The organism is Bradyrhizobium sp. NBAIM03 (assembly GCF_020194055.1).
Classification (GTDB): domain Bacteria; phylum Pseudomonadota; class Alphaproteobacteria; order Rhizobiales; family Xanthobacteraceae; genus Bradyrhizobium; species Bradyrhizobium yuanmingense.
This window is the reverse complement of record NZ_JADYVS010000007.1, coordinates 111,162-166,962: the sequence shown is the minus strand read 5'-3', so window position 1 is coordinate 166,962 and position 55,801 is coordinate 111,162. Positions and strand designations below refer to the sequence as shown.

Annotated in this window: 55 protein-coding genes (1 of these 55 running past the window's edge); 36 read left to right on the top strand and 19 right to left on the bottom strand. The window is 65.7% G+C overall.

Annotated features, from left to right (window positions below):
* From I6F21_RS12955 to I6F21_RS12920, 8 genes are all read left to right on the top strand, one after another.
* Window positions 1–544 carry the 3' portion of a LacI family DNA-binding transcriptional regulator gene (locus I6F21_RS12955; RefSeq protein WP_057028440.1) on the top strand. 530 nt of this gene lie to the left of the window's left edge, so the window shows 544 of its 1,074 coding nt (coding positions 531–1,074); the start codon falls outside the window, past its left edge; it ends in the stop codon at window positions 542–544.
* Between the two features lie 85 nt (window positions 545–629).
* Window positions 630–2,081 carry a xylulokinase gene (gene xylB / locus I6F21_RS12950; protein WP_225183196.1) on the top strand — a complete coding sequence of 484 codons (1,452 nt, stop codon included), beginning with the start codon at window positions 630–632 and terminating at the stop codon, window positions 2,079–2,081.
* Window positions 2,082–3,404, top strand: coding sequence for a xylose isomerase (gene xylA / locus I6F21_RS12945; protein WP_057028438.1), 1,323 nt, complete (start codon window positions 2,082–2,084; stop codon window positions 3,402–3,404). It begins immediately after the preceding gene.
* A gap of 13 nt (window positions 3,405–3,417) precedes the next feature.
* Window positions 3,418–4,176, top strand: coding sequence for an ATP-binding cassette domain-containing protein (locus I6F21_RS12940; protein WP_109145592.1), 759 nt, complete (start codon window positions 3,418–3,420; stop codon window positions 4,174–4,176).
* Window positions 4,176–5,246: an ABC transporter permease gene (locus tag I6F21_RS12935; RefSeq protein WP_192893049.1), complete on the top strand. Its 1,071-nt coding sequence runs from the start codon at window positions 4,176–4,178 to the stop codon at window positions 5,244–5,246. Before I6F21_RS12940 ends, I6F21_RS12935 begins: the two co-directional genes overlap by 1 nt.
* Before the next feature lie 93 nt (window positions 5,247–5,339).
* Window positions 5,340–6,272: a sugar-binding protein gene (locus tag I6F21_RS12930; RefSeq protein WP_225147439.1), complete on the top strand. Its 933-nt coding sequence runs from the start codon at window positions 5,340–5,342 to the stop codon at window positions 6,270–6,272.
* Between the two features lie 104 nt (window positions 6,273–6,376).
* Window positions 6,377–7,354: an aldo/keto reductase gene (locus I6F21_RS12925; RefSeq protein ID WP_036020513.1), complete on the top strand. Its 978-nt coding sequence runs from the start codon at window positions 6,377–6,379 to the stop codon at window positions 7,352–7,354.
* Between the two features lie 3 nt (window positions 7,355–7,357).
* Window positions 7,358–8,200: an amidohydrolase family protein gene (locus I6F21_RS12920; RefSeq protein WP_225183195.1), complete on the top strand. Its 843-nt coding sequence runs from the start codon at window positions 7,358–7,360 to the stop codon at window positions 8,198–8,200.
* Between the two features lie 182 nt (window positions 8,201–8,382).
* On the opposite strand, the gene I6F21_RS12915 is transcribed toward I6F21_RS12920, so the two are convergent.
* Entirely contained in the window at window positions 8,383–9,612 is a 1,230-nt protein-coding gene (locus I6F21_RS12915; protein WP_109142196.1) for an ABC transporter substrate-binding protein, read from the bottom strand.
* Window positions 9,613–9,727: 115 nt separating this feature from the next.
* A complete protein-coding gene (locus I6F21_RS12910) occupies window positions 9,728–10,654 on the bottom strand; it encodes a methyltransferase domain-containing protein (RefSeq protein WP_225183194.1) in 927 nt (308 codons plus the stop codon).
* 66 nt (window positions 10,655–10,720) lie between these two features.
* Here I6F21_RS12910 and I6F21_RS12905 point away from each other — a divergent pair, with 66 nt between their 5' ends.
* From I6F21_RS12905 to I6F21_RS12885, 5 genes are all read left to right on the top strand, one after another.
* Window positions 10,721–11,758 carry a ligase-associated DNA damage response exonuclease gene (locus I6F21_RS12905; RefSeq protein ID WP_225157558.1) on the top strand — a complete coding sequence of 346 codons (1,038 nt, stop codon included), beginning with the start codon at window positions 10,721–10,723 and terminating at the stop codon, window positions 11,756–11,758.
* A complete protein-coding gene (locus I6F21_RS12900) occupies window positions 11,755–13,416 on the top strand; it encodes an ATP-dependent DNA ligase (protein ID WP_225183193.1) in 1,662 nt (553 codons plus the stop codon). Before I6F21_RS12905 ends, I6F21_RS12900 begins: the two co-directional genes overlap by 4 nt.
* A 135-nt stretch (window positions 13,417–13,551) precedes the next feature.
* Window positions 13,552–13,857 carry a DUF6460 domain-containing protein gene (locus I6F21_RS12895; protein ID WP_035996474.1) on the top strand — a complete coding sequence of 102 codons (306 nt, stop codon included), beginning with the start codon at window positions 13,552–13,554 and terminating at the stop codon, window positions 13,855–13,857.
* 78 nt (window positions 13,858–13,935) lie between these two features.
* Entirely contained in the window at window positions 13,936–14,670 is a 735-nt protein-coding gene (locus tag I6F21_RS12890; protein WP_035996469.1) for an MBL fold metallo-hydrolase, read from the top strand.
* Between the two features lie 3 nt (window positions 14,671–14,673).
* Window positions 14,674–15,999 carry an MATE family efflux transporter gene (locus tag I6F21_RS12885; RefSeq protein WP_225183192.1) on the top strand — a complete coding sequence of 442 codons (1,326 nt, stop codon included), beginning with the start codon at window positions 14,674–14,676 and terminating at the stop codon, window positions 15,997–15,999.
* Window positions 16,000–16,126: 127 nt separating this feature from the next.
* On the opposite strand, the gene I6F21_RS12880 is transcribed toward I6F21_RS12885, so the two are convergent.
* Complete coding sequence (locus I6F21_RS12880; RefSeq protein ID WP_035996478.1) at window positions 16,127–17,224, bottom strand: quinone-dependent dihydroorotate dehydrogenase; 1,098 nt, start codon at window positions 17,222–17,224, stop codon at window positions 16,127–16,129.
* Window positions 17,221–17,565: a DUF952 domain-containing protein gene (locus tag I6F21_RS12875; RefSeq protein ID WP_035996479.1), complete on the bottom strand. Its 345-nt coding sequence runs from the start codon at window positions 17,563–17,565 to the stop codon at window positions 17,221–17,223. Before I6F21_RS12875 ends, I6F21_RS12880 begins: the two co-directional genes overlap by 4 nt.
* A 292-nt stretch (window positions 17,566–17,857) precedes the next feature.
* On the opposite strand from I6F21_RS12875, the gene I6F21_RS12870 reads away from it, so the two are divergent.
* Window positions 17,858–18,514, top strand: a complete 657-nt coding sequence (locus tag I6F21_RS12870; protein WP_081492859.1) for a helix-turn-helix transcriptional regulator — start codon at window positions 17,858–17,860, stop codon at window positions 18,512–18,514.
* A 9-nt stretch (window positions 18,515–18,523) separates the two neighbouring features.
* Here I6F21_RS12870 and I6F21_RS12865 read toward each other — a convergent pair whose 3' ends face one another.
* From I6F21_RS12865 to I6F21_RS12855, 3 genes are all read right to left on the bottom strand, one after another.
* Window positions 18,524–20,167 (bottom strand): lysine--tRNA ligase, encoded by a 1,644-nt coding sequence (locus I6F21_RS12865; RefSeq protein WP_035996480.1) that lies wholly within the window; start codon window positions 20,165–20,167, stop codon window positions 18,524–18,526.
* Window positions 20,168–20,516: 349 nt separating this feature from the next.
* Window positions 20,517–23,960 carry a tetratricopeptide repeat protein gene (locus I6F21_RS12860; RefSeq protein WP_225183191.1) on the bottom strand — a complete coding sequence of 1,148 codons (3,444 nt, stop codon included), beginning with the start codon at window positions 23,958–23,960 and terminating at the stop codon, window positions 20,517–20,519.
* Window positions 23,961–24,329: 369 nt separating this feature from the next.
* Window positions 24,330–24,917: a PadR family transcriptional regulator gene (locus I6F21_RS12855; protein WP_035996500.1), complete on the bottom strand. Its 588-nt coding sequence runs from the start codon at window positions 24,915–24,917 to the stop codon at window positions 24,330–24,332.
* Between the two features lie 196 nt (window positions 24,918–25,113).
* Between I6F21_RS12855 and I6F21_RS12850 the strand changes: the two genes are divergently transcribed.
* Genes I6F21_RS12850 through I6F21_RS12835 form a run of 4 tightly spaced genes read left to right on the top strand, consistent with a single transcriptional unit; the run spans window position 25,114 to window position 30,827 of the window.
* Window positions 25,114–25,500 carry a nuclear transport factor 2 family protein gene (locus I6F21_RS12850; RefSeq protein ID WP_035996505.1) on the top strand — a complete coding sequence of 129 codons (387 nt, stop codon included), beginning with the start codon at window positions 25,114–25,116 and terminating at the stop codon, window positions 25,498–25,500.
* A gap of 39 nt (window positions 25,501–25,539) precedes the next feature.
* Entirely contained in the window at window positions 25,540–27,330 is a 1,791-nt protein-coding gene (locus I6F21_RS12845; protein ID WP_225183190.1) for an acyl-CoA dehydrogenase C-terminal domain-containing protein, read from the top strand.
* 55 nt (window positions 27,331–27,385) lie between these two features.
* A complete protein-coding gene (locus I6F21_RS12840) occupies window positions 27,386–28,594 on the top strand; it encodes an acetyl-CoA C-acetyltransferase (protein WP_157285676.1) in 1,209 nt (402 codons plus the stop codon).
* A 19-nt stretch (window positions 28,595–28,613) separates the two neighbouring features.
* Window positions 28,614–30,827 (top strand): FAD-dependent oxidoreductase, encoded by a 2,214-nt coding sequence (locus I6F21_RS12835; RefSeq protein ID WP_225113001.1) that lies wholly within the window; start codon window positions 28,614–28,616, stop codon window positions 30,825–30,827.
* A 50-nt stretch (window positions 30,828–30,877) separates the two neighbouring features.
* Here the strand turns inward: I6F21_RS12835 and I6F21_RS12830 are convergent, their stop codons facing one another.
* Together I6F21_RS12830 and I6F21_RS12825 are read right to left on the bottom strand one after the other, a co-directional pair.
* Entirely contained in the window at window positions 30,878–31,222 is a 345-nt protein-coding gene (locus I6F21_RS12830) for a hypothetical protein (RefSeq protein WP_225183189.1), read from the bottom strand.
* 373 nt (window positions 31,223–31,595) lie between these two features.
* The gene (locus I6F21_RS12825) at window positions 31,596–31,904 is read right to left on the bottom strand and encodes a hypothetical protein (protein WP_225113003.1); all 309 of its coding nucleotides are present in this window, start codon (window positions 31,902–31,904) and stop codon (window positions 31,596–31,598) included.
* Between the two features lie 608 nt (window positions 31,905–32,512).
* On the opposite strand from I6F21_RS12825, the gene I6F21_RS12820 reads away from it, so the two are divergent.
* From I6F21_RS12820 to I6F21_RS12810, 3 genes are all read left to right on the top strand, one after another.
* Entirely contained in the window at window positions 32,513–33,007 is a 495-nt protein-coding gene (locus I6F21_RS12820; RefSeq protein ID WP_035996519.1) for a MarR family winged helix-turn-helix transcriptional regulator, read from the top strand.
* Window positions 33,008–33,106: 99 nt separating this feature from the next.
* Window positions 33,107–34,477 carry a glutamate--cysteine ligase gene (locus I6F21_RS12815; protein WP_036020556.1) on the top strand — a complete coding sequence of 457 codons (1,371 nt, stop codon included), beginning with the start codon at window positions 33,107–33,109 and terminating at the stop codon, window positions 34,475–34,477.
* Between the two features lie 112 nt (window positions 34,478–34,589).
* Window positions 34,590–35,156 (top strand): PAN domain-containing protein, encoded by a 567-nt coding sequence (locus I6F21_RS12810; protein WP_225147427.1) that lies wholly within the window; start codon window positions 34,590–34,592, stop codon window positions 35,154–35,156.
* 109 nt (window positions 35,157–35,265) lie between these two features.
* Here I6F21_RS12810 and I6F21_RS12805 read toward each other — a convergent pair whose 3' ends face one another.
* The 4 genes from I6F21_RS12805 to I6F21_RS12790 all read right to left on the bottom strand — a co-directional run bounded on the left by I6F21_RS12805 (window position 35,266) and on the right by I6F21_RS12790 (window position 38,692).
* The gene (locus I6F21_RS12805) at window positions 35,266–35,832 is read right to left on the bottom strand and encodes a nucleotidyltransferase family protein (protein WP_225183188.1); all 567 of its coding nucleotides are present in this window, start codon (window positions 35,830–35,832) and stop codon (window positions 35,266–35,268) included.
* Window positions 35,833–35,842: 10 nt separating this feature from the next.
* The gene (gene lepB, locus I6F21_RS12800; RefSeq protein WP_109142209.1) at window positions 35,843–36,622 is read right to left on the bottom strand and encodes a signal peptidase I; all 780 of its coding nucleotides are present in this window, start codon (window positions 36,620–36,622) and stop codon (window positions 35,843–35,845) included.
* Window positions 36,619–38,046: a metalloprotease TldD gene (gene tldD, locus I6F21_RS12795; protein WP_225183187.1), complete on the bottom strand. Its 1,428-nt coding sequence runs from the start codon at window positions 38,044–38,046 to the stop codon at window positions 36,619–36,621. Before tldD ends, lepB begins: the two co-directional genes overlap by 4 nt.
* 112 nt (window positions 38,047–38,158) lie before the next feature.
* Window positions 38,159–38,692 (bottom strand): invasion associated locus B family protein, encoded by a 534-nt coding sequence (locus tag I6F21_RS12790; RefSeq protein ID WP_035996576.1) that lies wholly within the window; start codon window positions 38,690–38,692, stop codon window positions 38,159–38,161.
* Window positions 38,693–39,150: 458 nt separating this feature from the next.
* Between I6F21_RS12790 and coxB the strand changes: the two genes are divergently transcribed.
* The 9 genes from coxB to I6F21_RS12745 all read left to right on the top strand — a co-directional run bounded on the left by coxB (window position 39,151) and on the right by I6F21_RS12745 (window position 46,250).
* Window positions 39,151–40,005, top strand: coding sequence for a cytochrome c oxidase subunit II (gene coxB / locus I6F21_RS12785; protein ID WP_035996579.1), 855 nt, complete (start codon window positions 39,151–39,153; stop codon window positions 40,003–40,005).
* Window positions 40,006–40,088: 83 nt separating this feature from the next.
* A complete protein-coding gene (gene ctaD, locus I6F21_RS12780; RefSeq protein WP_035996582.1) occupies window positions 40,089–41,705 on the top strand; it encodes a cytochrome c oxidase subunit I in 1,617 nt (538 codons plus the stop codon).
* 61 nt (window positions 41,706–41,766) lie between these two features.
* Window positions 41,767–42,711, top strand: coding sequence for a heme o synthase (locus tag I6F21_RS12775; RefSeq protein WP_225134312.1), 945 nt, complete (start codon window positions 41,767–41,769; stop codon window positions 42,709–42,711).
* On the top strand, window positions 42,708–42,884 hold the full coding sequence (locus I6F21_RS12770; protein WP_035996586.1) for a hypothetical protein: 177 nt from the start codon (window positions 42,708–42,710) through the stop codon (window positions 42,882–42,884). The genes I6F21_RS12775 and I6F21_RS12770 overlap by 4 nt, the downstream gene beginning before the upstream one ends.
* Window positions 42,885–42,889: 5 nt before the next feature.
* The gene (locus tag I6F21_RS12765; RefSeq protein ID WP_036020565.1) at window positions 42,890–43,543 is read left to right on the top strand and encodes a cytochrome c oxidase assembly protein; all 654 of its coding nucleotides are present in this window, start codon (window positions 42,890–42,892) and stop codon (window positions 43,541–43,543) included.
* 78 nt (window positions 43,544–43,621) lie between these two features.
* The gene (locus I6F21_RS12760) at window positions 43,622–44,518 is read left to right on the top strand and encodes a cytochrome c oxidase subunit 3 (RefSeq protein ID WP_035996590.1); all 897 of its coding nucleotides are present in this window, start codon (window positions 43,622–43,624) and stop codon (window positions 44,516–44,518) included.
* A 97-nt stretch (window positions 44,519–44,615) separates the two neighbouring features.
* Window positions 44,616–45,017: a DUF983 domain-containing protein gene (locus I6F21_RS12755; RefSeq protein WP_035996593.1), complete on the top strand. Its 402-nt coding sequence runs from the start codon at window positions 44,616–44,618 to the stop codon at window positions 45,015–45,017.
* Window positions 45,014–45,769, top strand: coding sequence for an SURF1 family cytochrome oxidase biogenesis protein (locus I6F21_RS12750; RefSeq protein WP_035996596.1), 756 nt, complete (start codon window positions 45,014–45,016; stop codon window positions 45,767–45,769). Before I6F21_RS12755 ends, I6F21_RS12750 begins: the two co-directional genes overlap by 4 nt.
* Before the next feature lie 115 nt (window positions 45,770–45,884).
* A complete protein-coding gene (locus tag I6F21_RS12745) occupies window positions 45,885–46,250 on the top strand; it encodes a nuclear transport factor 2 family protein (protein ID WP_035996598.1) in 366 nt (121 codons plus the stop codon).
* A 1-nt stretch (window position 46,251) separates the two neighbouring features.
* Here the strand turns inward: I6F21_RS12745 and I6F21_RS12740 are convergent, their stop codons facing one another.
* Window positions 46,252–47,589 carry a histidine kinase gene (locus I6F21_RS12740; protein WP_035996601.1) on the bottom strand — a complete coding sequence of 446 codons (1,338 nt, stop codon included), beginning with the start codon at window positions 47,587–47,589 and terminating at the stop codon, window positions 46,252–46,254.
* Window positions 47,590–47,675: 86 nt separating this feature from the next.
* On the opposite strand from I6F21_RS12740, the gene I6F21_RS12735 reads away from it, so the two are divergent.
* The 6 genes from I6F21_RS12735 to I6F21_RS12710 all read left to right on the top strand — a co-directional run bounded on the left by I6F21_RS12735 (window position 47,676) and on the right by I6F21_RS12710 (window position 53,163).
* A complete protein-coding gene (locus I6F21_RS12735; RefSeq protein ID WP_028178165.1) occupies window positions 47,676–48,320 on the top strand; it encodes a response regulator transcription factor in 645 nt (214 codons plus the stop codon).
* A gap of 553 nt (window positions 48,321–48,873) precedes the next feature.
* Window positions 48,874–50,292: a threonine synthase gene (thrC, locus tag I6F21_RS12730; RefSeq protein ID WP_225183186.1), complete on the top strand. Its 1,419-nt coding sequence runs from the start codon at window positions 48,874–48,876 to the stop codon at window positions 50,290–50,292.
* Window positions 50,289–51,578 (top strand): pitrilysin family protein, encoded by a 1,290-nt coding sequence (locus tag I6F21_RS12725; RefSeq protein ID WP_036020577.1) that lies wholly within the window; start codon window positions 50,289–50,291, stop codon window positions 51,576–51,578. Before thrC ends, I6F21_RS12725 begins: the two co-directional genes overlap by 4 nt.
* A gap of 35 nt (window positions 51,579–51,613) precedes the next feature.
* Entirely contained in the window at window positions 51,614–52,201 is a 588-nt protein-coding gene (locus I6F21_RS12720) for a GNAT family protein (protein ID WP_035996611.1), read from the top strand.
* Window positions 52,202–52,301: 100 nt separating this feature from the next.
* Window positions 52,302–52,952, top strand: a complete 651-nt coding sequence (locus I6F21_RS12715) for a hypothetical protein (RefSeq protein WP_225183251.1) — start codon at window positions 52,302–52,304, stop codon at window positions 52,950–52,952.
* A 16-nt stretch (window positions 52,953–52,968) separates the two neighbouring features.
* On the top strand, window positions 52,969–53,163 hold the full coding sequence (locus I6F21_RS12710; RefSeq protein WP_157783945.1) for a hypothetical protein: 195 nt from the start codon (window positions 52,969–52,971) through the stop codon (window positions 53,161–53,163).
* Between the two features lie 18 nt (window positions 53,164–53,181).
* Here I6F21_RS12710 and I6F21_RS12705 read toward each other — a convergent pair whose 3' ends face one another.
* The 5 genes from I6F21_RS12705 to I6F21_RS12685 all read right to left on the bottom strand — a co-directional run bounded on the left by I6F21_RS12705 (window position 53,182) and on the right by I6F21_RS12685 (window position 55,799).
* Window positions 53,182–53,667, bottom strand: coding sequence for an ATP F0F1 synthase subunit B (locus I6F21_RS12705; RefSeq protein ID WP_035996616.1), 486 nt, complete (start codon window positions 53,665–53,667; stop codon window positions 53,182–53,184).
* Window positions 53,668–53,672: 5 nt separating this feature from the next.
* The gene (locus I6F21_RS12700) at window positions 53,673–54,233 is read right to left on the bottom strand and encodes a F0F1 ATP synthase subunit B (protein WP_036040220.1); all 561 of its coding nucleotides are present in this window, start codon (window positions 54,231–54,233) and stop codon (window positions 53,673–53,675) included.
* Between the two features lie 60 nt (window positions 54,234–54,293).
* Window positions 54,294–54,524 carry a F0F1 ATP synthase subunit C gene (locus I6F21_RS12695; RefSeq protein WP_008541273.1) on the bottom strand — a complete coding sequence of 77 codons (231 nt, stop codon included), beginning with the start codon at window positions 54,522–54,524 and terminating at the stop codon, window positions 54,294–54,296.
* A gap of 52 nt (window positions 54,525–54,576) precedes the next feature.
* Window positions 54,577–55,326: a F0F1 ATP synthase subunit A gene (locus tag I6F21_RS12690; protein ID WP_035996621.1), complete on the bottom strand. Its 750-nt coding sequence runs from the start codon at window positions 55,324–55,326 to the stop codon at window positions 54,577–54,579.
* A 98-nt stretch (window positions 55,327–55,424) separates the two neighbouring features.
* Window positions 55,425–55,799 carry an AtpZ/AtpI family protein gene (locus I6F21_RS12685; protein ID WP_035996624.1) on the bottom strand — a complete coding sequence of 125 codons (375 nt, stop codon included), beginning with the start codon at window positions 55,797–55,799 and terminating at the stop codon, window positions 55,425–55,427.
* Between the last annotated feature and the right edge of the window lie 2 nt (window positions 55,800–55,801).

Here is a 55,801-nt window from a genome sequence, read left to right as displayed (position 1 = left end):
GGGCCGCACCGCCGGCGCGCTGGTCGGGCGCCTGGTCGGCCAGAGGTCCGGCAAGGTCGCGATCATCGCGGGCTCGCAGGGCCTGCGCGATCATGCCGAGCGCATCTTCGGCTTCAACCAGGTGATGGCGTCGGAATTCCCCGATCTCAGCGTGCTGCCGGTGCTGGAAGGGCGCGACGAGGACGATCGTTCGGAGCAGCTGCTGGCGCGGCTGCTTGGCAAGCATGGCGACATCGTCGGCCTCTACAACGTCGGCGCCGGCACGCAGGGCGTCGCCAAAGCGCTGAACGACAAGGCCCAGAACGCGAAGGCATCCGGCGCGGCCGGGCGCGACAAGCAGGTGGTGTTCGTCGGGCACGACGTCACCGCGCTGACCCGCCGCTTGCTGCTGCAGGGCGTGATGGATGCCGCGATCTCGCAGAACCCCGGACATGAAGCGCGCGCGGCCGTCCGCGTGCTGCTCGCGCTCGCCCGCGGCGAGCCGATCTTGAGTGAACAGGAGAAGATCCGGATCGACATCGTGATGCGGGACAATCTGCCCTAGCGGCAGGTGAACTTGGAAACGGGACCGCCAGCGGGGAAAAGCGACGCAAGATCGCTCTCCCGCGGCAGGCGAAAGGGAGGACGATTTGTATCTCGGGATCGACATCGGCACATCCGGTGTGAAAGCGGTGCTCGTGAGCGAAGCCGGCGCGGTGACCGCGACGGCGGCGCGCGAGCTTGCGCTGTCGCACCCGGCGCCGCTGTGGTCCGAGCAGGATCCCGACGCCTGGGTCGATGCGGCCGTCGGCGCCGTCGACGATCTCGCCGCGCGCCATCCGCGCGAGGTTGCGCAGGTGCGCGGCATCGGGCTGTCGGGTCAGATGCACGGCGCGACGCTGCTTGGCGAGGACGGCCGGCCGCTGCGTCCGGCCATCCTCTGGAACGACGGCCGCTCGCAGGCCGAATGCGCCGCGCTGGAGCGGCGCTGTCCCTCGCTGCACGCGATTGCCGGCAATCTCGCGATGCCGGGCTTCACCGCGCCGAAGCTACTCTGGGTGGCACGGCACGAGCCGAAGATCTTCGACCGCGTGGCAAAGGTGCTGCTGCCGAAAGCCTATGTCCGCTATCGCCTCACCGGCGAGATGGTCGAGGACATGTCGGACGCGTCAGGCACGCTGTGGCTCGACGTCGGCCTGCGGCGCTGGTCCGCGCTGCTGCTGCATGCCACCGGGCTCGATCTGCACCACATGCCGCGCCTCGTCGAGGGCAGTGCGGTGAGCGCGGTGCTCGCGCCTGAATACGCGCAGCGCTGGGGCATGGCGAAAAATGTCGTGGTCGCGGGCGGCGCCGGCGACAATGCGGCCAGCGCGATCGGGCTCGGCGCCATCGCGCCGGGCGATGCCTTCCTGTCGCTGGGAACGTCGGGTGTCCTGTTCCGCGTCACCAATCGCTTCGCCCCCGCGCCGGCTTCGGCGGTGCATGCCTTCTGCCACGCGCTGCCCGGCCTCTGGCACCAGATGGGCGTGATGCTGTCGGCCGCAGCTTCGCTCGCCTGGCTGGCCGGCGTGATGGAGACGCCGGCCGCAGCGCTCCTGGCGCCGCTCGGCGAGCGCGTCGATGCACCTGGCACGGTCCAGTTCCTGCCTTATCTCGACGGCGAGCGCACGCCGCACAACGATGCCGCCGCCAGCGGCGCTTTCGTCGGCCTGCGCGGCGCGGCCGGGCGTTCAGAGATCGTGCAGGCCGTGCTCGAAGGCGTCGCCTTTGCCGCGCGCGACAATCTGGCGGCGCTGAGCGCAGCCAGCGGGCCGATCGGCGAGGTCGATTTCGTCGGCGGCGGCTCGCGCTCGCCGCTATGGGCGCAGATCTGCGCCGACGTGCTCGGCATGCCCGTCCACCGCGTCGAGGAAGGCGAGGTCGGCGCCGCGCTCGGCGCCGCGCGGCTCGGCCGGCTCGCTGCGACCGGCGAGAACCCCGCGGACGTCTGCACGCGCCCGCGCAGGCTTGCAAGCTTCACACCCCGCCCGTCCGTCGCTGCGGCCTATGACGAGGCCTATCGGCGATGGCGCGCGCTTTATCCCGCATTGAAGGAACCTTAAGTGAACGCGCCAGCCAAATTCTTCGATGCAAGTGCACCCGTCGCCTTCGGCGGCAAGGAGGCCGAAGGCGCGCCCGCCTTCCGCTGGTACGACAAGGACCGCCTGGTGCATGGCCGCCGGCTCGAGGATCACTTGCGCTTTGCGGTCTGCTATTGGCATTCGTTCTGCTGGCCGGGCGGCGATCCCTTCGGCGGCGAGACCTTCCTGCGGCCTTGGCACCACGGCACCGACGCGATGGCGATGGCCCGCGCCAAGGCCGATGCCGCCTTCGAGCTGTTCCGCCTGCTGGACGTCCCCTTCTTCACCTTCCACGACGTCGATGCGGCGCCGGAGGGCGCTTCGCTCGCCGAGTCCGTCGCCAACCTCAACGCCATCGCCGATCTGTTCGAGCAGAAGATGGCATCGAGCAAGGTCCGCCTGCTCTGGGGCACTGCGAACCTGTTCACGCACCGCCGCTACATGGCGGGCGCGGCCACCAATCCGGACCCTGACATCTTCACCTATGCCGCCGGCCAGGTCCGTGCCGCACTGGAGGTGACGCACCGGCTCGGTGGGCAGAACTACGTGCTGTGGGGCGGACGCGAGGGCTACGAGACGCTGCTCAACACCGATCTCAAGCGCGAGCTCGACCAGCTCGGCCGCTTCGTCTCGCTCGTCGTCGAGCACAAGCACAAAATAGGCTTCAAGGGCCCGCTGCTGATCGAGCCGAAGCCGAAGGAGCCGACCAAGCACCAATATGATTTCGACGTCGCCACCTGCTACGGTTTCCTCGAACGCTACGACCTGCTCAAGGACGTCAAGCTCAACATCGAGCAGAACCACGCCATCCTCGCCGGCCATTCCTTCCATCACGAGGTCGCGCTGGCCGAGGCGCTCGGCGTGTTCGGCTCGCTCGACATCAACCGCGGCGACGATCTGCTCGGCTGGGACACCGACCAGTTCGCGATGAACGTGCCGGAGCTGGCGCTGGTGTTCCACGAGATCCTGAACCGTGGCGGCTTCACCACGGGTGGACTCAATTTCGATGCCAAGATCCGCCGCCAGTCGATCGATCCCGATGATCTCATCCATGCCCATGTCGGCTCGATGGATGCCTGTGCGCGGGCCTTCCTCGCCGCCGCCGACATGCTCGACGCCGGCACGCTGAGTGCGCCGCTCGCAAAACGTTACGAGGGCTGGGCGAGCCCGGAGGGCCGCGCCATTCTCGGCGGCCAGCGCTCGCTCGCCGATCTCGCCGACCGTGCGATGTCTCCCGGGTTCGATCCGCAGCCGCGCTCGGGCCGGCAGGAATATCTGGAATCCCTGGTCAACCGCTATGTCTGAGGAAACGCCGCTGATGACGAAGACTGACGCGACGCCGGTGCTCGAGCTCACCGGCATCGGCAAGGAGTTCGGCGCGATCCGCGCGCTGCACGACGTCGATATGCAGGTCTGGCCCGGCGAGGTGGTCGGCCTGATGGGCGACAACGGCGCCGGCAAGTCGACGCTGGTGAAGATCATCGCCGGCAATTTCCGCCCCACGCATGGCGAGATGCGCTTTGCCGGCAGCGCGGTGCATTTCAACCGGCCGGTCGATGCCCGCGCCGTAGGCATCGAGGTCGTCTACCAGGACCTCGCGCTGGCGGATAATCTCACGGCCGCCGCCAACGTCTTCCTCGGCCGCGAGTTGAAGCGCAGGTTCGGACCGATTGCCTTGCTCGACCACAAGGCGATGGCATCGCGCGCGCTGGAGCTGTTCGGCGAGCTGCGTTCGGAGACGCGCCCGGACGATCTCGTCAGACAGATGTCGGGCGGCCAGCGCCAGGCGGTCGCGATCGCGCGTACCCGGCTCTCCAATGCGCGGCTGGTAATGATGGATGAGCCGACCGCCGCGATCTCGGTGCGCCAGGTCGAGCAGGTGCTCGGCCTGATCCACCGGCTCAAGGAGCAGGGCGTCGCCGTGATGCTGATCTCGCACCGCATGCCCGACGTGTTCGCCGTATGCGACCGCGTCGTCGTCATGCGGCGCGGCGAGAAGCGCGCCGACAAGTCGATTCACCAGACCTCCCCCGAGGAGGTCACCGCCCTCATCACCGGTGCGAAGGAGGCGGCGTGATGGCCATGCCCTTGGAATCCCCGATCAGCTTCACCAATGTCGGCAAGATCAGGTGGTGGCAGCGCGGCATCTTCGCCTCGCAGACCGGCTACGTCCTGCTCGCGCTGGCGGTGCTGCTGGTGATCATGCATTTCGCCAGCCCCTACTTCTTCACCCAGGGCAACATGCAGAACGTGGCGAAGAACTTTTCCTTCATCGCCATCGCGACGCTCGGCGTCACCTTCGTGATCATCACCGGCGGCATCGACCTGTCGGTGGGATCGATGATGTGCTTTTCCGCCATGATCACATCGATGGTGATGACCGAGCTGTCGGCGCCCGGATCGCCGCTGGTGCACATGGCCGCCGACGGCAAGACCGTGCTCGCCAATGTTCCGGGGCTGATCCTGCTTGTCTCGATCCTCGCCGGCCTCGGCGCCGCGCTGATTGCCGGCCTCGTCAACGGCTTCTGCATCGCCGTGCTCGGCCTGTCACCCTTCGTCACCACGCTCGGCATGCTCTCGATCGTGCGCGGGCTCGGCTATGTCGTCTCCAACGGACGCGGCAGCTTCCCGGGTGGGCCCGACGCCGATTATTTCTATGCGCTCACGTCCGGTGACGTGCTCGGCGTGCCGGCGCCGTTCATCTATCTCGTGATCCTGGCGCTGACCATGGCGGTGGTGCTGCACCACACCTCGTTCGGCCGCCACGTCTTTGCGCTCGGCGGCAACGAGAAGGCGGCCGAGCTCACCGGCATTCCGGTGGTGCGGGTGAAGATCGAGGTCTACGTGATCTGCGCGCTCGCCGCGGGCCTGCAGGGCATCATCATCTCCGGCTGGCTTGGATCGGCGCCGGCCAACATGGCGATGTCCTACGAGCTCAACGTGATCGCGGCGGCCGTGATCGGCGGTGCCAATCTCGCCGGCGGCATCGGCGGTCCGCTCGGGGCCATCGTCGGCTGCGTGCTGCTGGAGGTGATCCGCAACGGCCTCGTGCTGGCCCAGGTCTCCTCGTACTGGCAGCAGACGCTGGTCGGCGTGATCATCATTCTGGCTGTGCTGGTCGACCGCGTCCGCTCGCGGATGACCTGACATGACGACATCTCGGGAAGGCAAGGAAAACGTCGCCTATCCGCTTCCCGGGGGCTTTCGAGGGGATAGGCACCAACAAGAGTGGAGGAGACAATGAGGAAACTGCTTCTTGCCGGCATCGCGGTTGCGATGATGGCCACGCCGACATTTGCTGCGAACTACCGCTTCGTCATCGTGCCGAAGGCGATGAACAATCCGTTCTTCGATTTTTCACGCGACGGCTGCCTGAAGCGCGCCAAGGAGCTCGGCAACATCGAGTGCATCTACAAGGGACCGGTCGAGCATGAGCCGGCGAACCAGGCCCAGATCATCCAGGACTTCATCACGCAGAAGGTCGACGGTCTCGCCATCTCGGTCGCGGACGTCGCGGCCATGACCAAGTCGATCGAGGCGGCGACCGCCGCCGGCATTCCGGTCATCACTTTCGATGCCGACGCGCCGGGCTCCAAGCGCATCGCCTATATCGGCACCAACAACAAGGAGTTCGGCCTGGCCCTCGGCAAGGAATTGCTGAAATTGCGGCCTGACGGCGGCAAATACGCGATGGTCTCCGGCGGTCCCGGCGCAAAGAACCTGGCCGAGCGTGTCGACGGCGTGCGCGAGGCGCTGAAGGGCTCGAAATGGACCGAGGTCGCGGGTTCGCCGAGCTTCTGCAACGACGATCCCGCGCTCGCGGTCCAGCAGATGACGGACATGCGCACCGCAACGCCGGATCTCGCCGCCATCGTTCCGATCGGCGGCTGGCCGATGTTCGCGCCCGAAGGTTTCAAGGCCTTCGCCAGCAGGAACAAGAAGGACATCGATTCCGGCAAGTTCACGCTGGTCGTCGCCGATACGCTGAAGATGCAGCTCGAGCTGCTGCGTGACGGCTATGCCAATGCGCTGGTCGGCCAGCGTCCGTTCGAGATGGGCGAGAAGGCGATGGACACGCTGCTCGCCATCAAGAAGGGCGAGAAGGTGCCGGAGATCGTCTACACCGGCCTCGATCTCGTCACCAAGGACAACGTCGCGAAGATGTTGAAGTAGGAGCGCTGCCCAGCCCCGCGCTTCTGCATGCCTCTCCCGCTTGCGGTTTCCGCAAGCGGGAGAGATGATTTGGAATGGACGACGACTGCTGGAAGGCGATGGGAATGAAAAGGTCGCGGCTCGGCGCTCTCGATGTCACCTCGATCGGCCTCGGTTCAGCCCCGCTCGGCGGATTGTTCTCGCCCGTCAGCGATGCCGATGCGCAAGCGACGATTGAACGCGCCTGGTCGCTCGGTGTCCGATTCTTCGACACCGCCCCGCTTTACGGCTTCGGCCTCGCGGAGCGGCGGCTGGGCGCCTTCCTGCGGCAACAGAGGCGCGACTCCTACGCCATCTCGACCAAGGTCGGCCGCCTGCTGCGCGCACCGGACAATGCTGCGCCGGAGGACGAGCACTACAAGGGCACGCCGCGCGAGCGGCCGGTGTTCGATTTCAGCTATGACGGCGTGATGCGGTCGGTGGAGGAGAGCCTGCAGCGCCTCGGCCTCGACCGCGTCGACGTCCTGCTCGTGCATGATCCCGACGATCACTATGACGATGCCGTCACCGGCGCCTTCCGCGCGCTCCAGCGCCTGCGCGAGGACGGCACGGTCAAGGCGATCGGCGCCGGAATGAACCAGTCGGGGATGCTGGCTCGCTTCGCCGAGGCCGTGCCGGTCGACTGCTTCCTGCTCGCCGGCCGTTACACGCTGCTCGACCAGGGCGCACTGGATGCGCTATTTCCGCTGTGCCAGGCCAGCAATATCGGCATCTTGCTCGGTGGCATCTACAACAGCGGCATCCTGGCCAATCCGCGGGCGAGCGCGAAATTCAACTATCAGGATGCTGATGCTGCGCTCGTGGCACGCGCGCTGGAGCTCGACGAACTCTGCCGCAGGCACGGCACCGAGCTGAAAGCCGCCGCGCTGCAATTCTGCATGGCCCATCCGGCGGTGACGGTCGCCGTGATGGGCGCGCGCAATGCCGCCGAGGTCGCCGACAACATCGCGATGTCCGAGAAGGCGGTGCCGCCGGCATTCTGGCAGGAGCTGCGGACGCGAAAGCTGGTCGATGCGCGCGCGCCGCTTCCCGGCGGAGATTAAGGCATGATCGTCGATGCCCACCAGCATTTCTGGGACCCGGCGCGCGCCGATTATCCCTGGATGGAAGCGGACGAGCTGGCGCCGATCCGCCGTGCCTTCGGCCCGGCCGATCTCGCGCCGCTGCTACAGGCGAACGGCATCGAGGCCAGCATCCTGGTGCAATGCCGCTCAGCGCTGGAGGAGACCGAGGAGTTCCTGCGTATCGCGGATGCGACGCCCTCGGTGATCGGCGTGGTCGGCTGGGCCGATCTCACCGATGCGGCGCTCGGCGAGACGCTCGACCGGCTGCGCGCTCTGCCTGGTGGCGACAAGCTGGTCGGCATCCGCCACCAGGTCCACGACGAGCTCGATGCGGATTGGCTGCTGCGCGAGGACGTCCAGCGCGGACTCACGGCCGTGTTCGCCCACGATCTCGCTTACGATTTCCTTGTCCGCAGCCGCGAGCTGCCCGCGGCGGTCGCAACCGCGCAGGCCTTTCCGCACGCGCGTTTCGTGCTGGATCACGCCGCCAAGCCGCCGATTGCCGCCGGCGGGAGCGCGGAATGGACCGAGCGCATCGCAGCGCTGGCTGCCTGCGGCAATGTCTGGTGCAAGATCTCGGGATTGGCGACCGAGGCGGTCTGGGACGACTGGAATGCAGAACGGCTGTTTCCGTTCGTGGAGCACGCCGCGAAATGTTTCGGCGAAGACCGGCTGATCTTCGGATCGGATTGGCCCGTATGCCTGCTCGCGGGAAGCTACGGCGAGATCAAGACCGCGCTGGAGACCTGCCTGGCGAGGCTCGGCCCGCGCGTGCGGGGCAAGGCTTTCGGCGTGAATGCCAAGGCTGTGTATCGCTTGGGTTAATCTGCAGTGGATGTGCGCTCTTACCCTCTCCCCTTGTGGGAGAGGGTGGCTCGCCGCGAAGCGGCGAGACGGGTGAGGGGTCTCTCTCCGCGAGCTCGCGTGTGGATAGATACCCCTCATCCGGCGCTTCGCGCCACCTTCTCCCACAAGGGGAGAAGGAAAAGGCGACGGGGCCCGCCTCGCTACTCCGACATCGGCTTGTCGGAGATGTCCCAGTCTTTCCCGGTGAAGGTGGAGATGAACAGCGTCTTCATCGGTGTGTAGTCCTCGGGCGTGTAGCTGTAGGTGACGCCATCGAGGAAATACGGCGAGTGGAAACCTTGCAGGTTCGATGCCTGCTTCAGCACGTTGGCGCGGGTGAGCTCGTTGCCGCAGCGGCGCAGGATCTCGGCCATCGTGGCGGCCTGCCCGTAGCCGGCGAAGGCGATGGTGTTGTCGGGATCGATCGCCGGCGTGTACTTCTTGCGCAGCTCCTCGAACGCCATCACGTCCGGGTCCTTCTCCCATTTGGGCAGGCCGACCTCCTTGTTGTAGCGGATCGCGACGATGCCGGTGGCGTTCTCGAGCCCCGCGGCATTGAGGATCGAGCGGCCGGTGGAGCCGGCGGACAGGAGGTGCAGCGGCTTCCAGCCGAGCTCGGCCACTTTCCGGATCGACTGCGACGAGGCCTTGCCGGTCGAGATGTTGTAGAAGACGTCGGCTCCGGACTTCGAGAGATTGATGAGCTGGGAATCGACGGTCGGCTCGGTGAGATCGTAGGTCTGCTCCATGATCACTTGCGCGGTGCCGCCGGCGTCCGCCAGTACTTTCTTGAACGGACCGAGGAAGTCGCGGCCGAAATCGTCGTTCTGGTAGAGGATGCCGATCTTCGCGTTCGGCTTCACGCTGACGACGTGGCGCGCGAGGATGCGCGCCTCGGTCGGATAGAGCGGCAGGCCCGCCATCGTCCACTTGAACTCTTTCGGATTATTCCACTTCGACGCGCCGGTGTTGAGCAGGAGCTGCGGCACGCCCTTGGAGTTCAGGTATTTGTGCACGGCGGTCTGCGGTGCGGTGCCGAGCGAGCCGTACAGCGCGAGCACTTCTTCCTGCTCGACCAGGCGCCGCGTCGCCTCGACGCATTTCGGCGCGCTGTAGGCGTCGTCCATGGTGAGGAACTTGACCTTGCGCCCGTTGATGCCGCCCTTCTCGTTCAGCATCTGGAAATAGGCTTCGCCGACGCGGCCGAGCACGCCGTAGAGCGAGCCGGGGCCGGAATGCGGCACGGTCTGACCGATCTTGATCTCGGTGTCGCTGGCGCCCGCATCGTATTTCTTCTCCGCGGCCCAGACGTAGGGCGCGGGCAATGTCGATGCGGCGATGGTGGCGAGCGCGCCGGCGCTGAAATCGCGCCGCGATGGATTCTTGGTCATTGTTGTTTTCTCCCTGATGCGCGCATTGTGCTGACATCGCAGCTCGGCTCGCAAGTGGGAAGTCGCAGCTTTGCGACGCAATGACGCTCAAATCATGAGGCGTTAGCGCCTAGACTCAAGTTTTCTCGGCGACCACGATGAGGCCACGCACCGGCTCATTGTTCTCGTTGCGCGGCGAGGCCGGCTCCAGCGTCAGCAGCTTCATCCCCGCCTTCGCGATGGCGCCGCGCACATATTCCGCGGAATGGGCATAACGCAGGCCGTCGCCGAGCACGATGCCGTCGCCCGCATGCGTCTCCAGCGTGAAGGCGAGCACGCCGCCTGAGACGAGCACACGCCTTACTTCGCTCAGCACCGGTGCGAGATCGGAGAGATAGACGAACGCATCCGCGGCCACGACGAGGTTCGCGCTGGCATCTGGCTTGCCGCGCAGGCCGTCGATCATGTCGGCGACTTCGAGCTCGGCATAGAGGTTCGTCGCCCGCGCCTCCTTGATCATGCCGGGTGACAAATCGATGCCGGTGAAATGATCGACCTGCTTGGCGAAGGCAGCTGCCGCGAGCCCGGTGCCGCAGCCGAGATCGATGGTGCGCTTGAAGTAGGCGGGCTTCTTGGCGGCGACGCGCGCCGCCAGCACCGCCTTGAAGATCAGCGCGGGGGCGCGATAGCCGAGATCGTTGATCAGCGCGTGCTCGAACCGCGGCGCGTATTGATCGAACAAGGCCTGCACGTAGGCCTTGGGCATCTCCGCCATCTCGGTATCGCCGAGCCGCATCAGGTGCAGGCCGGCGCCGTGCTGATCCCCGGGGTCGCATCGCCGCGCTTCACGAAAGGCCGCGATGGCCTTGTCGCGCTCGCCGAGCTGCTGACGAATCTCGCCGAGCGTGAACCAGGCCGAGGTGAAGTTGGGCGCGAGCTCGATCGCCTGCTCCAGGAGGTCGGCCGCGGCGGGAAGGTCGCCCTTGAGCTGGAGATCGCGCGCGAACTCGAAGCGGCGGTCGGCCATGAGATCGCCGGAGGTCAGGAACAGGCGGAGCGGCATTGAGGAACCAGGAAACGAAATGGGTAAGTGACTCGAAGATGTGATGGCTCGACTTATATAACAGGCATGCGTCCGCAAGACATCCTGCTGCCAAATGCTGCCGGCCTGTGCTGCAAGCCCGGCGGCTTCCATATCGACCCCGTCCGCCCCGTGGAGCGGGCCGTGATCACCCACGGCCATTCCGACCATGCCCGTGCGGGCCATGGCGCTGTGCTGGCGACGCAGGAAACGCTGGACATGATGCGGCTGCGCTATGGCGAGAACTTCGCCGGCTCGACCCAAGCCATCCGCTATGGCGAGGAGATCCGGCTCGGCGACGTCAAGGTCAAGTTTCACCCGGCCGGCCACGTGCTGGGATCGGCGCAGGTCGCCGTCTCGTGCAAGGACACCTGCATCGTCGCCTCCGGTGACTACAAGGACGCGCCGGACCCGACCTGCGCGCCATTCGAGCTGGTGCCTTGCGATGTCTTCATCACCGAGGCGACGTTCGGCCTGCCGGTCTTCAGGCATGGCGATGCGAGCGACGAGGTCAAGAAGCTGCTGGCTTCGGTCGCGCTGTTTCCGGAGCGCGCGCATCTCGTCGGCGCCTACTCGCTCGGCAAGGCGCAGCGCGTGATCAAGCTGCTGCGTCTGGCCGGCTATGACGCGCCGATCTACCTGCATGGCGCGATGGAGACGATTACGCATTACTATCAGAGCCGCGGGATCGACCTCGGCGAGCTCAAACCAGTGAAGGGCATGAAGAAGGCGGCGCTCGCCGGCACCATCACGCTGGCGCCGCCCTCGGCCACCTCCGATCTCTGGACGCGGCGCTTTCCCGATCCGGTCACCGCCTTCGCCTCGGGCTGGATGCGCGTGCGCGCCCGGGCGCGGCAGCGCGGCGTCGAGCTGCCGCTGGTGATCTCCGATCACGCCGATTGGGATGGCCTCACCGCAACCATCGCGGCGACCGGCGCCGGCGAGATCTGGGTCACCCACGGCCAGGAAGATGCGCTGGTGCATTGGTGCCGGAGCAAAGGCCTGAAGGCACGGCCGCTCGACCTCGTCGGCTATGGCGACGAGGAGGAGAGCGAGACGCCGATTCAAGCCGAGGCCGAAGCATGAACCGCTTCGCCGAGCTGCTCGACCGCCTCGCCTATGAGCCCGGCCGCAACAACAAGCTGCGGCTGATCACCGGCTATTTTCGCGAGGTTGGCGACCCCGACCGCGGCTATGCGCTGGCTGCGCTGACCGGCGCACTCAGCTTCAAGCACGCCAAGCCCGCGCTGATCCGCGACCTCATCGCAGCACGCACGGACGAGGTGCTGTTCGGGCTGAGCTACGACTATGTCGGCGATCTCTCCGAGACGGTGGCGCTGATGTGGCCGAAGGCCGCGCTCGCCGCCCACAACAACCCGCCGCCACCGAGCCTCACCGAGGTCGTTACCACGCTGCGCACGCTGGGCAAGACCGAGCTGCCCAAGCAGCTCGAGCGCTGGCTCGACGAGTTAGATGAGACCGGGCGCTGGGCGCTGCTGAAGCTCGTCACCGGGAGCTTGCGGATCGGCATCTCCGCGCGCCTTGCCAAGACTGCGGCCGCAGCGCTCGGCGACAAGGACCCACACGAGATCGAGCTGATCTGGCCGGGGCTCGTCCCGCCCTATCTCGACCTGTTCGCCTGGCTGGAAGGCCGCGGCGAGAAGCCCGTCAATCGCGATCCCGCGCCGTTCCGGCCGGTGATGCTGGCGCATGCGATCGAGGACAACGATTTCGCCGCGCTCGATCCCGCCGACTACATCGCCGAATGGAAATGGGACGGCATCCGCGTGCAGGCGGTGGCCGGGCGCGACGAGCGCGGCCATATCACCGCGCGGCTCTATTCGCGCACCGGCGAGGACATCACGGGAAGCTTTCCGGATCTCGTGCCGTCGCTGCGCCTGCCGGGCGCGATCGACGGCGAGCTCCTGATCCTGCGCGAAGGCCGCGTCCAGAGCTTCAACGTGTTGCAGCAGCGCCTCAACCGCAAGGTCGTCTCGCCGAAGCTGATCAAGGAGTTTCCGATTCACCTGCGCGCCTACGATCTGCTCGGCGACGACGAGAACGATCTGCGCGAGCTGCCTTTTGCCGAGCGGCGCGAGCGGCTGGAGCGATTCATCGCAAAGCTCGACGATCCCCGCATCGATCTCTCGCCCACCGTGCCCTTCGATAGCTGGGAAGCACTGACCGCCGCGCGGGCCGATCCCGCGAGCGCCGGCGCCGGCGAGGATGCGGACGCCGTCGAAGGCGTCATGCTGAAGCGGCGCGATGCGCCCTACTTGCCGGGGCGGCCGAAGGGGCAATGGTGGAAGTGGAAGCGCGACCCGCACATCATCGACGCCGTCCTGATGTATGCGCAGCGCGGCCACGGCAAGCGCTCGTCCTATTATTCCGACTACACCTTCGGCGTCTGGACCGAGACCGAGAATGGCGAGGAGCTGGTGCCGGTCGGGAAAGCCTATTTCGGCTTCACCGACGAGGAGCTCTTGCAGATCGACCGCTTCGTCCGCCGCAACACCACGGAGAAATTCGGCCCCGTCCGCCACGTCGTGCACGAAGCGGACAAGGGGCTGGTGCTGGAGGTCGCTTTCGAAGGATTGCAGCGCTCGCCCCGGCACAAATCCGGCGTCGCCATGCGTTTCCCCCGCATCAGCCGCCTGCGCTGGGACAAGCCGCCGCGAGAGGCCGACCGGCTGGAGACGCTGGAGAAGATGCTGAAGGCCGAGGCGGCGGAGATCGAGGTGTGAACTGTTGCCACGAGGACGGTGCGCTCCCTCTTCCGCCCGAATTAAACTCCCGTAACCCGATTGACGGCCCCTTGCGGGTTCCCCATGTCCCCCGCCGTGCCTATAATGGGTTCGAATCCGCTTCAGGAGTTTGCGATGGTCCAAGACGTCAGAGATTTGCCGGCCGGCCGCAGCGACGGCCTGCACCGCTTTCTCGGCGGCTCGCCGCTGGCGGTCGCGTTCCGCCTGGTGCTGCTCTCGATCCTGGTCGGCGTCGTGCTGGCGACGATCGGCTTCGATCCCTGGAACATCATCCACAGCATTCGCCTGTTGTTCCAGCGGCTGTGGGACCTCGGCTTCGATGCGGTGAACTGGCTGTGGCGCTACTTCCTGCTCGGTGCGGTCATCGTGATTCCGATCTGGCTGCTGTCGCGCGTGTTCGGCGCGCCGCGCGGCAGGTAAGTCATATTTTTGAGCATGATCTTGTCGGAAAACCGCTTCACACTTTTCCGGATCATGCTCTGAGGGAGTGCGCAGCCGATGCAATTGCGGTTCGTCGGCTGCGGTGATGCCTTCGGCTCCGGCGGCAGGCTCAACACCTGCTTCCACGTCTCGGGGCGCAAAGCGAACTTCCTGATCGACTGCGGTGCGTCGGCGCTGCCGGCGCTGAAGCGGCTCGAGATCGATCGGGGCGACATCGACCTGATCCTGATCACGCATTTCCACGGCGACCATTTTGCCGGTCTGCCGTTCTTTCTGCTCGACGCGCAATTCTCGCGGCGAACGCGGCCGCTGACGATCGCGGGCCCGCAAGGCATCGAGAGGCGGCTGCGCGAGGTGATGGAGGCGCTGTTCGAGCATTCCTCGAACACCAAGCCGCGCTTCGAGCTGAACGTGGTCGAGCTCGCGCCCGGGCAAAGCCAGCGCTTCGGCGCGGTGAATGTGACGCCCTATCCGGTCGTGCACGGCGAATCAGGCGGACCGTTCCTCGCCTATCGCATCGCGGCCGAGGGCCGCACGCTCGCCTACACCGCCGATACCGAATGGACGGAGACGCTCATTCCGCTGGCGCATGGCGCGGACCTTTTCATCGCCGAAGCCTATATGTACGAGAAGGTGGTCAAGAATCACCTCAGCCTGAAGACCTTGGAACAGCATCTGCCCGACATCGGCGCCAAGCGGCTCGTCCTCACCCATATGAGCGACGACATGCTGTCGCGCCTGGGCGAGGTCGAGCACCTCGCCGCCGAAGACGGCATGGTGCTCGTGTTCTGAAAGATGCACGCACCCGTCCATCACCGCGTCGGTAGCCGGCAGGTCTTCGCCATTGCAGGTCCCGCGATGGTCGCGAACCTCACGACGCCGCTGATCGGCGTGGTCTCGACCACCGCGATCGGGCGGCTCGACGATGCCGCGCTGCTCGGCGGCGTCGCGATGGCCTCCGTCATCTTCGACTGCCTGTTCTGGTTGTTCGGCTTCCTGCGCATGAGCACGCTCGCCTTCACCGCGCAGGCGCTCGGCGCGGGCGAGACGCGCGAGCAGACCGTGATCCTGGTGCGCGGTTTCATCGTCGCCGGCCTGATCGGTGCGGCGCTGATCGTGCTGCAGCTGCCGCTGGCAGGCGCACTGTTCGACCTGATGGGCGGCAGCGAGGGCGTGACGCAGGCCGCAAAGACCTATTTCATGATCAGGATCTGGTCCTCGCCCTTCGCCTTCGCCAATTACGTCATCCTCGGCTGGCTGGTGGGGCAGGCCCGCGCCAATCCGGCCCTTGCGCTCCAGGTCGTCATCAACCTCATCAATATGGTGGCGACCATCCTGCTGGTGCTGGTCTACGACACCGGCATTGCCGGCGCGGCGATCGCCGCGCTTCTGTCCGAGACGATCGCCTTCATGCTCGGCGTGATCGTGTGCAGGCGCCATGCGCTCGGCGGTTTTGCCATACCTCGCGCAACGCTGTTCGATCGCGACAAGCTGATGCGGCTCCTGGCGGTGAATACCGACATCCTGATCCGCACCGCGGCGCTGATCGCCGTGTTCCTGTTCTTCACCGCCAAGGGCGCGCGGGCCGGCGACGTCACGCTGGCCGCGAACTCCGTGCTCAACAATTTCCTCCTGGTCAGCGCCTTCTTCCTCGACGGCCTTGCCAATGCGGCCCAGCAGCTCTGCGGCCGCGCCTTTGGCGGCCGCGACGCCAAGGGATTTGCGGATTCGACCAGGCTGGTGCTGCTCTGGGGGCTCGGCTTCGCAATTGTCGTCGCCGTGCTGTTCGCAGCCTTCGGCCCTGACATCATCAACGTCATGACGGCGAGCGAGGACGTCCGCCGCGCGGCGCGCGAGTTCCTGCCCTTCATCGTGCTGGCGCCGCTCCCCGGCGTGTTCGCCTTCGGTTTCGACGGCATCTATGTCGGCGCGACCTGGGCGCGGGAGATGCGCAATCTGATGCTGCTCTCGCTCGCGATCTTCTTCGCCGCCTGGCTGGCGCTGCAATCGTTCGGCAATGCCGGCCTGTGGAGTGCGCTGATCGCGTTCTACGTCGCGCGCGGCGGCTTGCAGGGCGCGAGGTATCCGGCGCTGTATCGCGCGACGTTCGTGAAGCCGTAGAAGAACCGTAGCCCGGATGGGGCGCAGCGTAATCCGGGGGCTTTGTCCATGCCGATAGCTTCCCGGATTGCGCTGCGCTCCATCCGGGCTACGAAGTCTGCGCAGGCGGGGAGAGGCGAAGGACGCCTCACATCCCCGGCCAGTCTTCCGCCGTCAGCGTCGCCGCGTCGGCGCCGACGATCTCCGACAGCGAATCCCGCCCTGTCCGCAGCAATGTCGACGTCAGGTCGCGCTTGATCTCGTCGACCAGGCCGAGGCCCTTGTAGACCAGCGACGAATAGAGTTGGATCAAGCTGGCGCCGGCGCGGATCTTGGTCAGCGCGGCGCCGCCCGAATCCACGCCGCCGACGCCGATCAGCGGGAATGCGCCCTCGACGCGCACATAGGTTTCCGCGACCATGCGCGTCGACAGACGGAACAGCGGCCGGCCGGACAGGCCGCCTTGTTCCTTCGCCCGCGTCTCTTCACGCAACGTGCTCGGCCGCGCGACCGTGGTGTTCGACACGATCATGCCGTCGACCCGGCGCGAGCGCGCGACCTGCACGACGTCGTCGAGCTGAGCGAGGCTCAAATCCGGCGCGATCTTGAGCAGCACCGGCGTGTCGCCGGCCTTCTGCCTGACACGCTCGCGGGCCTCGATCACGCGCGCGAGCAGATCGTCGAGCAGCGCGCCTTCCTGAAGGTTGCGCAGGCCCGGCGTGTTCGGCGAGGAGACGTTGACGGTGAAATAGCTCGCCACCGGCGCGAAGGTCTCGATCAGCTTGACGTAGTCGCCGACGCGGTCCGGCGAATCCTTGTTGGCGCCGACATTGACGCCGACGATGCCGCCGTGCTGCGCGCGCGCGGCAAGCCGGCGCAGAGCCGCCTCCGCGCCGTCATTGTTGAAGCCCATGCGGTTGATGATCGCCTCGTCGCGCTCGAGACGGAAGAGCCGCGGCCGCGGATTGCCGGCTTGCGGCTTCGGCGTCACCGAGCCGATCTCTACGAAACCGAAGCCGAGCCGCAGCAGCGCGTCCGGCACCTCGGCGCTCTTGTCGAAGCCCGCAGCCATGCCGATCGGATTGGGAAAGTTCAGCCCGAAGGCGCGCACCGCGAGCTTGGGATCATCGGCGCGCGGCTTGACCGGCGGCAGGAAGCGCAGGCCTTGGATCGCGAGGCGATGCGCGTCCTCGGGATCGAGCCAGCGCAGCACCGGCAGCGAAAAGGCGTCGAACGCGCGGATCACGGCAACAGCTCCGGAACATCGTGACTGCCGTCGGAGCGCATGTTGAGGTTCATCACCGCAAGGACCGCGCCGAGATCGAGCTCGCCATAGAGATGCGGGAAGAGCTCGTCATTGCGCGAGCGTTCCCAGCGCAACTCGCTGCCGAGCGCGTCGCCGTCGACCTCGACCAGGAACAGCGCGCGCTGCCCGAAATAGTGCTTGCGCAGGGTCTCGGGAACCTGGGCCGCGGTCGAGAAATGGATGAAGCCGTCGCGCGCGTCATCTGCGCTGCCCCGGTAGACACCCTGCCGTTCCGCCTCGCGCCAGGCCGAGGCCGGACAGATTTTGTAGATCTTGACCACCGCTACCGCAGCCTTGTTTGTTCTTTGAGTCTCTTGAGTTTTTTCGCTTTTCGCGGGTCCTCGAAACCCGGGCGCGACCGTAAAGGCCGCCCCTTCCGAACTCAAGGCTTAGAGCCTTTTCCGCGCCGATGAAATCGGCACGGGGCTCCGGATTTCCGTTTTGCGCGCTTTCCTGACGCGAACGGGTACCCGTTTCGTTTGAAAGCACCGCCCTCCGCGCCTCTTGCGTGAAAAACGGAAAACCTGTTGATTTGAGGACAGTTTTCCTGAGTTGCGACGGGCTGGACCTTCCATGGTCAGACAGGCCAAAGCGCAGAGGATGCTGACTCACGACCAGATCTGGGCCGCGCTGGACCGGCTGGCGGCGCGCGCCGGATTGTCGCCGTCCGGCCTTGCCAAGCGTGCCGGGCTCGACCCCACGACGTTCAACAGGTCCAAGCGCGTCACCGCCGACGGCCGCGAGCGCTGGCCCTCGACCGAATCGATCGCAAAGGCGCTGGCCGCGGCCGACGCCTCGATCGACAGCTTTGCGAAGCTGATTGATGACGACGGTGGAAGCGGCCGCGGCTCGGTGCCGCTGCTCGGCTTTGCACAGGCCGGAATGAGCGGCGCCTTCGATGAAGCCGGTCTTCCAACCGGCAGGGGCTGGACCGAGATCGCGCTTCCGATCGGAGAGGACGGTCAAGTCTTTGCGCTGGAGATTTCCGGCGCTGCGCTACTGCCTGCCTATCGCGACGGTGACATCATCCTGGTCTCGCCTGCGGCGCCGATCCGCAAGGGTGATCGCGTGGTGGTCAAGATCAAGACGGACGAGATCACGATTGCGACCCTGAAGCGCCGCACGGCAAAGACCCTGGACTTGGCGCCCCTCGATGCGTCACAGGAGGCGCGAACGGTCGCGGCGAGCGATGTCGCCTGGGTTGCGCGGATCCTCTGGGCGAGCCAGTGATGGCGCCGCTCACGCACTCCTCGCCAGGGCGCCGTCGATCATGTTGACCGCGTTCTGCACGCCGTAGACCGCGACGAAGGAGCCGAAGCGCGGGCCCTTCTCCTGGCCGAGCAGGACCTGGTAGAGCATGTTGAACCAGTCCAGCGTCACGCCGGGGCGGCCGTCCTTGCCCTTCTTGACCTGGTCGAGGAACGGCTCGCGGCGGCCGATCTCGTAGACGACGTTCTGGATGTCCTCGGCGGATGCGTCCTGCGCCAGCTGCGACAGCGCATCGCGCAAATCCTGCAGCGCGGCGCGCTCGCTGTCCGTGGGTACGCGGAACTGCTTCGTCGGCGCGACGAAGTCGCGATAATAGTTGATGGCATAGCCGACCATCGCATCCAGCTTCGGATGCGTCTGCGGACTCACGCCGGGCCGATAGCGGCCGATGAAGCCCCACAGCGTCTCGGCGTTCTCCGCGTTCGACGACGACACCAGCGTCAGGAGCAGCTGGAAGGTGACGGGCATGTCGCCCGTCGGCGGCTTGCCGTTGTGGATGTGCCAGACCGGATTGCCGAGCTGCTGCTTGCCGTCCTGCTTCGGAAAGCCGTCGAGGAATTGCTGGTAGTCGTCGACGTTACGCGGGATGACGTCGAAATACAGCCGCTTGGCCGCCTTCGGCTCGCGGTACATGAACAACGAGAGCGATTCCGGTGAGGCGTAGCGCAGCCATTCGTCGATGGTCAGGCCGTTGCCCTTCGACTTCGAGATCTTCTGGCCCTTCTCGTCGAGGAAGAGCTCGTAGTTGAAGCCTTCGGGCGGCGTGGCGCCGAGCGCTCTGGCGATCGCGCCGGACAGCTTCACGGAATCGATCAGGTCCTTGCCCGCCATCTCGTAGTCGACGCCGAGCGCGACCCAGCGCATCGCCCAGTCGGCCTTCCACTGGCACTTGACGTTGCCGCCGGTGACGGGCGTTTCAACTTCCTGGTTGGTATCGGGATCGACGTAGGTCACCGTGCCCGCCGCGACGTCGCGGCGGATCATCGGCACCTGCAGCACGACGCCCGTGGTCTTGCTGATGGGCAGGAACGGCGAATAGGTCGCGCGGCGATCCGGGCCCAGCGTCGGCAGGATGATCGCCATGATCTTGTCGTAGGCGGCGAGCATCTTCAGCAGCGTCGCATCGAAGCGGCCCGACGTATAATAGTCCGTCGAGCTCGCGAACTCGTAGTCGAAGCCGAAATGATCCAGAAACGCGCGCAAGCGCGCGTTATTGTGCGCGCCGAACGACGGGTACTCGTTGGAGAACGGATCCGGCACCCGCGTCAGCGGCTTGCCGATATGAGCGGCCAGCATCTCCTTGTTCGGAACGTTGTCGGGCACCTTGCGGAAGCCGTCCATATCGTCGGAGAACGCCAAAAGGCGCGTCTTGACCTTGTCCTGGGTGAGCACGCGGAAGGCGTGGCGCACCATCGAGGTGCGCGCCACCTCGCCGAACGTGCCGATATGCGGCAGGCCGGACGGACCATAGCCGGTCTCGAACAGCACCTCGTCCTTCGGGCTTTTCTTCAGCCGCGCGACAATGGCCTTCGCCTGCTCGAACGGCCAGGCGTTGGATTGTTCGGCGAGCGCACGCAACTCGCTCGGGTTTGCGGCTAGATCAATAACGGACATCAGGGGCCTCCGGGCCGCGGAAAATAGCGATTTCCCGGCAGAATGCAAAAGCTGCGAGCTAATACCCCCAGCCGTCTCCCGGTTGCGCAGGGCTATCGTATTTGGGAGCTTTTTCCTGCGGCCATCCTTCGAGACGCCCGCTTTGGGCGGGCTCCTCAGGATGAGGGCGGAGTGCGCGGCAGCGGTTTCAACGAGCACTGATGCTGATTAGCCTCATCCTGAGGAGGCGCGTTAGCGCCGTCTCGAAGGACGAGGCGTGCGCGCAGCCGCCGCCACAGGTCATATGCGGTAGCCATGCGCTTGCGGAGAGGGTCGGGGTGTCTCAGCGTTGGATCGAATGCGATGCGGCTCAATGCGCCGCTGAGGCCGAGCGTTTCGTCGCCACTTGCTTGGGGGCCGGCTTCGCGCTGGCCTGCGGTGCGCTGTCCCAGCCGCCGTTCGGGGTCGCAACGTTGACGGCATCGTCGGGCTGCGGCTCGGCGCTGAAGGTCTGGATCGCGAGCTTGGCGGCCGCCAGCGATTGCGGGTCGAGGCGCTTGGCGACATCGTCGCGCTTGCCGGCGGCATCCGCATCGCCCTGGGCGGCAGCTAAGCTGAACCATTTGTAGGATTCGGCGAGGTTCTGCTCGACGCCGATGCCGCGGGCATAGAGGATGCCGAGGTTGAACTGGCTGTCGGCGACGCCGCGATCGGCCGCTTTCCGGAACCACTGCGCCGCGCTCTTGTAATTGGCGCCGCGACCGCCGCCGTCGGCATCGAGCACGGCGAGATTGTGCATCGCCTTGGCGTTGCCGCGCTCGGCGGCCTGGGTGTAGTAGCGGCGCGCGATGTCCGCGTCCTTCTTCACCCCTAGGCCCTTTTCGTAGAGCGTGCCGAGGCGGAAGATTGCAGGGACGACCCCGGCCTGCGCCGCGCGGTCGTACCACTTCGCCGCTTCGTCGTAATTCGTGGCGACGCCCTTGCCTTCGGCAAAGCGCACGCCGATCTCGTAGGCCGCGGTCGCATCGCCCTTCATCGCGGCGCTGCGCAAGGCTGGGCCGCCGATGCCGTCAGGCAGCTTCTCGCTCGGCGGCACCTGGACGACGCCGAGCTTGGCGCGACTCGTGCCCGACAGCGCGCCGGTGACGTCGCTTGAGGCCGGCGGCATCGCCGCGGCAGGCGCTTGCGGGATTTCAACCGAGGCCGAGCTGCCGGAACCGGGAAGAGGCGCCGGCGCGGCATTGTTCTGCGATTGCCGTCCGATCGGTGTCGGCGACGTCATCGACGGGGTGATCTGCTCGGGCGCGGCTGGCTTGGTCTCGACCGGCGGCGGCGCCGGCTGCGGCGCCGGCTCGCTCGGGATGTTTTGCATCGCCTGCGGCGTCGGTGACGAGCTGCCGCCTTCGAGCAGGTTCATCGCCATCTTGAAGGTGCCGAGCACGATCACGACCACGCTCGCGCCGACCAGCAGCGAGCGGATCTTCGAGGTGATGGTCGAGCCGCCTTCCTGGCCCTTCTCCTTGGCGCGGGCGATCGCGGCCTTGGCGCCGCGGGCCGGCTTCTCGGGCGGCTGTGCGGCGGCGGCTTGCGCCGCGCGGCGGGCGGCGGCGATGAAGCTCGACGACGACACCGGCTCCTTCGGCGCGGCGGCAATTCCGCTGATCGCGTCCTCGGAGGCGGCGATGCGCTCCGACGGCGTGGCGACGCGCCCGCCCGGCCGTGTGCCCGGCTCGAGCGGGTGATCCGGCGGCAGTTCCGGCGCGAGTGCAGCGCGCGCCGTGTGCGGCTCCAGGATCTCGCTGACCGCGCGCGGCGGGACCGGCGGCGCCGCCGGCACGGGCGGCGGCGCGGCGGGGGTGGCGGCGTGGAACTCGCGCGGTGCGGCGACGAAGGCAGCCGGCGGCGCCTGCGCGGCAGCTGGATTGGGCAGCTCGGGCTTCGGATCGTATTTCGGCGGCTGTGCTGGCGGTTGCGGCCGCGGCTCGCGCGCCATCGGCGCCGGCTCCATCGCCGCCGCCATCGGCATCGACATCGTCTGTGGGGCGGGGGGAGGCGGCGCGGTGCGCACCGCGCGCAGATCGCCCTCGATCATCGAGAGGCGATCGACGACGTGACCGAGCGCGCTGTGGACGGCCTCGAGCGAGTCCTGGGTGTGCCGGTTGGTCTCGGCCTGACTGAAGCGGATGTCGGAGAGCTCGCGCTTGACGAGGTCGACCATGCCGGAATCGGGCGGCGGCGCGGAGCTGCGGCTCTCGGCGAGGGCCGCATAGGTCGCCTGCTGCCGTTCCAGGTGCCTGAGGATGTCGTGCAGCCCGTCCTCGACGCGGCTCAAATTGCCGTTGCGCGGATCGGCGGCGGCCTCGATCCGCTCCAGGAGATAGGAAACACGCTGCTCGAGATGGGCGAAGGTCGAGGCGGAATCGTTGCCGACCTGCATGCGGTCGAAACGGTCCGACAGCGCGCGGATCGCAGCTTCGAGATGCTCGGTGCTCTCGGACGGCTGCGGCCGCTCGCGGGTTTCCAGCGCCGCCGTGAGCGCCGCGATGCGCTGCTCCAGCGCCGCGAAGCTGTCGCCATGGCCGGAGGCGCGGGTGATCTGGTCGACCTTGGACGACAGCAGCTGTACGTCTTCGGATAGCCGTGCCAGCGCCTCGTTGGAGGCGACGTTGGAGACGATGGCGCGCAGCGCCGCGATCGCGCCTTCGAGCTGCTGCACGGTTGAGGGATCGTCATTGGCGCGCAGGATCAGGTCGAGCTTGGCGCCGAGATTGCGGATCGCCTCGTCGTAGCCGGTGAGCTGCTCGGCCGGCGTCAGTGTGCGCAGCACCTGCTTGATGTCGGACAGTGCGCGCTCGATGCCGGCAAGAACCTGCCCGTCGGTGCCGTTGGAGCGGGTCTCGTCGATCCGGCGATGCAGCGAGCGGATCTCGTTCTCGATCGATTCGATCGCGCGCCGCGGCATCGCCTCGGTGATGGCGGCGCGGATTTCGGCCAGCTCGCTGCGGAAGGCGTTGATGGCCTGCTCGGTATTGTCAGGCCGCTGCAGCGATTCGATCTGGCTCGTGATCTTGAGCAGATGGCGCTCGAGCGCGGAGAAATCCGGCCCCGGCTGCGGTGGCGGCGGCGCATAGTTAGGGGCGGGCGGCGCCATCGGCGGCGCGCAAGGAGCCGTTGGCGCAAGCGGCGGCGCGGCACGCGGCGGCATCTGCCGCGGCGCAAAGCCGTCGAGCTCGCTCTGGCGCGCGGTGATCTCGGCGACCGCGACGTCGAACGAAGCCGGGCTCAGGGGTGGTGAGCCGCGATAGACCTGCGCGGCGGCGCGCTCGACGGCATCGGCCTGGCGCTGGCGCGTCTCGGCCGGGGTGGGGCGAGGGGCCTGCGGCTGCGGCGCTTGCCGCTGTGGACGGGAGATCTGCGACAGGCGCGCGTCGAGCCGCGAGATCGCATCGTTGAGCTGGCGCGCGACGCCCTGCTCACGCGAGACGTCTGGTCGTGAGGAGTCTTGTCTTGAGACGTCTTGTCTTGAGGAGTCTTGGCGCGGCGCGGGTTTCGAGATCCGCTCGATCTGCTGGGTGATCGCGTCGAGCCGCTGGTGGATGTCGGCGACTTCGCGGCTCTCCTGACTCGGTCCTTGGCTCGGCACGTGCTGCGGACGCTGATCGTAGGATCCGCGGAAGTTGGGCGGGGCAGTATCGCCGAGCGTGGAGTTCAGCCAATCGTTGAGCGACATGCCGGCACGGCGCGCAGCAGCCTCGGCCCGCTCCCGGACGGATGGATCGATGCCGTCGACACTCCACGATACGCGCGAATTCATGACTCTGTCCGGTTCCGACTTCGGCACCCCACCCCGGCGCCTCCAGCTTCCCCACGCGTGCCGGTTGCAAAGACAATCGAATTTGGCGCGGGTCGTCTGCCTCGAAAACCGACTTTTTCCTGTTACGGTAAATAACGAGTTAAGGAATGCGGAGCCGCTGTCTTAAAGTTGGGCGGCGGGAACTGGGGGGCGGTGTTGTGTCGCTCATCCGGTCCCGAAACAAACCGGTGTCATGCCCCGCGAAGGCGGGGCATCCAGTACGCAGCGGCTCCTCGGCTCTAGCCGCGCCGTCTCTGGAATACTGGATCGCCCGCCTTCGCGGGCGATGACAGCGAGGAGGCGGAAAGGGCTCGCGTAACGTCGGCGCCCTCAGCCCTTCTCGCGCTTGCCATCCTCCAGCGGTACCACCGTCGCCTTGCCGCTCATCGCCGACAGCGCTTCCAGCGCCTCCTCGCAGAAGTCGGCCACCATCTGCTCGTGGCGGGCGCCGAGCTGGAGCAGCAGCAGATTGCCGAGATCGAGCCGTCCCTCCGCCGTGCCGTCGGGAAAGCGCTTCTTCAGGATGCGCTCGTAATTGGCGTGGCGGTCGCGGTGGTGCTCCAGGCGGGCCATCAGGTCGGTGCGCATGGGCTCGATGTCGATGCTGTCGAGCGCATGCAGCCGCACCAGGAGGTCGTCCTTGATCGAGGGCGGCGTGCTTGGCCGCGCGGCCCAGTGCCGCAGTGCTGTTCGGCCCTCGGGAGTCAGCGTATAGATCAGTTTATTGGGCTTGCCCGACTGCACCACCTCGCGGCCCTGGATGTAGCCGCGGTCGCGCAGCTTGGAGAGCTCGCGGTAGATCTGCTGATGGTCGGCCTTCCAGAAGAAGCCGATCGAGGAATCGAACGTCTTGGCGAGTTCGTAGCCCGTCATCGGGCGTTCCGTCAGGCATGCGAGGATTGCGTCGCCCAGTGCCATGACTGGCCCCCTTCTTTAGGTTTGACCAAGCTGCTTGACTTTATGCGCATCGGCGCATATGCGTCAATGTGCATATGAGGCAGCGTGCAGGCGGGCCAGAGGCCCGACTGAATAATCAAGTGAAATCAATCTCCTCGCTACTGTGCATGGGGTTGTTTTCGCACTTTTGCCCTGGCCTTGAGGGAGGCACCCGACAATGACCGGCCTCGATTCCTGGTACGCCTACATGAAGTCTCACGACCGCGCCGCGCTCTGGGACCTCCTGCATCCCGACGCCGTGTTCGAAAGCCCGGTCGTGCATACGCCGCAGCGCGGCCGCGACATCACCTTCAAATACCTCTCCAGCGCCGAGAAAGTGCTCGGCGGCCCCGGCTTCACCTATGTCGGCGAGTGGCGCAGCGACAATGGCGCGGTGCTCGAATTCAAGAATGTCATCGACGGCATCGAGATCAATGGCGTCGACATCATCAGCTTCGATAGCGAGGGGCGCATCACCCACTTCAAGGTGATGGTGCGTCCGCTCAAGGCGATCAACATGCTGCACCGCCTGATGGCGGAGCAGCTTGCCGCCGCCCAATCATAAGCCCAACATCCTCCTCAAGCCCCATGCCGGGAGACCACCATGCCGATCTATAAAGCCCCCGTCGAAGACGTGAACTTCCTGCTCAACGACGTCTTCCAGATCGATCGCTACGACAATCTCGCCGGCTTCTCCGATGCGTCCAGCGACGTGCGCGAGGCCATCCTCGGCGAAGCCGCCAAGCTCGCCGAAGAGGTGCTGCAGCCGCTCAACCGCGTCGGCGATCTCGAAGGCTGCAAGCGCGCGGATGATGGCAGCGTCGCCACGCCGAAGGGGTTCAAGGAGGCGTTCAAGCAGGTCGCCGAGGGCGGCTGGCTCGGCCTGTCGGCGCCGACCGAATATGGCGGCCAGGGCCTGCCGGTGACGCTGAGCCAGGCGGTCAATGAATTCCAGATCTCCGCCAACATGGCGTTCTCGATGTATGGCGGCCTCACCATGGGCGCGACCGCGGCGCTCTTGGTGCACGGCACGCCCGAGCAGAAGAAGACCTACGTGCCGAAGATGGTGGCCGGCGAATGGACCGGCACCATGAACCTCACCGAGCCGCATTGCGGCACCGATCTCGGCATGCTCCGCACCAAGGCAGTGCGGCAGGCGGATGGCAGCTTCAAGATCACGGGCACCAAGATCTTCATCTCGGCCGGTGAGCATGATCTCGCCGACAACATCATCCACCTCGTGCTCGCCCGCATCGAGGGCGCGCCAGCCGGCATCAAGGGCGTGTCGCTGTTCGTGGTGCCGAAGTTCCTCGTCAACGCCGACGGTTCGGTGGGCGCGCGCAACGGCGTCGTCTGCGGCTCGATCGAGCACAAGATGGGCATCCACGGCAATTCGACCTGCGTGATGAACTACGACAACGCCACCGGCTGGCTGATCGGCGAAGAGAACAAGGGCATGCAGGGCATGTTCGTGATGATGAACGAGGCCCGGCTCGGCGTCGCCGTGCAGGGCCTCGCGCAGTCCGAGGTCGCCTATCAGAACGCGGTCGCCTATGCCCGCGAGCGCATCCAGGGCCGCGCGCTGTCAGGCGTCAAGGCGCCGGACAAGCCGGCCGACCCGATCATCGTGCATCCCGACGTGCGCCGCACGCTGCTCTCGATCCGCGCGTTCAACGAGGCCGCGCGAGCCTTCGTGATGTGGACCGCGCTGAAGAGCGACGTCGCCCACCGCTCCGAAGACCCCAAGGACCGCCAGGCCGCCGACGACCACATGGGTCTGATGACGCCGGTGTTGAAGGGCTTCCTCACTGACTATGGTTTCGCCAACGCGGTGCAGGCGCAGCAGATGTATGGCGGCCACGGCTACATCGCCGAGCAGGGCATGGAGCAGTTCGTGCGCGATGCGCGCATCGCCATGATCTATGAAGGCGCCAACGGCATCCAGGCGCTCGACCTCGTCGGCCGCAAGCTGCCGCGCGACGGCGGCCGCGCCATCATGGCCTTCTTCGGCGAGGTCATGGCGTTCGCCAAGGAGAACGGCGGCGACGAGGCGCTGAAGCCCTTCATCACGCCGCTCTCGACCTCGCTCGGCCATCTGCAGCAGGCGACGACTTGGCTGATGCAGAACGCGATGGCAAAGCCCGACAATGCCGGTGCCGCCGCAACCGATTACCTGCATCTCTTCGGCTTCGTCGCGCTCGGCTACATGTGGGCGCGGATGGCCAAGGTGACGAATGCCAAGATTGCCGAGAGCGGGGCGACGCCCTATCTCTCCACAAAACTCGTCACCGGCCGCTTCTTCATGGAGCGGATGCTGCCGGAGACCGCCGCCAATCTCGCGCGCATCCAGGCCGGCTGCGCCACCATCATGGAACTGCCGGCGGAAGCGTTCTGAGCCTGCTTCCGCTGCCTGCTCCCAATCGTACCGAACATCACATCAGGAGGGCGTCATGCCTGAGGCATTCATCTACGACCACGTTCGCACCCCGCGCGGCCGCGGCAAGCCGGACGGCGCGCTGCACGAAGTCACCGCGCTCGCGCTTGCGACCGTGCCGCTGAAGGCGCTGAAGGACCGCAACAATTTGCCTGAGGATTCGGTCGATGACGTCGTGCTCGGCGTGGTCGATCCGGTTGGCGAAGCCGGCTCCGACATCGCGCGCTTCGCGGCGCTGAAGGCCGGCCTCGGCGAGGCCGTGCCCGGCGTGCAGATCAGCCGCTTCTGCGCCTCCGGCCTCGATGCCGTGAACTTCGCAGCGGCGCAGATCATGAGCGGCCAGCATGAGCTCGTGATCGGCGGCGGCGCCGAGTCGATGAGCCGCGTCGGCATCGGCGCCTCCGGCGGGGCCTGGCCGATGGATCCCTCGATGGCGGTGCCGGCCTACTTCATGCCGCAGGGCGTGTCGGCCGATCTGATCGCCACCAAATACGGCTTCTCGCGCGACGACGTCGACGCCTACGCCGTGCAGAGCCAGCAGCGCGCCGGCAAGGCCTGGGACGAAGGCCGCTTCAACAAATCCGTGGTGCCGGTGAAGGACATCAACGGCCTCACCATTCTCGCCAAGGACGAGCACATGCGCCCCTCGACGACGATGCAGTCGCTGGCGCAGCTGCAGCCGTCGTTCACGATGATGGCGCAGATGGGCGGCTTCGACGGTGTCGCGATCCAGTCGCACCCGGAGATCGAGCGCGTCAATTACGTGCACCATGCCGGCAATTCCTCGGGCATCGTCGACGGCGCCGGCGCCGTGCTGCTCGGCAGCAAGGAAGCTGGCAGCAAGTACGGCCTGAAGCCGCGCGCCAAGATCCGCGCATTCGCCAACATCGGCTCGGAGCCGGCGATGATGCTGACCGGTCCGGTCGACGTCACCGAGAAGCTGTTCGCGCGCTCCGGCATGAAGAAGTCGGACATCGACCTGTTCGAGCTGAACGAGGCTTTCGCCTCGGTCGTGCTGCGCTACATCCAGGCCTTCGACATCGACAATGCCAAGATCAACGTCAATGGCGGCGCGATCGCGCTCGGCCACCCGCTCGGGGCGACCGGAGCGATGATCCTCGGCACCGTGCTCGACGAGCTCGAGCGCACCAACAAGTCCACCGCCCTCGTCACGCTGTGCATCGGTGGCGGCATGGGCACCGCGACCATCATCGAGCGCGTCTAAGGGTTGAGGAGCAACCAACATGTCGTACAAGAACTTCAAGGTTGAGACCGATTCGGACGGCATCGCGCTCGTCACCTGGGACATCCCGGGCCGCTCCATGAACGTGCTCGACGAGACCTCGACCAACGAGCTCGAGGCGATCGTCAAGGCGACCACGGCGGATGCCGCGGTGAAGGGCATCGTCATCACCTCCGCCAAGGAAGCGTTCTGCGCCGGCGCCGATCTGTCCATGCTCGAAGGCATGAACCAGGCCTATGCGAAGGTTTTCAAGGAGCAGGGCGAGATCGCGGCGAACCAGATGCTGTTCGACCAGAGCCGGCGCTTCTCGCAGGTGCTGCGCGGAATCGAAACCTCAGGCAAGCCGTGGGCGGCGGCGATCAACGGGCTCGCGCTCGGCGGCGGCTTCGAGATCACGCTGTGCTGCCATTATCGCGTCGCGGCGGAGAATCCCAAGACGCGCCTCGGCCTGCCCGAGGTCAAGGTCGGCCTATTCCCCGGCGCCGGCGGCACGCAGCGCGTGCCGCGCCTGGTGCCGCCGCAGGACGCCATGACCATCCTGCTCAAGGGCGACCCCGTCACGGTCGACAAGGCCAAGGCGCTGAATTTGATTCACGCCATCGTGCCCGCAGCCGACCTCATCAAAGCCGCCAAGGACTGGATCAAGGGCGGCGGCAAGGCCGTCGCGCCGTGGGACGAGAAGGGCTTCAAGCTGCCCGGCGGCCCGGTGTTCTCCAAGGCCGGCATGATGATGTTCCCGGCCGGCAACGCGATCTATCGCCGCGAGACCTACGACAATTACCCGGCCGCGCGGGCGATCATGAGCTGCGTCTATGAGGGCCTGCAGCTGCCGATCGACGCCGCGCTGCGGGTGGAGTCGCGCTATTTCACCTCGGTGCTGCGCTCCAAGGAAGCGGCTGCGATGATCCGCAGCCTGTTCCTGTCGATGCAGGAGCTCAACAAGGGCGCGCGCCGTCCCAAGGATGTGCCCGCGACCAAGGTGAAGAAGATCGCCGTGATCGGCGCCGGCTTCATGGGCGCGAGCGTCGGCTATGTCTCGGCCCGCGCCGGCCTCGACGTCGTCCTGATCGATCGCGACCAGGAGAGCGCCGACAAGGGCAAGGCGCATGCCCAGAAGGTGATCGAGGAGCAGATCAAGAAGGGCCGCGCCAAGCCCGCGGACGCCGAAGCGCTGCTCGCGCGCATCACGCCGACCGCGGACTACGCCGCGCTGAAGGACGTCGACCTCGTCATCGAGGCCGTGTTCGAGGACCGCAAGGTCAAGGCGGAGACTTTTGCCAAGGCGCAGCAATATCTGAAGCCTGATGTGATCTTCGCCTCCAACACTTCGACGCTGCCGATCACCTCGCTGGCCGAGAGTTTTAAGGATCAGGGGAAGTTCATCGGCATTCACTTCTTCTCGCCGGTCGAGAAGATGATGCTGGTCGAGATCATCCTCGGCAAGAACACCGGCGACGTCGCGCTCGCGACCGCGCTCGACTACGTCCGCCAGATCGGCAAGACGCCGATCGTGGTCAACGACTCCAGAGGCTTCTTCGCCAATCGCTGCGTCGGCCGCTACGTCGCCGAAGGCAACGAGATGTTCCTGGAGGGCGTGCCGCCCGCGATGATCGAGAACTGCGCCAAGATGGCCGGCATGCCGGTCGGCCCGCTCTCGCTCTCGGACGAGGTCGCGCTCGATCTCGGTCTCAAGATCATGAAGGCGACCGAAGCCGATCTCGGCCCCAACGCGATCAATCCCGAGCAGAAGAAGCTGATGGTGGAGATGGTCGAGAAGCAGGGCCGGCTCGGCCGCAAGAACAGCAAGGGCTTCTACGATTACCCCGAGAAGGGCAAGGGCCAGAAGAGCCTGTGGCCGGGCCTCTCGGCCTTGCAGCCGAAGCAGCTCGATCCCGATACGCTCGATATCGAGGAGCTGAAGCAGCGCTTCCTGGTGGTGCAGGCGGTGGAAGCTGCGCGCACCGTTGAGGACCACGTCATCACCGATCCGCGCGAGGCCGATGTCGGCTCGATCCTCGGCTTCGGCTTCGCGCCGTTCACCGGGGGCACGCTGTCCTACATCGACTTCATGGGCACGAAGAAGTTCGTCGAGCTCTGCCACAAGCTGGAGGCGAAATACGGCTCGCGCTTCACCCCGCCGAAGCTCTTGGAAGAGATGGCCGCGAAGGGCGAGACCTTCTACGGCCGCTTCGCGCCGAAGAAGGCGGCGGCCTGACGGAAGAGGTTACGCAGAAACAAAAGGCCGGATCGTCGATCCGGCCTTTTTCATTTTCCGTCGCCGAACGGCGAGAAGGCGCGCCCTCCGACGACATCGTCGTCGAGACGGGCCTTCCAGCTGCCTTCGTCGCCGCGGCCGATGCGCACCTCGAAACGCCAGCCATTCTGGTTGGTGAAGGCGACGTCCGCGCCGCTCTTCGTCCTGGCGTAGCGGCAGGGATATTCGGTCGGCCGGTTCGGAAAGACGATCTTTCCTTCTCTGCTCTCGAACACGGCCGAGGTGATCTGCGGATGGATCATGAAGATGCAATTGCGCTGCGACGCGACCGGCGTCGAGAGTCCGAGCATCGCGAGCGGCGCGCCGGCGGCGGTCATGAGGACGATCATGTTCATGGAGGCAATTGTCTCCTGGAGATGCTCCTTCGACGTCGCCGCGGATCAGATGGTTCACAAAAGGAAGGGCTGGATCATCGCTTGGGCGCTCTGCCTTGAGCCTTGTCACATCGATTGATGCGCTTTCGTCTCACCCCAGCACCCAATCCTCCACCCCGGCCACGCTCGCTTCGCCCTGGCACCGCTCTTGCTGATGATCCGCCGGATGGCCCATCGACATTGAAGGTGTCCCGCAATGATCCCCACGGTGTCTCAAGACAGCGCAGCCGGCGTTGCGGTAAGATACGCCCCCTTGTTGCTGCTGGATCGGCCGTGGCGCCGCCGCAGGCTCCTCCGGTGGCGCAGAAAAATTCCTTCGTGGGTCGGCCTGGTCTTACTCGTCCTCGTCTTTGATGTTGCGCTGGCCGTGCTTGCCTGGTTCGCCGTCGATCTCGTCCTGCACTGAAAGCTCACCTCTGTGCACGTAGAACGTCGCCGCCAAATAGGCGACCTGGCCGGCAATCAGGCAGCCGACGACGATTGGAACGCCCGTCCAGAATCCAAAGCCCGAGGTCTGAAGCACCGTCGCGGCAAGGATCGCAGTCGCCGGCGAGACCAGCAATAGAGTCCAGACTCGGAAGAATAGACCCGTCGCCAAGCCGGTGATTGCGCTCGCGAGCAGGAGGAGGATTACAGTCGTCACAATAGCTTTCCGGTCCGACGGTTAGCGTCCTGTCCCGCGCTGAAGTTGAGGCACAGGAGGATTGCTCTCACAAGGATGGCGACGTCCGCGGAGCGCAAAAGGCGGAGTTATTGTTAACCCGGACAATGCTCGTAAAATCCCCGTCAGCGCATCGCGAATCATCGGATTAGCGAATGACGCAAGCAAAGAGCCGAATCATCGGTCCGGCTCTTCGTCGACCCCGCCCGTCACGCTTCGCGAACGGCGGACCAGAGCTGACCGGCGATCATCTGGACAATCACTTGGCCTTCCGTCACGATCTGATTGCCGTCGAGGCCCAGCGCAGGGACTTGGCCCGAAGGAGGCCCCAACTTCAGATAATCCTCACCATTTCGGGCTTCTTTGCGCCGCTATCGACCTCGACCAGGCCACAGAGCGGGCTGGCCTCCAGGAGCACGAGGCGGGGACGGCGGGCACACACCGGGGAAACCATCCGGTTTCGAGGAATTTCCTTCCCCTGACGCTTGGCTCGGCCGAAAGAACGACTACATGCACCTGCTTGAAATAGTCAAGATTGATGCAGGTGCATCGAATGGAGTAAGAGACGGGCAACGAGCTTGAGCGGGACCATGAAACGCAAACCATCGACCGAGGCAACCGCCGCCTGGATCCGCCTGATGCGGGTGCAGAGCCGCGTGCTCGATTGCGTCGAGCAGGACTTGAAGAAGGCCGGCTTCCCACCGCTGGCCTGGTATGACGCGCTGCTCGAACTGTCGCGGGCGCCCTCGGGCGAGCTGCGGCCGGTCGAGCTCGAGCGGCAGATGCTGATCCCGCAATATTCGACCTCGCGCCTGATCGATCGCTTGGTCGACGAGGGCCTCGCCTCGCGGCGCGAATGCAAGATCGACAAGCGCGGCCAGTTCGTCGAGATCACCGAAGCCGGCCGCGAGCTGCAGAAGCGGATGTGGGGCGCCTATTCGGCCGCGATCGAGAAATATGTCGGTTCGAAACTGTCGGACGCCGACGCCGTCAAGCTCAGCAATCTGCTCGATCGCCTGGGCTGCTCGTGCGGCGAGATGAAACTGCCGCCCGCGGCCGCCAACGAAACCATGCCGTCGCGATGATCGCGCGGCAATCCCGCTCGCCCGTGCAACCGGTGGGTTCGCGGGCCGTCCCTGTCACCCGCGCGCGTTCGGTCGAAGCGCTTTTGATTAGAGTTTGATATGGCGCGAGACCAGATCGACATGACGCCGCTGCAATCACGCGACGAGCTCGTCGCGTGGTTTGAGGCAGGCTGCAAGGACCCGTCCGAGTTCCGCATGGGCACCGAGCACGAGAAAACGCCGTTCACGCTCGACGGCCATCGTCCGGTGCCTTACGAGGGCGCGCGCGGCATCGGCGCGCTGCTCGAAGGCATGAAGCTCCTGCTCGGCTGGGAGCCGATCATGGAGCAGGGCAACATCATCGGCCTCTACGACGTCACCGGCGGCGGCGCCATCTCGCTCGAGCCCGGCGGACAGTTCGAGCTGTCCGGCGCGCCGGTCGAGAACGTGCACCAGACCCAGAGCGAGCTGATGGCGCACTTGGCGCAGGTGCGCGAGATCGCAACGCCGCTCGGCATCGGCTTCCTCGGCCTCGGCATGACGCCGTCCTGGTCGCGCGCCGATATCCCGGTGATGCCCAAGGGCCGCTACAAGATCATGACCAATTACATGCCGAAGGTCGGTCAATACGGCCTCGACATGATGTACCGGACCTGCACGGTGCAGACCAATCTCGACTTCTCCTCCGAAGCCGACATGGTCAAGAAGCTGCGCGTCTCGCTCGCGCTTCAGCCGGTCGCAACTGCACTGTTCGCTAATTCACCGTTCACCGAGGGCAGGCCGAACGGCTTCCTCTCGTTCCGGTCCGAGATCTGGCGCGACACCGACAATGCGCGCGCGGGCATGATGCCGTGGGCGTTCGAGGACGGCATGGGGTTCGAGCGCTATGTCGATTATGCGCTGGACGTGCCCATGTATTTCGTCAAGCGCGGCGAGGAGTACATTGACGTCTCGGGCTCCTCGTTCCGCGCCTTCTTCGACGGCCGCAACAACAACCTTCCCGGCGAGCGTCCGACCTTGTCGGACTGGGCCAACCACCTCTCGACGATCTTCCCGGAAGTGCGGCTCAAGCGCTATCTCGAGATGCGCGGCTCGGATGGCGGCCCGTGGGGCCGCTTGCCGGCGCTGCCGGCGTTCTGGGTCGGGCTGCTCTACGACGATGCCTCGCTCGATGCCGCCTGGGAGATCGTCAAGCACTGGAGCGCGCATGAACGCCAGGCCTTGCGCGACGACGTGCCGCGCATGGGCTTCAAGGCGCGGATCAAAGACCGCTATCTGTTCGAGATCGCCAAGGAATGCCTCGTTCTTGCCCATGCCGGCCTGCGCCGGCGCGGCCGGATCGATCAACTCGGCCGCGACGAAACCCGGCATCTCGAGCCGCTCGATCGCATCATCGATTCCGGCCGGACGCCGGCCGAGGAGATGCTGGATAAATTCAACGGACCCTGGAAGGGCTCGGTGGAACCGGCCTACGCAGAATACGCGTTCTAGACTCTGCAGCCGGGCACCCAGGATTCAGCCGTTCATCGCCCATACAGGTTTGCGGCGATCAAATGACCGGCTGAAAAACCTGAGCGTCGTCAATAATTCGAAAGCTGTTCCGATGTGGAAGGGCCGCCTGTCCGGGGCCATCATGGCCAGCGCCGCGGCATGTGTCACGCTGCTTTCGCTTGCGTTTGCGAGCGCGCCGGCGCTTGCCCAGACGGCGTTCGACCGGCCCGGCGGCGACTATTTCAGTACGCCCGTCACCTCCGGCGATCCCGAGGATTGCGCGCTGCTGTGCGAGCGCGATCGCCGTTGCCGCTCCTGGAGCTTCAACTATCCCGATGTCGAAGGCGGCTCGGCCGTGTGCTGGCTGAAGAACACCGTGCCGGCCCGCGTGCCGGGTAGCTGCTGTATCTCCGGGGTGCGCGGCGCCGGCGTGATCGAGCCGCGCGTCGAAGGCGTCGAGACGTCGATCGACCGTCCCGGCGGCGACTTGCGCAATTTCGAGCTCAAGGACGGCGAAAGCGTCGAGGCGTGCAAGGCCGCCTGCATCGCCGACAACAAATGCCGCGCCTTCACCTATGCCCGCCCCGGCTACACCGGGCGCGAGGCGCGCTGCTTCCTGAAGAAGGAAATCAAGCCGCCGCGAAGGAAGGCGGGGTTCACGTCGGGCGTGGTGCGGTAGCATCCATACTCGTGCCCCGGACGCCATCAGCGCGTTTACGCGCGTCTTCGACGCGCTATGGCGGCGCTTCTTCAGCGCCGCACTGCAGAGACGGGACACGTGAGGCACCTCACTCCGCCGCGATCACCGTGATCTCCGGCCACAGCGCTTTCCAGCGCTTAGCCTTCGCTTCGTAGTTCGCCGCGGAAAAATTCGGTCCTGGATTTGGCCGCGCGATCAGTGCCGCAATGTCGTCAAACCCGCGCGGTGCGTAGACTTCGTGGCCATCGCTTGCGCGCCTGACGCCGACCTGCGTGTTCTGCGTGAGGAAGCGGTCGATGCCTTCCCTCGAGCTTCTCAGCGGCGGATAGGGCAGGCCGTGCTTGGCCGGGTACCACATGTGCACGCGGGCCTGGTTGCGGACCTCGATCTTGGTGCCGAGATGCGCGAGGCGCGCATGGAGGGTGCGGATCACCGCGTCCTCGGCCTCCCACGATGTGTCGGCGCCGAAATAGAACACGTCGTAATCGGCGATGCCGTGGTCGATCGGGCGCCCCGTGAGCACGTTCCATACCGTCTGCACCAGGCATCCCGACACCAGCCACGCATCCGGCAGCGCGAGCCGGTGCAGTTCGTCGAGGATCGCGGCGTTGACCGGATTGCGTAAGGCGAGCGCGAGGAATTCGTCCTTGCTCACCTGCGACCGGTCAGTGCACGGCGGTGAAGAACCGCGACAGCCTGAATCCGGACAGCCAGGTCCACACCGGCTGGCTGCGCATGCCGAGGTCCCAGGAGCCGACCACGGCGTCCGCACGTCCGATCAGATTGTCGATCGGCAGCAGGCCGACGCCGCCGGAGCGCAGCGGCACGCGGCTATCGGCGGAATTGTCGCGGTTGTCGCCGAGCACGAACAGATGCCCGGCCGGGACCGTCACCTCGGGCGTGTTGTCGAGCGGACCGCTGTCGCGCATTTTGAAGATCAGATGCGAGACGCCGTTCGGCAGCGTCTCGACATAGCGATAGGCGGGCTCGCTGCCGCCACGGTCGTTCTCGGCGGCACCGATGCCGTCGGGCTTCAGCTCGGCCGGACGGTCGTTGATGAAGAGCTGGCCCTGCCGCATCTGGATGCGGTCGCCGGGCAGACCCACGACACGCTTGACCCAGGCCTGCGAGCGATCGCCGGGCCAGCGGAAGACGACGACGTCGCCGAGCTTCGGCGTCTCCGCGAACACGCGGCCGCTCTCCGGCAGGCTGATCTGGATCGGCAGCGACGAGGTGCCGTAGCCATAGGGGAATTTCGAGGCGAGCAGCGCATCACCGATCAGGAGCGTCGGCTCCATCGAGCCCGACGGCACGTAGAACGGCTCGGCGAGCGCGCCCTTGGCGATGAAGACCGCGGCGACGATGCCGGCGAGCTGAGCGATCTGTCCGCCCCAGCCGCTGCTTTTGCGCTTGGGGCTGACCGTGACCTTGTCTTCAACGCTCATGCGCCGGTTCCACCCACGGTGATGCGTTCCATCAGCAGCGACGGCTGGCCGACGCCGACAGGCACGCCCTGGCCGTTCTTGCCGCAGGTGCCGATGCCGGTGTCGAGCGCGAGGTCGTTGCCGATCATGCGGATGCGATGCAGGTCGGTCGGTCCGTTGCCGATCAGCATGGCGCCTTTCAGGGGCGCCCCGATCTTGCCGTTCTCGATCTTGTAGGCCTCGGTGCACTGGAACACGTATTTGCCCGAGGTGATGTCGACCTGTCCGCCGCCGAAATTCGCGGCGAACACGCCGTTCTTAACCGAGGCGATGATCTCGGCCGGATCGCGGTCGCCGGCGAGCATGTAGGTGTTGGTCATGCGCGGCATCGGCACATGGGCATAACCCTGGCGACGGCCGTTGCCGGTCGGCTTCATGTTCATCAGCCGTGCGTTCTGGCGGTCCTGCATGTAGCCGACCAGGATGCCGTCCTCGATCAGCACGGTGCGATTGGTCGGCGTGCCCTCGTCGTCGATCGACAGCGAGCCGCGGCGCGAGGCGATGGTGCCGTCGTCGACCACGGTGACGCCCTTGGCCGCGACCTGCTGGCCCATCAGGCCCGCAAAAGCAGATGTCTTCTTGCGATTGAAGTCGCCCTCGAGGCCGTGGCCGACCGCTTCATGCAGCATCACGCCGGGCCAGCCGGCGCCGAGCACGACGTCCATCTCGCCGGCGGGCGCCGGAATCGACTCCAGATTGACCAGCGCCTCGCGCAGCGCGCCGTCGGCGGCCTCGCGCCAATTCCTGCTCTCGATGAACTCGGCATAGCCGGCGCGGCCGCCATAACCCTTGCTGCCGCTCTCCTGCCGGTCGCCCTGGCCGGCGACGACGGAGATGTTGACGCGCACCAGCGGACGGATGTCGCGATAGCTCTCACCGTCGGGCCGCAGGATCTCGACGACCTGCCAGGTCGCGCCGAGACTCACGCTGACCTGCCGCACCCGCGGATCCTTGTCGCGCAGGTAAGCGTCGATCTCGGCGAGCAGCTTGACCTTGGTCTCGAAGCCCGGCGCATCCAGCGGATTGTCGTCGCCATAGAGGCGGACATTGGTATGCGGCGGCGGCGCCGAGAAGCTGCCGGAGTAGCCGCCGCGCACGGCGGCAACCGCATCGGCAGCGCGGATCAGCGCCGGCAGCGAGACGTCGGAGGAATGCGCGTAGCCGACCGCATCGTCCTTGACGGCGCGCAGGCCAAAACCCTGCGAGGTGTCGTAGGTCGCCTGCTTCAGCCGCCCATTGTCGAACATCAGCGCTTCGGTCTGGCTGTATTCCAGGAACAGCTCGCCGTCGTCGGCGCCGGATAGCCCACGCGCGACCTCGCTGCGAATCTGGTCGCGGTCGAGATTGGCACGGTCGAGCAGGGAGGTCGTGGCAGGATTGGTCATGCGTCCGTCCATTAGCCGGGGATGTGGGGCAAGATAATGGTTTCGGATCGGTTCCGCGAGAGCGCGAAGCCTCACATTACGGAAACAAAAGGATTGTCAAGGTTAGCCGCTGCTACGGCAGCTTGTCATAGCCCTCACCCAGTCCGTTCAGGCTGAGCGGGAAGCCGATGCCTTCTTCCGGCGTCTCGAAGATGATGAAGGTCGCGGTCTTGGCGCTGCGGAGCTGGCCGAGCAGCTTGTCTTCCAGCACGACCTCGGCGACGCAGCCATTGGGCAGGCAGCGGACGAAGCCAGCGCGGCCGACGTCCTGGTTGTCGAGCTTGAGCCCGAGGCCGGAGGGCAAGAGGACCCCGAGCGGAGCGACCACGCGCATCAGCCGGCTCTTCTGGTCGGCGGTCTTGAGCACGATCACGGTCAGGCCGGCATTGGAGCGGTCTTCGGCCACCACGCTCTGGATCAGGGCGCATTGCTCGGTCTGGGCGCCGGGCGGGGTGTCGCAGCGGATCTGCCAGTCGCCATGGACGGAGCGCACCGCGCCCTGCGCATGGGCGAGCCCCGGCAGCGCCAGCAGGACCATCGCAGCCACGAGGCCGGCGAGCGCCGGGAGGCCGTTCGCCGGCCTTGCCATCGATCTCGAAAGCCCCATCGGGTCGGTCCCTCTGCTCGCCTGGGTTGCTCGCGCTTGGCGGACTGATCTGGCGGACTGATACGGAATGACGGCGTCTTGAAGGCGATTCCCAAGCAAATTCCGCGCCGCCCACACCGCCATTGCCCGCACGAATCAGGCTGCCGCGTGGCAGTCTTCCAGTGCCTACCGCGGGCAATTCCGCTGTCAAGCCGCAGCGTCCCGGGAAACGGTATTTTTGTCTGATCTTGCTGGGAAATATCTTGCCGGTGATGGCTGGCAGGCGGGGCTCAAGACTGCATTGCGATAGATCAAGAATTATGGTTTGAGAGGCTTGATTTCGCGTTCTAGCGATCTGGCCCCAATTCCTCTTAGAGGTATTCTTGCGTGGCGGTTTGTCGGACTGGCGGATCGAATAAGCGTTTCCCGCAAGCAGGGGAATGCACGTGGGGTGATCTCGGAAGGGGAGCGCGAACGACATGAGGATGTCGATGGGTCGGGTGGGCCGGCAATTGCTGGGATTGGCCACCATCGCCTTGGTGGCGACTGGAGTCACGCTGGCGACGGGTGGTGCGGCCTTGGCCGAGCTCGGGCAGCCGGCGCCGTGGGAGTGGACGCTTCAGCAGTCCGGTTCCCCAGTGATGGACAACATCGTCTGGTTCCATAACTTCCTCTTCGTGCTGATCACTCTGATCACGCTGTTCGTCCTGGCGCTGCTCGTGATCGTGGTCGTCAAGTTCAACGCGAAGGCCAATCCGGTGCCGTCGCGGACCACCCACAACACGCTGATCGAGGTGGCTTGGACGCTCGTCCCGGTGCTGATCCTGGTCGGCATTTCGGTGCCGTCGTTCCGGCTGCTGTTCCTGGAGCTCGACATTCCGAAAGCGGACCTGACCGTGAAGGCGACCGGCAAGCAGTGGTACTGGTCCTATGCCTATCCGGATAACGGCAAGTTCGAATTCGATTCGCTGATGGCGCAGGACAAGCAGCCCCGTCTGCTCGGCGTCGACAACGAGATGGTGGTGCCGGTCAACAAGGTGATTCGCGTCCAGACCACGGGTGCGGACGTCATCCATGCGTTCGCGCTGCCGGCTTTCGGCGTCAAGATCGACGCCATTCCCGGCCGTCTGAACGAGACCTGGTTCAAGGCTACCAAGACCGGCATGTACTACGGTCAGTGCTCGGAACTGTGCGGCAAGGATCACGCCTTCATGCCGATTGCGATCCGCGTGGTGAGCGACCAGGAGTTCGCCTCCTGGGTCGAGACGGCGAAGAAGAAATTTGCGAGCGGCGGCACCAGCACCTACGCCTCCGCGGCCGGCCCGACGCAGTAAGCGCCGGGGGCGGCCTGAGGGACTGAAAGCGATAAGGGTGGGACCTCCAAAGGTCCGAATGGGACGCAAGGCAGGATTTGAAAATGGCAACGAGCGCAGCGGCACACGGCGATCACGCGCATCATGACGAGCATGCCCATCCGACCGGATGGCGGCGCTACGTCTATTCGACCAATCACAAGGACATCGGCACGATGTACCTGATCTTCGCGGTCGTCGCCGGCATCATCGGTGCGGCGATGTCGATCGCGATCCGGGCCGAGCTGATGTATCCGGGCGTGCAGGTCTTCCACGAGGCCCACACCTACAACGTGTTCGTGACTTCGCACGGCCTGATCATGATCTTCTTCATGGTCATGCCCGCGATGATCGGCGGCTTCGGCAACTGGTTCGTGCCGCTGATGATCGGCGCGCCAGACATGGCGTTCCCGCGCATGAACAACATCTCGTTCTGGCTGCTGCCGGCATCGTTCGCGCTGCTCTTGATGTCGACCTTCGTCGAGGGCGAGCCGGGCTCCAACGGCGTCGGGGCGGGTTGGACCATCTACGCGCCGCTGTCGACCTCGGGCCATCCCGGCCCGGCGGTTGACTTCGCGATCCTGTCGCTGCACCTCGCCGGTGCTTCCTCGATCCTGGGCGCGATCAACTTCATCACCACCATCTTCAACATGCGCGCGCCGGGCATGACCCTGCACAAGATGCCGCTGTTCGTGTGGTCGATCCTGGTGACGGTGTTCCTGCTGCTGTTGTCACTGCCGGTGCTCGCCGGTGCGATCACCATGCTGCTCACCGACCGCAATTTCGGCACGACGTTCTTCGCCCCCGACGGCGGCGGCGACCCCGTGCTGTTCCAGCATCTGTTCTGGTTCTTCGGTCACCCCGAGGTCTACATCCTGATCCTGCCCGGCTTCGGCATGATCAGCCAGATCGTCTCGACCTTCTCGCGCAAGCCCGTGTTCGGCTATCTCGGCATGGCCTATGCCATGGTCGCGATCGGCGGCATCGGCTTCGTGGTGTGGGCGCACCACATGTACACGGTCGGCATGTCCTCGGCGACGCAGGCCTATTTCGTCGCCGCCACGATGGTCATCGCGGTTCCGACCGGCGTGAAGATCTTCTCCTGGATCGCCACGATGTGGGGCGGCTCGATCGAATTCCGCGCGCCGATGATCTGGGCGGTGGGCTTCATCTTCCTGTTCACGGTCGGCGGCGTGACCGGCGTCGTGCTGGCGAACGCGGGTGTCGATCGCGTGCTCCAGGAGACGTACTACGTCGTCGCCCACTTCCACTACGTGCTGTCGCTCGGCGCGGTATTCGCGATCTTCGCCGGCTGGTACTACTGGTTCCCGAAGATGTCGGGCTACATGTACAATGAGGGCCTTGCCAAGCTGCACTTCTGGGTCACCTTCGTCGGCGTCAACCTGGTGTTCTTCCCGCAGCACTTCCTCGGCCTGTCCGGCATGCCGCGCCGCTACATCGACTATCCCGATGCGTTCGCGGGCTGGAACCTGGTCTCGTCGGTCGGCTCCTACATCTCCGGCTTCGGCGTGCTGATCTTCCTCTACTGCGTGCTGGACGCCTTTATGAAGAGGGTGCCGGCAGGCGACAATCCCTGGGGTGCCGGCGCGACCACGCTGGAGTGGACGCTGTCCTCGCCGCCGCCCTTCCACCAGTTCGAAGTGCTGCCGCGCGTGCAGTAACCAATCCCCCGCGGCGCCCGTGACGGGCGCCGCGGCGCTGTAACGAAGCGAGTAGATCTAAGTGTCCGTCCTCGACCACAACGCCATCGACATCAATCCCCACATCTCCGAAGCGGAGGTTGGCGATTATCTCGCGTTGCTCAAGCCGCGGGTGATGTCGTTGGTGATCTTCACTGCGCTGGTCGGGATGGCGATGGCCCCGGGGCATTTCCACCCGGTGCTGGCGATCACCTCGCTGCTCTGCATTGCCGTCGGCGCCGGTGCCTCCGGGGCGCTCAACATGGCGCTCGAAGGCGACATCGACGCCAAGATGTCGCGCACGGCGAACCGGCCGATCCCGCGCGGCCGCATCACCCGCCCCGAGGCGATGGCGTTCGGCACGACGCTCGCCTTCTTCTCGGTGATGACGCTCGGCATCCTCGTCAACTGGATCGCGGGTGCGCTGCTCGCCTTCACCATCTTCTTCTACGTCGTGATCTACACGATGTGGCTGAAGCGCTGGACCGCGCAGAACATCGTGATCGGCGGCGCCGCCGGTGCGCTGCCGCCGGTGGTGGCCTGGGCCTCGGTGACGGGCACGGTCGATGTCGAGCCGCTGCTGCTGTTCGCCATCATCTTCTTCTGGACCCCGCCGCATTTCTGGGCGCTGGCGCTGTTCCGCTCCGACGACTACGCGCGCGCCGGCATTCCGATGCTGCCGAACGTCGCCGGTCCCGACGCCACGCGTCTCCAGATCCTGCTCTACACCATCGTGCTGATCGCGGTCGCCGCCGCGCCCTGGGCGCTCGGCTATTTCGATGCCGTCTACGGCGTGGTTTCGCTGATCCTCGGTGCCGGCATGCTGGTGCTCGCCATAAACGTCTATCTCCGCCGCGAGCGCAGCCAATCGCTGCGCGCGACTCGCAAGCTGTTTGCCTTCTCGATCCTGTACCTGTTCGCGCTGTTTGCGACCCTGCTGGCCGAGGTCGTGTACCGGGCGCTTGCTCCGATGGTTGGGGGCGCATGATCACCGCGATGGCCGACAAACCCGAGCCGGAAGGAATTGTCCTCACCGAGGCGCAGCGGAAGAGCCGTCGTCAGCGCTCCATCGCCATCGCTTTGGCGCTCGGCGTGCTCGTGGTGCTGTTCTTCGCCGTCACCATGGTCAAGGGGCCGGCCGTGCTCGTGCGGCCGATGTAGGAAACATGGATCACGAGCCCACCATATCGCAGGACGTCAGCGCCAGGCCGGGCCATCGCAACCCGGGCAAGGGCCGCGGGCTGGGGCGCGATGTGGTGGTCGCGTCCATCTGCGGCGGCGTGGTCGCGCTGATGGTCGGCGCCTCCTACGCGGCGGTGCCGTTCTACAATTGGTTCTGCCGCGCCACCGGCTTCAACGGCACGACGCAAGTGGCGACCTCTGCGCCGGCCACGGGCCCGATCGCGCGGAAGATCTCGGTGCGGTTCGATTCCAACGTCGCGCCCGGCCTGCCCTGGAAGTTCGAGCCGGAGCAGAGCGAGATCGAGGTCAATATCGGCCAGGTTGTGACGGTCTTCTACACCGTGACCAACCAGGCGGCGCGCGCCACTGCGGGCCAGGCCGCCTATAACGTCGCGCCCCTGACGGTCGGCGCCTATTTCCAGAAGATCAACTGCTTCTGCTTCACCGAGCAGACCATGGCGCCCGGCGAGAAGCGCGAGATGCCGGTCGTGTTCTACGTCGACCCGTCGATCGCCGCCGACCACGAGAACGACGGGCTGAGCACGATCACGCTGTCCTACACGTTCTATCCGGTGCGCGATCCCGTGGTGAAACCGCTGGCATCGGGCGAAGCCGACAAGCGCAAGGGAAATCTTTGACCGCAGGGCTCACGCGCAGGCGGTTGGACGCAAGGGGATAAGTGCCGGACAGGCACGGGATTGAGGAGAGAGACGGAAATGGCCACGGCGCACACCAAGCATCACGACTATCACCTGGTCGATCCCTCTCCCTGGCCGGCGGTCGGCTCGCTCTCGGCCTTCATCATGGCGGTCGGCGCGGTCGCCTGGATGCACCACATGTTCTCGGCGGCGCCGATCGTATTCGGCGTCGGCACCGTGGGCGTGCTCTACACCATGGCGAGCTGGTGGGCCGACGTGATCAAGGAGGCCCAGTACAAGGGCGATCACACTCGGGTCGTGCAGCTGCATCACCGCTACGGCATGATCCTGTTCATCGCCTCCGAGGTGATGTTCTTCGTCGCCTGGTTCTGGGCTTATTTCAACGCGGCGCTGTTTCCGGCCGACGCCGTTCACGCCACCCGCGATGCGGTGTTCGGTTGCGGCCTCGGCACGCAGCCCGGCGCCTGCGCGGTCCCGGGCACCTGGCCGCCGAAGGGCATCGAGACCTTCGATCCCTGGCATCTGCCGCTGCTGAACACGCTGATCCTGCTCACGTCAGGTACCACCGTGACCTGGGCGCACCATGCGCTGCTCGAGAACGACCGCCAGGGCCTGAAGTATGGCCTGATCCTCACCGTCGTGCTCGGCGCGCTCTTCACCTGCGTGCAGGCCTATGAGTACGCCCACGCGGCGTTCTCCTTCGGCGGCAACGTCTATGGCGCGACGTTCTTCATGGCGACCGGATTCCACGGCTTCCATGTGCTGGTCGGCACCATCTTCCTGCTGGTGTGCCTGTTCCGCGCCTATGCCGGCCACTTCACGCCGAAGCAGCATCTCGGCTTCGAGTTCGCGGCCTGGTACTGGCACTTCGTCGACGTGGTCTGGCTGTTCCTGTTCCTCTGCATCTACGTCTGGGGACGCGGCGCCGAGACCATGGCCAGCGCCGCGCACTGAGCCCGATCGAACCGATCAGGAAGGGCGGCCGCAGGGCCGCCCTTTCGCTTTCCGGCCGCCGGAAGTTTCGTCGGAAACTGTGATAGAGTCCGCCATCATGAACGACAGTGCCGGCACACCCCCGTCCGAAACCACCGTCCTGCAAAGCGCGCTGCGTGGGCTTGCCTGCAAATGCCCGCGCTGCGGCCAAGGCAAGCTTTATGCGGGCTTTCTGACGCTCGCGCCCGCATGCGACCGTTGCGGGCTCGACTATGCCTTCATCGATACCGGCGACGGCCCGGCGATCTTCATCATCATGCTGGCCGGCGGCATCGTCGTCGCGTGCGCCCTCATCGTCGAAGTCAAATACCAGCCGCCATATTGGCTGCATGCGGTGCTCTGGCTGCCGCTCATCCTCGCCACCACGCTGTTGCCGCTGCGCTCGATGAAGTCGTTGCTGATCGCGCTGCAATTCCACCACAAGGCGGCGCCGGGCCGGTTGGTCGATCGCGCGAAATGAATGAGCCTGCGTCGCGCAAGGCCCCCGTGGCCGGCTTCGCGCTGTTCACGCTGTTCCTCACGGCTGTGTTCGTGGCGCTCGGTGTCTGGCAGCTGCAGCGCCGCACCGCCAAGCACGAGTTGATTGCGGCGCTCACCGAGCGGCTTGCGGCCGCGCCGGTTGCGCTGCCGCCGTCCGCGCAATGGGTCGCGCTCAATCCCGCCCGCGACGAATTCCGCCGCGTCAGCTTCACCGCGACCTACGCAGCCCTCCCCGATGCAATGGTCTATTCCTCCGGCTCGGCGGTGCGCAAGGACGCCTCCGGCCCTGGCACCTGGGCGTTCCTGCCGGCGCGGCTTCCCGGCGGCGAGATGGTCGTGATCGACGCGGGTTTCGTCGAGAACACGATGCAGGACCGCGGCGTCGAGGATCGCGCGGTGAACAAGCTTATCACGGGCCAACCGGTTGAGCTCACCGGCTATCTGCGCTTTCCCGAGGCGCCAAGCTGGCTGACTCCGGCGGAGAATCGCGGCAAGCGGCTCTGGTTCGTGCGCGATCATCTGGCAATCGCAAGCGTGCTGGGCTGGGGCACGGTTGCGCCGTTCTATATCGATCTCGAACGGCCCGCGCCGGCGAATGGCATCCCGCGTCCGGGACCGCTCCAGGTGAATCTTAAGGACGACCATCTGCAATATGCAATCACCTGGTTCACGCTTGCAGGCGCCGTGCTCATCGCCTTCGGCGTGTGGGCAAGAGGCCGGCGGCAGAGCTGAGCTCATTGGCAGGTCCATCGAGGGAACCCGGTATCGCCCGGGGTTTATTATTCAGCGCATATTCACGAGGGTGGTTCTAAGCCGCCAATATTGTCCGCGGCAGATTGGGTGCGGCGTGAGTGATTTCGACCAGATGGGAATTATCGTCGACTGGGTGGATGCCTGCCGTAAGGGCGACCTCACAGCCCTGCTCGACCTCTATGCCGACGACGCGCAGCTCGAATGCACCTGCGACGGCGCGCGGCGCTTTCGTGGCCGGAGCGAGATCGAGGCCTATTGGCAGCCGCGGCTCAGCGCCTTCTCCTCGGCGGGGTTCGGGCTGGAAGAGATCAATCCCGCGCCCCACGGCGTCCACCTCGAATATTCCGTCGCCGGCGCGCTGCGCATTCAGGCCTCGTTCCGCTTCAGCCCGGATGGCAAGATCCGCAGCACGCTGTGCGAACCGGCGCGACAGAATGCGCATGATGGTTGCGCCTGCTGAATTAGCCTGGTGACGGAACGTCCCGCATCGTCTCCGCCGGAAGGCGGCAGCGCACGTAGGTTCGGTCATCCACGCGCAACAGCGATAGCGATCCGCTGAGCGCGCGCACGCGCTCATGCATGCCGGTCAGGCCCCGGCCGAAGACGTTGTCCGCAGGGAAACCGCCGCCATCGTCGGAGATCTCGACGACGAGCGTCTTGCCGGCAACCGTCGCCTGCACATGTGCGTTGCCCGCGTTGGCATGTCGCAGCACGTTGGTCAGTGCCTCCTGGATCACTCGATAGACGGTCTGCGCCAGCGGTCCGCCGATTGCGCTGAGATCGCGATCGATCGCGTCCGTCAGCACGATATGAGGTGCCTGCTTGCGAAAATTCCGGAGCAGCGTTTGCACGCTCCTCGAAAGGCCGAGCTCCTCGATATAGAGCGGCCGCAGCCGGTCGAGGATGCGGCGGTTGGTCTGCTGCAGGGCCTCGACCGATTGCAGCAGGTCCTGTGCCGAATTGCCGAGATGTCCCGTTGGCTCGGAGGCATCGGTCAGCGCGATCGTGCCGGCGCGGATGCTGAAGAGGAGGGGCCCGAGCTCGTCGTGCAGTTCGCGGGCGAGATCGCGCCGCTCGTCATCCTGCAGCGACACCAGGCGGTGCATCAGATCGCGATTGTCCTGGCTGAGTTGCGCCAGTGTCGCTGCCAGCGCATTGGCTTCCTCGCAGCTCTGCCGGATCTCCGGCGGTCCTCCGACCGGGATCGGCCTTGCGTAGTCGCCGCGCCGAATCCGCGTAAGACCGTCGCCGAGATGTTGCAGGGGGCGCAGGGCCGAACCGGCGAAGACATAGGCAACGGTGCCGGTGAGCACCATCAGGACAGCGACCAGGCTGGTCAGCGCAAGGAAGCCGATCCACTTCTCGAACAAGTCGGCCGATATGTCCGGGAAGAACACGATATCGCCGACATGTCTGCCGTCTATGACGATCGGAAACGCCGCTTCCATCTCTGGTATGGTGATGAGGTTGACGAACCATTGCGGAACCTTCTTCAGGTTGCGCAAGTCTTTCGGAGAAGGCGGGGGACCTCCGTCCATGCGGCGGAATTGAATATCCGTGGAGGCGTCCAAGGACTGAACAAATGCATCGAGGGTCTTTTGCGGATTGTCCGATGCGCGCAGGGTGCTGTTGAGCGCGGCGGCGATGGTCTGGATCGAGCGTCGAGCCGGCTCGTGTTCATCAGCTACCTGACCTGGTGCAAATATCTGCAGTAATATGCCGCCCAGGATCAGGGCTGCGAGAAGGCTCGCGCCGAGCGGGAGAAACAATTGCGTTCGGAACGAAAGTCGTCGCCACATTAGGTCAATTCTAACGCGTATCGGCCGGATTTGCTCTTTCCATTTATTCCCGGCGGGCTATGAGTCGAAAAACAAGAGAGTGCGCGATGCAAGATACCGCCAAGCTGGCGACGAGGGTCCTGATCGTCGACGACCATCCCGTGGTGCTGTCCGGCTGCCGCACCCTGTTCGCATCCGACCATTCAATCCGCATTGACGAGGCGAGTGATGCCAAATCCGGGCATCGCGCCTATGTCAGCAAGCGGCCCGACGTCACCGTGATCGACATCAGCCTGCCCGACGTCTCCGGGTTCGAGCTGATGCGGCGCATCCGCAAGGACGACCCCGACGCCAAGATCATCATGTTCAGCATGAACGACGATCCGGCGTTCGTCGTGCGGGCCGTCGAGCTCGGGGCGCAGGGCTATGTCTCCAAAGGCGACGATCCCAGGATCCTGCTCAAAGCGGTGCGCAAGGTGGTCGCGGGTGACAATTTCATCTCGCCGCAGCTTGCGGAAGCCGTGACGTTTTCCGGCGCGGCGATCAAGGCCAACCCCGCGTCACAGATGACGCCGCGGGAGCTCGAAATTCTTCGCTTGCTCGGACGCGGCGATAAGATCGTCGAGGTCGCCGAGGCGCTCGGCATCTCCTACAAGACGGTCGCCAACACCACGTCCCTGCTCAAGCAGAAGCTTGGCGCCAAGAACCATTCCGACCTGATCCGGATCGCAGTGGAAATCGGAATGAACTGACTTTCGCCATCGACCGAACCGACTGCTCCGGGATGCAGCGGTTCGGCCGACGGATCGACGCCGCCGTTGGCCGGGCAATGCATTGGACAACGGGCTGACACCCATCCGCCGACACAATGGGCCGAGGCTGTATTCGTTCCCGCGACTGATTCGGGAAAAAGCGGAGTTCAGGGTCAGGATCACGGCCGGGACTTGGCTGCAACTGCCAAAAGCGAACCAGAGCCGGATCGGGAAGAATAGGAACATTTTCGATACGCGCGGGGTTTTGGACTTGACGATTTCGTGACAGGCGACGAAAGCTTGCCGGAACAGTTTTGAGGGTTCGGCGACCCCGACGAGGCAACTGGTCTGCACACAACGACAGGCCTTCCAAGAGAAGGGCTGCGGCAATGCCGCAGCCCTTTTTCATTGGGCGAGGGGGTACGCCGGAAGCGGTTTCCCGATGCCGCAAAACACTCTATGGTGGTTCAAAGCCACCGGCTGTTGACAAGTAATTACGTAAAATCAAAGGCTTAAGGGTCGAGCTCCGGCCCGGCCGCCTTTGGAGGGCAGTTTGACTCGCTATATCTCGACCCGGGGCGAAGCCCCCGAACTCGGCTTTTGTGACGTGATGCTGACCGGGCTTGCCCGCGACGGCGGCCTGTATGTGCCGGCGGTGTGGCCACAGTTTCCGAGCGAGACGATCGCCGGCTTCTTCGGCCGCCCCTATTGGGAGGTCGCGGTCGACGTGATTCGTCCCTTCGCCGGTGGCGAGATTTCCGACGCCGAGCTCGGGCGCATGGCGAACGAGGCCTATGCCACCTTCCGCCATCCTGCGGTGGTGCCGCTGCGCCAGATGTCCCCGCACCAGTTCGTGCTGGAGCTGTTCCACGGTCCGACGCTCGCCTTCAAGGACGTAGCGATGCAGCTGATCTCGCGGCTGATGGACCATGTGCTCGAAAAGCGCGGCCAGCGCACCACCATCGTGGTCGCGACGTCAGGCGATACCGGCGGCGCCGCGGTCGAAGCCTTTGCGGGCCTCGAGAACGTCGATCTCGTCGTGCTGTTTCCGCACGGCCGCATCTCCGAGGTGCAGCGGCGGATGATGACCACGACGGGCGCGGCCAACGTCCATGCGCTCGCCATCGAAGGCACCTTCGACGACTGCCAGGCGCTCGTGAAGGGGATGTTCAACAACCATCGCTTCCGCGATGCGACCTCGCTCTCCGGCGTCAATTCCATCAACTGGGCGCGCATCGTCGCGCAGGTGGTCTACTATTTCACCTCCGCCGTCGCGGTCGGTGCTCCGGCGCGCGCGGTCGATTTCGTCGTTCCGACGGGCAATTTCGGCGACATCTTCGCCGGCTACGTCGCCAAGCGCATGGGGCTGCCGGTGCGCACCCTGCGCATCGCCGCCAACGTCAACGACATCCTGGCGCGCACGCTGAAGACCGGCATCTACGAGGTGCGCGAGGTGCACGCGACGGCATCGCCGTCGATGGACATCCAGATCTCCTCGAACTTCGAACGGCTGCTGTTCGAGTCCGGCCGGCGCGATGGCGCCGGCGTGCGTCGCCTGATGGAACAGCTGAAGCAGTCCGGCCGCTTCGTGCTACCCGATGCGACACTCGCCGCGATCCGCGAGGAGTTCGATGCCGGGCGCGCCGACGAGACCGAGACTGCGGCTGCGATCCGCGCCGCCTGGCGCGAAGCGGGCGAGCTGGTCGATCCTCATACCGCCGTGGCGCTCGCCGTCGCGGACCGCGACACCACCGATACGAAGGTGCCGAGCATCGTGCTCTCCACCGCCCATCCGGCCAAGTTCCCCGACGCCGTCGAGGCGGCTTGCGGCCAGCGGCCGCAATTGCCGGCCTGGCTCGACGGCCTGATGACCAAATCCGAACACATGAGGGTGATGAAGAACGATCAGGTCGAGCTCGAGCGGTTCGTGCTGTCCGCCAGCCGCGCCGCAAAGCAGGGAGTTGCCGGATGAGCGTCGAGATGTCCAAGCTTGCCTCCGGCCTCACCGTCGTCACCGACGAGATGCCCCACCTCGAGACGGCGGCGCTCGGTGTCTGGGCCGGCGTCGGCGGACGCGACGAGAAGCCGAACGAGCACGGCATCTCGCATCTGTTGGAACACATGGCGTTCAAGGGCACGACCAGGCGCTCCTCGCGCGAGATCGTCGAGGAGATCGAGGCGGTCGGCGGCGACCTCAATGCCGGCACCTCGACCGAGACCACGTCCTATTACGCGCGGGTGCTGAAGGCCGACGTGCCGCTCGCGCTCGACGTGCTCGCCGACATCCTTGCCAATCCCGCCTTCGAGCCCGACGAGCTGGAGCGCGAGAAGAACGTCATTGTGCAGGAGATCGGTGCCGCGCAGGACACGCCCGACGACGTCGTGTTCGAGCATCTGAACGAGCTCTGCTATCCCGACCAGCCGATGGGCCGTTCGCTGCTCGGCACCGCCAAGACGCTGCGCGCCTTCAACCGCGACATGCTGCGCGGCTATCTGTCGACGCATTATCGCGGGCCCGACATGGTGGTGGCCGCGGCCGGGGCGGTCGACCACGGCCAGGTCGTCGCCGAGGTCGAAAAGCGTTTTGCGAGCTTCGAGGGGACGCCCGGGCCGAAGCCGCAGGCCGCTCGGTTCGGCCAGGGCGGCGCCAAGGTGGTGCATCGCGAGCTCGAGCAGGCGCATCTGACGCTGGCGCTCGAGGGGGTGCCGCAGACCGATCCTTCGCTGTTCTCGCTGCAGGTCTTCACCAATGTCCTTGGCGGCGGAATGTCGTCGCGCCTGTTCCAGGAGGTGCGCGAGAAGCGCGGCCTCTGCTACTCCATCTACACCTTCCACGCCCCCTACACCGATACCGGCTTTTTCGGCCTCTATACCGGCACCGATCCCGCCGATGCGCCGGAGATGATGGAGGTCGTGGTCGACATCATGAACGAATCGGTGGAGACGCTGACTGAGGCCGAGATCGCCCGAGCCAAGGCACAGATGAAGGCGGGGTTGCTGATGGCGCTGGAGAGCTGCTCCTCCCGCGCCGAGCAGCTCGCCCGGCATGTGCTGGCCTACGGGCGGCCGCAGACAGTGCAGGAACTGGTTGCCCGGATCGACGCCGTCAGCATCGAATCGACGCGGGACGCGGCCCGTGCGCTCCTGTCGCGCAGCCGGCCTGCGGTCGTCGCATTGGGCAGCGGCAGGGGTCTGGACACGGCGGTGTCTTTTGCGGAAGGATTGACACGGGCGCGCGCCAAGGCGCGGCTGCATTAGGAGCCGCGCGCGGGCATCGCCCCGGGAAGCATCACATGGCCCTCTTTCGCCTGCCATCCAGTGGACCCGCCGCCCTGGCGCCGCGCGGCAACGGGCTGCTCCTGCGCGCGCCGCAAATGTCCGACTTCCTGCAATGGGCTCATTTGCGCGAGACCAGCCGCGACTATCTGACGCCTTGGGAGCCGATCTGGCCGTCCGACGATCTCACCCGCTCCGGCTTCCGCCGCCGCCTGCGCCGCTATGCCGAGGACATTGCCGCGGACCGCTCCTATCCCTTTCTGATCTTCCGCGAGCTCGACGGTGCCCTGGTCGGCGGCATCACGCTCGCCAATGTCCGGCGCGGCATCGTGCAGGCCGGCACCATCGGCTATTGGGTCGGCCAGCCTTATGCCCATCGCGGCTACATGACGGCCGCACTCCGGGTGCTGCTGCCGACGCTGTTCGGCGAGCTCAATCTGCACCGGGTCGAGGCCGCCTGCATCCCGACCAATGCGCCGTCGATCCGGGTGCTGGAGAAGTGCGGCTTCTCGCGCGAGGGCCTGGCGCGCCGCTATCTCTGCATCAACGGGGTCTGGCAGGATCACCTGCTGTTCGGCCTGCTGCACGAGGACTTCCGCGGCTGAGCAGCCTGATGGATGCAGCCAAATCCCTTTTTGCCGCCTTGGGTTCGCCGATATTGGCGATATAACCCGGCCGGAACATTGTCATGGAGTACGGGTGTTGATGGTGCAGGAGCTTCGGTCATCGCGGACGAGGTTGCGGCGGGGCGCAGCGCTCGTGCTGGCATTATCGGTCGGGCTCGCCTCCGTCTCGCCGGTGGCGGCACAGTCGTTGACCGACCGCTTCAAGAGCCTGTTCGGCGGCAAGTCCGACGAGCCGGCGGAGCCGAAGCCGGCGCCTGCGCCCGGGCAGCCGGCCGAAGACGACCTCGATTGCCCGCAGGTCACGGTGCGCGCGGGCGCCTCGACCTACGCGGTCGGCGCCAGCGGCAAGCCGGCGGTCGGCAATGACATCCGCTTCCAGGCCTCGATCACCAAGATGGCGCGCGAATGCTTGCGCAGCAGTGCCGGCATCACCGCCCGGATCGGCATCCAGGGCCGCGTCATCGCCGGCCCCGCCGGGGCGCCTGCCTCCGTCGAGGTGCCGCTGCGCATCGCCGTCGTGCAGGGCGGCGTCGGCGAGAAGGTGATCGCCTCGAAGGCCTACCGGACCACGGTGGCGATGTCGGAAGGCGGCAGCGTGCCCTTCACCTTCGTCGCCGAGGATCTGGCCTATCCGGTGCCGGCGCCCGCGGTCGCCGATACCTACATCTTCTATGTCGGCTTCGACCCGCAGGCGCTCTCGCCGGAGCCGAGAGGGAAGAAGAAGAAGTAGGGGAGATCTTGCGGCAATGTCAGCTGTCATTGCCCGCGAAGGCGGGCAATCCAGTATTCCAGAGGCCGCGGTGCTTGAACTGAGAAGCCTCGGCGCAATGGATCACCCGCCCCAGTGCGCAAGTGCGCACAAGGTGGGTGATGATACCGCACTTGTGGATGCTGTTACCCGACAGACAAAAAAGCCGGCGCTCGTCGCGCCGGCTTTTTGATTGGGTAAGGCAAATCCCTCAGTTCAGCTTCTGCCTGACTTCGTTGATGCCCTTGGCGAGCAGGTCGTCGGCGATCTGGCCCTTGACCGACTGCGACAGGATCGTGGAGGCAGCCTGCACGGCGGCTTCCGCGGCGGCTGCCCGGACGTCCGCGAGAGCCTGAGCCTCGGCGAGTGCGATCTTGCCCTCGGCGGTCTTGGTGCGGCGGGTGACGAAATCTTCCAATTTCGCCTTGGCCTCTGCTGCGATGCGCTCCGCTTCGGCGTTCGCGTTGGCGATGATGTCGGCGGCCTCGCGCTCGGCACCGGCAGTGCGCGCCTTGTAGTCGGCGAGCACCTTGGTGGCCTCCTGCTTGAGGCGCGCCGCCTCGTCCAGCTCGGCCTTGATACGAGCGGCGCGATGATCGAGCGCCGACATCGCCGTCTTGAACACCCCCACATAGGCGAAGATCACCATCAGAATCACGAAGGCAACGGCGACCCAAAACTCAGGTGTGAAGAACATCGAGACTAACCCTTCAAGGTCGCATCAACGGCGGCATTGACCGACGCTGCATCCGGAACGACGCCCGTGAGCTGCTGAACGATGGTGCCGGCTGCATCGGCCGCGATGCCGCGGACGTTGCTCATGGCGGTCGCGCGGGTCGAGGCAATGGTCTTCTCCGCCTCGGCGAGCTTGGCGGACAGTTGCTCTTCCAGCGCCTTGCGTTCGGCTTCCGCCTGCGCATTCGCCTTCTCGCGGGATTCGTTGCCGATCGCCTGTGCACGCGCGCGCGCCGACGCGAGCTCGCCTTCATAGGCCTTGAGCGCCGCCTCGGACTGGTCCTTCAGCTTCTGCGCTTCGGCGAGATCGCCCTCGATCTTGTTCTGACGCGCCTCGATCGCACCCCCGACACGCGGCAGCGCGAACCGGGAGACGATCAGATACAGCGCGACGAAGGCGATCGCGAGCGACACCAGTTGCGAAGCAAAGGTGCTGCTCTCGAAAGGCGGAAAGCCACCGCCGTGGTGACCGCCATCGGCCTCCGTGTGAGCGCCGGTACCTTTGGCGCCGCCATGACTTTCAGCCATGGAGTTCTCCTGTTGCTGTCAGACGCGCCGCCTCCCACCTGGAAGCGGCGCGAAACGCGTTCAGAGCGGGACGAACAGCAGCAGCAGAGCGATCAGCAGCGAGAAGATGCCGAGCGCTTCGGTCACGGCGAAGCCGAAGATCAGGTTGCCGAACTGACCCTGAGCAGCTGCCGGGTTGCGCATGGCTGCGGACAGATAATTGCCGAAGATGAAGGCCACGCCGATGCCGGCGCCGCCCATGCCGATGCACGCGATGCCCGCGCCGAGAAACTTAGCTGCTTGCGGATCCATTTTTGACTCCTTGGAAGAAAGACAGGTGTGGGTGGAAAAGCACCCGGATCACTCAGTGTCCAGGGTGAATGGCGTCGTTGAGGTAGATACAGGTCAAGATCGCAAACACATAGGCTTGCAGGAACGCGACCAGCAGTTCGAGCGCGGTGAGCGCGACGGCGAGCGCCAGCGGCATGACACCGCCGATCCAGCCGACCACGCCAAGAGACGCGCCGAGCATGGCAACGAAACCGGCGAACACCTTCAGCGCGATGTGGCCCGCGAGCATGTTCGCGAACAGTCGAACGCTGTGCGAGACCGGCCGCAGGAAGAACGACAGCACCTCGATCGCCATGACCAGCGGCAGGATGTAGCCGGGAACGCCCGAGGGCACGAACACTTTCAGGAACTTCAGGCCGTTCTTGTAGAGGCCGTAGATCAGGACCGTGAAGAACACCAGCAGCGCCAGCGCCGCAGTGACGATGAGATGGCTCGTCACGGTGAACGTGTACGGAACGATGCCTACGAGGTTCGAGACGCAGATGAACATGAACAGCGAGAAGATCAGCGGGAAGAACCGCATGCCATCCGCTCCGGCAGTGCTGCGGATCATGCTGGCCACGAACTCATAGGAGAGCTCGGCCACCGACTGCAGACGCCCCGGAACCAGCTGCTTGCCGCTGGTGAGCAGAAGCAGCGCAATGATCCCCACCGCGACGAACATGTAGAGAGAGGCATTGGTGAAGGCGATCGTGTGATCGCCGATACGGCCGATCGTGAAGAGCGGTTCGACGTTGAACTGATGGATCGGGTCGATTTTCATCCGCGCGGCATCTCTCGTCTGCTGGACAAGCCGACCAGTGAAGATTGGTCGGCCGGCTGTGCCGGCGAGCGGCACGACAGTTAACCCGGCTAGGCCAATTACGAACCACCGCGCCTGTTCGGACCCGCGCCTGCCGTTCTCACCACATTCACCACGCCGGCGATGAAGCCCAGCAGCAGGAACGCGATGAATCCGAAAGGCGACGTCGACAGCAAGTGGTCGAACCCCCAGCCAATCCCCGCTCCGACAGCGACGCCGGCGATCAACTCCGAGGATAGTCGGAAACCAAGCGCCATCGCCGAGGCTCTGGCCGCTTTGTCTCCATCGTCACCTGCGGGTTGCTCGGTCTTGGCCCGGCGGTCGCGAAATTCGGACAACCGCTGATCAAGATTTCCGAGCCGATCGGAAAGCGCGGCTTCCTCGGGCGATCTATCGCGATCTCCATCCTCGCCGTGTCCCGTGCCCTGTGTCATGC

Excerpts from the sequence above, each read along its gene's own strand:
- I6F21_RS12940 (WP_109145592.1), top strand. The coding sequence starts at position 3,418 with ATGACGAAGACTGACGCGACGCCGGTGCTCGAGCTCACCGGCATCGGC.
- I6F21_RS12935 (WP_192893049.1), top strand. The coding sequence starts at position 4,176 with ATGGCCATGCCCTTGGAATCCCCGATCAGCTTCACCAATGTCGGCAAG.
- I6F21_RS12930 (WP_225147439.1), top strand. The coding sequence starts at position 5,340 with ATGAGGAAACTGCTTCTTGCCGGCATCGCGGTTGCGATGATGGCCACG.
- I6F21_RS12925 (WP_036020513.1), top strand. The coding sequence starts at position 6,377 with ATGAAAAGGTCGCGGCTCGGCGCTCTCGATGTCACCTCGATCGGCCTC.
- I6F21_RS12920 (WP_225183195.1), top strand. The coding sequence starts at position 7,358 with ATGATCGTCGATGCCCACCAGCATTTCTGGGACCCGGCGCGCGCCGAT.
- I6F21_RS12915 (WP_109142196.1), bottom strand. The coding sequence starts at position 9,612 with ATGACCAAGAATCCATCGCGGCGCGATTTCAGCGCCGGCGCGCTCGCC.
- I6F21_RS12910 (WP_225183194.1), bottom strand. The coding sequence starts at position 10,654 with ATGCCGCTCCGCCTGTTCCTGACCTCCGGCGATCTCATGGCCGACCGC.
- I6F21_RS12905 (WP_225157558.1), top strand. The coding sequence starts at position 10,721 with ATGCGTCCGCAAGACATCCTGCTGCCAAATGCTGCCGGCCTGTGCTGC.
- I6F21_RS12900 (WP_225183193.1), top strand. The coding sequence starts at position 11,755 with ATGAACCGCTTCGCCGAGCTGCTCGACCGCCTCGCCTATGAGCCCGGC.
- I6F21_RS12895 (WP_035996474.1), top strand. The coding sequence starts at position 13,552 with ATGGTCCAAGACGTCAGAGATTTGCCGGCCGGCCGCAGCGACGGCCTG.
- I6F21_RS12890 (WP_035996469.1), top strand. The coding sequence starts at position 13,936 with ATGCAATTGCGGTTCGTCGGCTGCGGTGATGCCTTCGGCTCCGGCGGC.
- I6F21_RS12885 (WP_225183192.1), top strand. The coding sequence starts at position 14,674 with ATGCACGCACCCGTCCATCACCGCGTCGGTAGCCGGCAGGTCTTCGCC.
- I6F21_RS12870 (WP_081492859.1), top strand. The coding sequence starts at position 17,858 with ATGGTCAGACAGGCCAAAGCGCAGAGGATGCTGACTCACGACCAGATC.
- I6F21_RS12865 (WP_035996480.1), bottom strand. The coding sequence starts at position 20,167 with ATGTCCGTTATTGATCTAGCCGCAAACCCGAGCGAGTTGCGTGCGCTC.
- I6F21_RS12860 (WP_225183191.1), bottom strand. The coding sequence starts at position 23,960 with ATGAATTCGCGCGTATCGTGGAGTGTCGACGGCATCGATCCATCCGTC.
- I6F21_RS12855 (WP_035996500.1), bottom strand. The coding sequence starts at position 24,917 with ATGGCACTGGGCGACGCAATCCTCGCATGCCTGACGGAACGCCCGATG.
- I6F21_RS12850 (WP_035996505.1), top strand. The coding sequence starts at position 25,114 with ATGACCGGCCTCGATTCCTGGTACGCCTACATGAAGTCTCACGACCGC.
- I6F21_RS12845 (WP_225183190.1), top strand. The coding sequence starts at position 25,540 with ATGCCGATCTATAAAGCCCCCGTCGAAGACGTGAACTTCCTGCTCAAC.
- I6F21_RS12840 (WP_157285676.1), top strand. The coding sequence starts at position 27,386 with ATGCCTGAGGCATTCATCTACGACCACGTTCGCACCCCGCGCGGCCGC.
- I6F21_RS12835 (WP_225113001.1), top strand. The coding sequence starts at position 28,614 with ATGTCGTACAAGAACTTCAAGGTTGAGACCGATTCGGACGGCATCGCG.
- I6F21_RS12830 (WP_225183189.1), bottom strand. The coding sequence starts at position 31,222 with ATGAACATGATCGTCCTCATGACCGCCGCCGGCGCGCCGCTCGCGATG.
- I6F21_RS12820 (WP_035996519.1), top strand. The coding sequence starts at position 32,513 with ATGAAACGCAAACCATCGACCGAGGCAACCGCCGCCTGGATCCGCCTG.
- I6F21_RS12815 (WP_036020556.1), top strand. The coding sequence starts at position 33,107 with ATGGCGCGAGACCAGATCGACATGACGCCGCTGCAATCACGCGACGAG.
- I6F21_RS12810 (WP_225147427.1), top strand. The coding sequence starts at position 34,590 with ATGTGGAAGGGCCGCCTGTCCGGGGCCATCATGGCCAGCGCCGCGGCA.
- lepB (WP_109142209.1), bottom strand. The coding sequence starts at position 36,622 with ATGAGCGTTGAAGACAAGGTCACGGTCAGCCCCAAGCGCAAAAGCAGC.
- tldD (WP_225183187.1), bottom strand. The coding sequence starts at position 38,046 with ATGACCAATCCTGCCACGACCTCCCTGCTCGACCGTGCCAATCTCGAC.
- I6F21_RS12790 (WP_035996576.1), bottom strand. The coding sequence starts at position 38,692 with ATGGGGCTTTCGAGATCGATGGCAAGGCCGGCGAACGGCCTCCCGGCG.
- coxB (WP_035996579.1), top strand. The coding sequence starts at position 39,151 with ATGAGGATGTCGATGGGTCGGGTGGGCCGGCAATTGCTGGGATTGGCC.
- ctaD (WP_035996582.1), top strand. The coding sequence starts at position 40,089 with ATGGCAACGAGCGCAGCGGCACACGGCGATCACGCGCATCATGACGAG.
- I6F21_RS12770 (WP_035996586.1), top strand. The coding sequence starts at position 42,708 with ATGATCACCGCGATGGCCGACAAACCCGAGCCGGAAGGAATTGTCCTC.
- I6F21_RS12765 (WP_036020565.1), top strand. The coding sequence starts at position 42,890 with ATGGATCACGAGCCCACCATATCGCAGGACGTCAGCGCCAGGCCGGGC.
- I6F21_RS12760 (WP_035996590.1), top strand. The coding sequence starts at position 43,622 with ATGGCCACGGCGCACACCAAGCATCACGACTATCACCTGGTCGATCCC.
- I6F21_RS12755 (WP_035996593.1), top strand. The coding sequence starts at position 44,616 with ATGAACGACAGTGCCGGCACACCCCCGTCCGAAACCACCGTCCTGCAA.
- I6F21_RS12750 (WP_035996596.1), top strand. The coding sequence starts at position 45,014 with ATGAATGAGCCTGCGTCGCGCAAGGCCCCCGTGGCCGGCTTCGCGCTG.
- I6F21_RS12740 (WP_035996601.1), bottom strand. The coding sequence starts at position 47,589 with ATGTGGCGACGACTTTCGTTCCGAACGCAATTGTTTCTCCCGCTCGGC.
- I6F21_RS12735 (WP_028178165.1), top strand. The coding sequence starts at position 47,676 with ATGCAAGATACCGCCAAGCTGGCGACGAGGGTCCTGATCGTCGACGAC.
- I6F21_RS12725 (WP_036020577.1), top strand. The coding sequence starts at position 50,289 with ATGAGCGTCGAGATGTCCAAGCTTGCCTCCGGCCTCACCGTCGTCACC.
- I6F21_RS12720 (WP_035996611.1), top strand. The coding sequence starts at position 51,614 with ATGGCCCTCTTTCGCCTGCCATCCAGTGGACCCGCCGCCCTGGCGCCG.
- I6F21_RS12715 (WP_225183251.1), top strand. The coding sequence starts at position 52,302 with ATGGTGCAGGAGCTTCGGTCATCGCGGACGAGGTTGCGGCGGGGCGCA.
- I6F21_RS12710 (WP_157783945.1), top strand. The coding sequence starts at position 52,969 with ATGTCAGCTGTCATTGCCCGCGAAGGCGGGCAATCCAGTATTCCAGAG.
- I6F21_RS12705 (WP_035996616.1), bottom strand. The coding sequence starts at position 53,667 with ATGTTCTTCACACCTGAGTTTTGGGTCGCCGTTGCCTTCGTGATTCTG.
- I6F21_RS12700 (WP_036040220.1), bottom strand. The coding sequence starts at position 54,233 with ATGGCTGAAAGTCATGGCGGCGCCAAAGGTACCGGCGCTCACACGGAG.
- I6F21_RS12695 (WP_008541273.1), bottom strand. The coding sequence starts at position 54,524 with ATGGATCCGCAAGCAGCTAAGTTTCTCGGCGCGGGCATCGCGTGCATC.
- I6F21_RS12690 (WP_035996621.1), bottom strand. The coding sequence starts at position 55,326 with ATGAAAATCGACCCGATCCATCAGTTCAACGTCGAACCGCTCTTCACG.
- I6F21_RS12685 (WP_035996624.1), bottom strand. The coding sequence starts at position 55,799 with ATGACACAGGGCACGGGACACGGCGAGGATGGAGATCGCGATAGATCG.